We start from the raw sequence: 57,671 nt of genomic DNA on the forward strand, positions 1-57,671 counted from the left end.
TCGGCATCCGGAACCCGCGCAGACCTCACAGGGCTGCTGCCCGTCGCGTGGCGGCGTGACGACCTCGTATAGCTCTGAGTGGTCGCTCGTGTCGTGTCGAGTGGTCATTACTCGCCGTTCGAGGGGCATCTTCGGGCGAACGTTGACCTCTCGCGGGGCTCGCGTCCTCAAGAGGCGCCGCGAGTGGTCAGAAAGTTGCCCAAGTTCGCGCCGGTGGGGCCAGTATTGACCTCTCGCGGATCGGGATGGGCGGGCTCGCGTCGCGGAGCGGGTGCGGATGCCCGGGGTCGCCAAAGGGGGAGAATAACCCGAGCCCGAATGGGCGACAATGGAGGCATGACTGAACAGCAGGACACGCCCGAGGGCCCGCACGAGGCTGACGGCGCCGCTGGGGAGCCCGTGGAGCCGCGGGTCGTCCGGGAGCAGGAGCGCGTGAGCATCCGCCGTGCCCCCAAGCTGCCCGTGTTCCTGGTGCTCGGCGCGGGCCTCGGCGCGATCGTCGCGTTCGTGCTCACCGCGGTCGGCGACCTCGACCGTCGGGTCGGATTCGGCGCGACCTTCGGCTACCTGGCCCTCTACGGCATCCCCGCCGGCATCGTGCTCGGCGCGATCGTCGCCCTCGTGCTGGATCGTCGCTCGCGCAGGCGCGCAGCGGAGGTCACCGTCGAGCACGAGAGCATGCAGGAGCCGGACGAACAGCAGGAGCCGGACACGCAACAGGAGCCGGACAAGCCCGGCGAGAGCCCCGCTAGCTGAGCTGGTTCTGCTCGACCCAGCGCAGGTACTCCTCGCTGACGTTGCCGGTGACGTAGTCGCCCGTGAAGCAGCTCATCTCGAGTGACTGCACCGAGGATCCCTCCAGGATGGCCGACTGCATGTCGGCGACCTCCTGGTAGATGAGGTGGTCGGCGCCGAGCTCCGTGGTGATCTCGGGGATCTTGCGGCCGTGCGCCACGAGCTCCTGCCGCGAGGGCATGTTGATGCCGTACACGTGCGGGTAGCGCACGGGCGGCGCAGCCGAGGTGAAGGTGACCTTGTTGGCGCCCGCCTGACGGGCCATCTCGACGATCTCCTTCGAGGTGGTGCCGCGCACGATCGAGTCGTCGACGATGAGGATGTTCTTGCCTTTGAATTCGCTGCCCATCGCGTTCAGCTTCTGCTTGACGCTGCGCTTGCGCTCCGCCTGGCCGGGCATGATGAAGGTGCGGCCGACGTAGCGGTTCTTGTAGAAGCCTTCGCGGTATTCGACGCCGAGCTTCTGGGCGACCTGCATGGCGGCGGGGCGGGACGAGTCGGGGATGGGCATGACCACGTCGATGTCGCCGAGCGGCGTGTGCTTGGCGATGGTGTCGGCGAGGCGGTTGCCGAGGCGCAGGCGTGCCTCATAGACGGAGATGCCGTTCATGATGGAGTCGGGCCGGGCCAGGTACACGTACTCGAACGAGCAGGGGATGAGCACCGGGTTGGCGGCGCACTGGCGAGACACCATCTCACCGTTCTTGGCGATGAACACGGCCTCGCCCGGAGCGATGTCGCGCACCATCTCGTATCCGCCGCTCTCCAGGACGAGAGATTCGGATGCGACCACCCACTCGTCGCCGACCAGCCCGCTCGTGCGACGCCCGAGTACGAGCGGCCGGATGCCGAACGGGTCACGGAACGCGAGAAGGCCGTGCCCGGCGATGAGCGCGATCGCCGCATAGGAGCCCTCGACCCGCTCATGCACGCGGCTGACGGCGGCGAAGATCTGCTCGGGGTCGAGGTCGGTGCCGCTGACCTGCTCCTGCAGCTCGTTGGCGAGCACATTGACGAGCAGTTCCGTGTCGGAGTGAGTGTTGAGGTGCCGCCGGTCGATGCGGAACAGCTCGTCGGTGAGCTCGCGGGTGTTGGTGAGGTTGCCGTTGTGTACGAGCATGATGCCGTACGGCGCATTCACGTAGAACGGCTGCGACTCCTCCTCGTTCTCGGCGGTGCCCTTGGTGGCGTAGCGCACATGCCCGAGGCCCATCGTGCCGGGCAGCGCGCGCATGTCGCGCGTGCGGAACGCCTCCCGCACCTGGCCTTTGGCCTTGTGGAAGTGGAAGGTCGAGCCCTCGGCGGTGGCGATGCCCGTCGAGTCCTGGCCGCGATGCTGCAGCAGGAGGAGGGCGTTGTAGACGAGTTGGTTGGCAGGCTCCGATGAGACGATGCCGACGATGCCGCACATTCGGTGCAGACTCCAGACCGTAGAGTGATTGTTGACCATAGTCTTTCACGCCGGGCAACCCCCGGCGAACTCCCCAGAAGAGGATCACGCCGATGGCTGACAGCTACGCCCGCGCCGGTGTCGACACGGCGGCAGGAGACCTCGCCGTCGAACTCATGAAGAAGGCCGTCACCCGCACGCACGGCCCGCAGGTTTTGGGCGGATTCGGTGGCTTCGCCGGTCTCTTCGACGTGTCGTTCCTGACCGCGTTCAAGCGCCCGCTGCTGGCGACGTCGACGGATGGCGTGGGCACGAAGGTCGCCATCGCGCAGGCCATCGACAAGCACGACACCATCGGCCAGGATCTCGTCGGCATGGTCGTCGACGACATCATCGTGGTCGGTGCCGCACCCCTGTTCATGACCGACTACATCGCCTGCGGCAAGGTGTTCCCGAACCGCATCGCCGACATCGTCGCCGGCATCGCGAACGCCTGCGCCGAGACGGGCACAGCGCTGGTCGGGGGCGAGACGGCGGAACACCCCGGCCTGCTCGGCGTCGACGACTACGACGTTGCCGGTGCCGCGGTCGGCGCGGTCGAGGCGGATGCCCTGCTCGGCCCGGATCGCGTGACGAACGGCGACGTCGTCATCGCGATGCGATCATCCGGTGTGCACAGCAACGGCTTCTCGCTCGTGCGTCACATCCTGGCGGGCGCGGGCGTCGGCTTCACCGATCATTCGGATGCTCTGGGCGGCACGGTCGGCGAGGTGCTGCTCGAGCCGACCCGCCTCTACGCGGGGCCGCTCGTGCGACTGCTCGACGCGCATCCGGGGGCCGTCCATGCGCTCAGCCATGTCACCGGCGGGGGCATCGCCGCGAACTTGGCGCGCGTTCTGCCGCGCGGCTCCTGGGCCGAGGTGGAGCGTTCGACGTGGGCGCCGCACGACGTGTTCCGCGTGCTCGCCGACATGGGCGGCATCGACCTGGCCGACACAGAAGGAACGTGGAACCTGGGCGTCGGAATGTTCGCCATCGTCGACGCTGCGGCGGCGGATGCTGTGCTGTCATTCCTGAACGCTGAGGGCGTCGAGTCGTGGGTCGCCGGAACGGTGTCGACCGGTGCCGTACCCACGGCGGAGTTCGTGCAGGGCGCCAAGGGCGTCGACGGAGGGGCCGTGCGCCTCACGGGAGCGTTCGCGTAAGGATCGGGTCTCGAGACTGTCGCCGTAGATGGCGACACCTCGACCCGCTGTTATCTCGCTGGTCGAGGTGGTGCGCTCTGGCGCGCCAGTCTCGAGACCTGCCCCCGAGCGACCGGCGGTTGACATCTGTCCGCACAGGCGTACTCTATGTAGGTACTTTATGTAGGTACATAAAAGAATTCCTGTTCGGGCACAGAAGCCCCCAATCCTGAGGAGATTCGTCATGGCAGCCGGATCGCGTATTAAGAGTCACATCCCCCTGTTCGATGGAATGAACAAGATCCCGGGCGGGATCATGCTGATCCCCCTGATCCTCGGGTCGCTCGTCGGAACGTTCGCGCCCGACTTCCTCGAGATGGGCAACTTCACCACGGCGCTGTTCAAGAACAGCGCGCTTCCGCTGATCGGTGTTCTGATCTTCGCGACGGGCATGCAGATCACGCTCAAGACGTCCGGCCCCGTGCTGGCGACGACCGGCACGATCCTGCTGACCAAGTCGATCATCCCCGCCGGGCTTGTCGTTCTGCTGGGCAGCTTCACGGGCCTTGACGGCGTGCTCGGGGTGTCGATCCTCGCGCTCATCGTCACCATGGACAACAGCAACGGTGGCCTGTGGCTCGCGTTCACCGGCCGCTACGGCAACTCGACGGACCGTGGCGCCTACATGGCGTCGGCCATCAATGACGGCCCGTTCTTCTCGATGCTGTTCCTGGGCGCCGCCGGCCTCGCCGACATCCCCGTCACGCTGCTGATCGCCGCGATCATCCCGCTTGTCGCGGGCATCATCATCGGCAACATCGACGCCCGCTGGACCGAGATCATGCGCCCGGTCCCGAACATCGTCATCCCGTTCTTCGCCTTCGCGCTGGGCACGGGAATCAACCTCGGCAACGTCGTCAGCGGTGGCCTCTCCGGCATCCTCGTCGGCGCGTTCGCGACCCTGTTCACGGGAACCCTCGCCTACTTCGGCTACCGCTGGATCCTGCGCCGCGGCAAGCAGTCGGGCATCGGAATCGCCTCGGCCACCACGGCGGGCAACGCGATCGCCACGCCGGCGATCATCGCCGCGGCCGACCCGAGCTTCGCACCGTACATGGAGGTCGCGACCGCGCAGGTCGCATCCGCCGTTCTCGTCTCCGCCGTTCTGGCCCCGCTTCTCGCAGCCTGGGTGCTCAAGCGCCAGGGCGGCGTCAGGGAGGTCGAGGCACCAGACGCCGCAGACGATGCACCGGATGCCGTGATCGCTGAATCGAAGACGGTCTGAGCAATGGCGGAGCAGATGGCGGCATCGGCTGCGACTCCTGCGGGAATCGTCGCCGATGACCTGACGGGGGCAACCGACTCGGCGGTGCAGTTCGCTCGGGACGGCTGGCAGGCGCGGCTCGCGCTGGCCATGCCCGCGCCCGGCACCGCGCTTGCAGGTTCGGTCGTCTCCTTCGTCACGGATGCCCGGGCGCAGGCCCCCGATGCAGCACGCGCCTCGACGGCTCGTGCGGTGGCGGGCCTGCGCGAGGCGGGCGCCCGGCACCTGTTCATCAAGATCGATTCGACGATGCGCGGATCGGTCAGCGAGCAGGTGGCCGGCGCCCTCGACGCCTGGTCTGTCGAGCATCCGGATGCCGTTGCGGTCGTCTGCTCCGCCTATCCCGCCATGGGTCGCACGGTCGAGGGTGGCCACATCCTCGTGAACGGGGCGGGCGTGCACACGACCGCCGTGGGAACCGACCCGGTCACCCCTGTGGCCACGAGCGATCTTGCCGAGCTTCTGCCGGGAAGCGTGTCGCTGGCGCTGCGCCACGACTCCGCGCCCAAGAACGCGGCCCAGCTCGACGCGGCATTCACGGGTGGTACCCGTGTCGTCGTGGTCGATGCCGCCACGGACGCGGATCTGACCACGCTCGCCGAGGCGGTCGCCCTTCTCGGCCCGCGCGCTGTTCCGGTCGGCGCGGCGGGGCTCGCCGTCGCCATGTCGCGGGTGTGGTCGATCTCCGATGCTCCGGATGCCGGCACCGGCAGGCAGGTGGGCCGCATTGTCGTCGTGGTCAGTTCGCTCCATGACGTGTCGCGCAGCCAGGCCGATCACCTCGTCGACAGCGTTCCCGCTGAGCGCATCCGTGTGCTCGCGCCAACGCTTGACGATGCCCTCAGCCCCGACACGATCGCCGACTGGGCTGCGCGGCAGCTCGCGGATTCGGCTCTGCCCGAGATCGTCGTGATCTCGTCGCCGAGTGAACGCCCGACGCAGCTGCCGAGCGGCGACTCGACGGCCGCCGAGCTCATCGCCGACAGTCTTGCCACCATCACCGGTCTCGTCTTCGCGCACGACGCCGTGGGGGCCCTCATGCTGCTCGGCGGCGAGGGAGCCCGCGCCGTGCTCGATCGCCTCGGTGCCGACTCGTTGCTCGTCCACGACGCCATCCGGGAGGGCATCCCCCTCGGAACGCTCGAAGGCGGCGTCGCCGACGGCGTCACAGTCGTCACGAAGGCCGGAGGCTTCGGCACCCCCACATCCGTCGCCGACATCGTGCTCGAACTCCTCAACCCCTGACCCCCAGGTGCTGCCACCACGGCACCGCGCAAACAGTAAGGATCCACCTGATGACCATCCCCAGACTCGCCCTCACCCTCGGAGACGTCGCCGGAATCGGCCCGGAGATCACCGCGAAGTCGCTGCTCGGCCACGACGAGCTGCGCACGAAGTGCATCCCCATCGTGATCGGTGACGAGGCGGCCATGCGCCGCGGCGTCGCAGCAGTCGGAGGTGACCCGGAGGTCGTGCGCGTCATCTCCTCGGTGTCGGAGGCGACGAACACGCCGGGCACCATCGAACTCATCCAGGTCGGGCCGTCGCTCGCCGACGTCGAGGTGGGCGTGCTCAGCGCCGAAGCCGGCGACGGTTCGTACCGTTTCGTCGTCGAGGCATGCCGACTCGCGCGTGAGGGTGAGGTCGACGGGATCGTGACCGCGCCACTCAACAAGGCGGCGATGCACGCCGGCGGCCACAACTTCCCCGGCCACACGGAGCTTCTCGCTCACGAGTTCGGCGTCAAGAACTACTCGCTCGTGCTGTCGGCGGGGGAGCTCTTCTTCTTCCACCTCACCACCCACGTGTCCATGCGTCAGGCGATCGAGGACATTACCTTCGACCGCACCCTCAGCGTGCTCCGCCTGGCCGGCGCCTTCGCTCGCTCCATGGGCAAGCCGGACGAGCTGATCGGTCTCGCCGGACTCAACCCGCACGCGGGCGAGAACCGCATCTTCGGTGACGAGGACGCCGACATCCTGCAGCCCGCCGTCGAGGCGGCGCGCGCCGAAGGGCTCAACGCCGTCGGCCCGCTGCCCGGCGACGCGCTCATCCCCGCCGCAGTGCGTGGCAAGTTCAACCTCGCGGTCGTCTGCTACCACGACCAGGGTCACGCCCCCTTCAAGGCCGTCTACGGCGACGACGGCGTCAACATCACCGTCGGCCTGCCCGTCGTGCGCGTCTCGGTCGACCACGGCACGGCCTTCGACATCGCAGGCAAGGGCATCGCGCGCGAAGCGAGCCTCGTGCTGTCGCTCGAACGTGCCGCAGCGCTCGCACCCGGCTGGGATCACGTGTGGCGCACGGCGCAGGGCATGTCCGAGAGTGTTGCCTGAACCGGTACGCTGACGCAGGCGGTCAGCATGGGCTGACGAGGAGGGCACCGGATGTGGATTGACGACGTTCCTGAGGGCGCGGTCGATGCGACAACCGGCTCCCCCCTCCACGCCCAACTGAGCGCCCTCCTGCGCGCCGGCATCGGCGACGGCTCACTGCCGCCCGGCTCGCAACTGCCCACCGAGGCGGAGATCCAGGAGAAGTTCGGAATCTCCCGATCCGTCGTGCGCCAGACGATGGCGGGGCTCGCATCCGACGGCCTCATCCTGCGCGGACGGGGCCGCGGCAGTGTCGTCGCACCGCACCTGGAGCACCACAGGCAGGTGCAGCGCATGCCCGGGCTGTCGGCCCAGATATCGACGGTGTCGGGCCCCGTGCGCACCGAGGTCCTGACGATCGCCCCCGGAGCGGATGCTCGGGCCGCTGCCGCACTCGGAACCACCCGCCTGCTCTCCCTGCGCCGCCGCCGCTCAGCCGACGGCGAGGCGATCGCCATCATCCACACCTGGCTGCCGCTGTCGCTCGCGGAGAGCCTCACCGCAGAAGAGCTGACGGATGCCTCGCTGCACGCCCTGCTCGCCGAGCGCTTCGGGGTTCCCGTGTCAGCCGGCCGCCGTCAGATCCGCGCCGTCGCAGCATCCGGCCAGCTCGCCGAAGAGCTGTCGGTGCCGATCGGCTCACCGCTGCTGCTGCTCGAAGGAACCAGCCTCGACGACGGGGGCGCGCCCGTCGAATACTTCTCCACCTGGCATCGAGCCGACCGCGTCGTGTTCGACGTCGACGTCACCGCCGCAGAACCGCAGCCGAACGCCGCCCTCGCCGGCCGCGTGGAGGAACTGGCGCGGGAACTGCAGGCACTCTCGTCGCAGCTCACGCGCGGCGCGCGGTAGCTCACTCTGTGGAGGGTCTCGAGACTGTCGCTTCGCGACACCTCGACCCGCAGTAACATCCGCCGGTTGAGGGGCACGGAGTGCCGTCTCGAAACCTCGACCCGCGAGTGTTGCCGCGGGTTGAGGTGGTGCGCTCTGGCGCGCCAGTCTCGAAACTCGCCGCGGGTGGGAGGAAACCTCTACGCCGTGCGGGTCTCTCCGCTGTCGGAGGAGAACTCGGGCCACTTTCCGAGATCCTCTTCGAGGCGCTCAGCGTCTACCGCCGCGCTTTCGGCGCTGGTCAGCTCGCGTGCGAGCGCGTCGTAGTTCGTGTCGGGGCTGAAGTACTTCAGCTCCCGTGCCACCTTGGTGTGTTTTGCTTTCTGACGGCCGCGCCCCATGGGCTTGACCCCCTTACGATTCCCGCCCGGTTTTCTCGACTCTTTGTGTGCGAATCACTGCCCGGGATTGACCAACATGGATCTTCCAAAACTAACTACTCACTTTAGCATGTCGTGGGGTACAAGCCGGGTGCGGGCATCCTCTTGATGCCTTGTTCAGCATGGACGGGTAACGTAATCGCGTGACCTCTGACCGCAGCCATGTATCCGTAGTCGTGATCGGCGCTGGGCAGGCTGGCCTTTCGGTGTCGTATTACCTGCAGCGGCTGGGCCTCGAGGCGGGCAGCGGGTTTGTCGTGCTTGACCGCGGCCCCGGCTCGGGTGGCGCCTGGCAGTCGCGGTGGGAGGCCCTGCGCATCGGCGTCGCGCACCGCATCAACGACCTGCCGGGTATGGATGAGCTGGGTCTCAGTTTCGAGACGGCCGACCGTTCCGCCCCGGCGAGGGATGTCGTCGCCGACTATTACGAACAGTATGAGCGTCACTACAACATCCCGGTCGTGCGCCCCATCTCGGTGCGGCGCGTGTTCAACGACGGCGTCGCGCTCGTCGTCGAATACGCGGATGGCGCCGACAACCTCCACCAGGTGGAGACGGATGCTGTGGTGAATGCGACGGGAACGTGGGGTTCGCCGTTCGTGCCCTGGTATGCGGGCATGAACAGGTTCGAGGGCGAGCAGCTCAACACGACCGAGTACGTGTCTGCGCAGGACTATGAGGGCAGAAGGGTCCTCGTTGTCGGCGGGGGGACATCCGCGATCGGTTTTCTGATGGAGCTGGAGAATGTGGCATCCGAGCTGGCGTGGGCCAGTCGGCGCCCGATCGAGTTCCTCGATGAGGGCGAGCTGAATCTGGAGGACGGCCGTCGCGCGGTGGCTGCACAGGATGAGGCGGCGCGCGAGGGCAGGGCGCTGCCGAGCATTGTGAGCGGCACCGGGGTTCCGCGCACGCGCCGCATCCAGTCGGCGATTGAGCGTGGGCTGCTCGTGCCGAAGCCCATCTTTGAGGCGATCGAGCCGGATGGTGTGCGCTGGGAGGACGGCAGCTTTCAGGCCTTCGACGTGATCCTGTGGGCGACGGGCTTCCGCCCCGAGCTGAGGCACCTCGCCCCGCTGAAGCTGCGCGAGAAGGAGGGCGGCGTGTCGGTCGGCAACGGCTCCTCGTGGAAGGATCCGCGCATCTTCTTCGCCGGCTACGGCCCGCAGGCATCCACCATCGGGGCCAACCGCGCGGGGCGCACGATCGCCCGCCAGGTGATGGCGCAGCTCAGCACCTTCTAGTACTCACGTCGTGTGTCGCGAGAGGCCAGTTCTCGCCCCTTCAGTGAGCGGGATGGGCCATTTTCGACCTCTCGTTGATCGCCCGATCGCCCGATCGCCCCATCGCCCGCTCGCCCCATCGCCCCATCGCCCGCGAGTGGCCGATATTCGCCCCATGGAGGGGCAGCGGAGGGCCAGTTCTGACCTATCGCGGAGTTCTGCAACCACCGGTGGCAGCAGGTCAGCGGCGACGCAACGTCAGCGCCGTCGACGACGGGCCGGTGGCAGCGACCGCCGGACGACTGGCCGCACGGGCTCACCGCGCCGTTCCTGCCCGGGGAGCGGCCGAGGCGTACGGTTCTTCAGTGCCGCCGATGAGCCGAGCAGCCACGGCACGAGCGCGACCGTCACCCCGTGCACGAGCATGAGCTTGTGGCGGATGCGCCGGGCCTTGTGGTTGTGCAGCAGCCGCTCCCACCAGTGCCCGACGATGAACTGTGGCAGGTACACCGTCATGACCTCGGAGCCGTGGGCTTCGTGTCGCGACTTCAGATATGCGATGAGCGGGTCACTGATGTCGCGGTACGGCGACTGGACCACGCGCAGCGGCACGCGGATGTTCATCTCCGCCCACTGCCGTTCCAGCAGCGCCGTGGCGTCATCGTCGATCGAACAGTGAACCGCCTCCAGACTCTCGTGCCGCGCAGCGATCGCGTAGTCGAGGGCCTTCAGCGTGGGTTTCTGCAGACGCCCCACCAGCACGATGGCGTGGTCGCCCTCTGAGCCGAATGTTGTCACCGGGTCGACCTCGAGATCACTTTCGACGGCGCGGTAGTAGCGATTCACCCGCACCATGAGGAGATACAGCACCGGCATGATCACGAAGACCAGCCAGGCGCCGTGCGTGAACTTGGTCACCGTGACGATCACAAGCACCGTCGCAGTGAAGACGGCACCCGTCGCGTTGATCGCCAAGCCCCACAGAACCGAACGCGGTGCCGATACGCCGCCGCGGAGCATCCGGATCCAGTGCTTCACCATGCCGGTCTGGCCGAGCGTGAACGAGACGAAGACCCCGATGATGTACAGCTGGATGAGCTGCGTCAAGTTTGCCTGGTAGGCGATGAGCAGCATGATGGCGGCGAGCCCGAGCACGATGACCCCGTTGGAGTAGACGAGGCGATCGCCGCGCGTCTGCAGCGACTTGGGTGCGTAACCGTCTCGGGCGAGAACAGAACCGAGCAGCGGAAAACCATTGAACGCCGTGTTCGCCGCCAACAGCAGCACTGCCGCCGTCGTCGCCTGCACGACAAAGAACATGATCGTGCCGTCGCCGCCGAAGACCGCCGCCGCAAGCTGAGCCATGACACTGCGCTGCGGTGCGGTCGCACATTCCGCCCACCCGACCAGATCACACGGATGCTCGGCGTAGTGCACCCGGCTGATCAGCGCGAGCGCGGTCACCCCCACGAACAGCACAATGGCGATGCCGCCCATCAGTACAAGGGTCCACTGGGCGTTGCGGATCTTCGGCACCCTGAACGCGGGCACCCCGTTGCTGATGGCCTCCACGCCGGTGAGGGCCGAACATCCGCTCGCGAATGCGCGCAGCAGCAGCAGGATGACGCCCACCTGGCTGAGCTCCGCAGCCTTCACCGTGAAGTCGGCCGACTCGGCCACGGGGATGTCGCCGAGCGCCACACGGATGCCGCCGACCACGACCATGAGCAGCACACTGCCGATGAACAGATAGGTGGGCAGGGCGAAGGCCTTGCTCGACTCGGCGACGCCACGCAGGTTCACGGCGACGAGCAGCACGACGAACACGACGGCGAGCTCGACCCGCCACTCGTGCAGCACGGGGATCGCCGAGATGATGTTGTCGACGCCGCTCGCGACCGACACCGTCACGGTCATCACATAGTCGACGAGCAGGGCGGATGCCACGATCAGGCCCGCCTTCTCGCCCAGGTTGCGGTGGGCGACCTCGTAGTCGCCACCGCCCGAGGGGTACGCCTTGACGAGCTGCCGGTACGAGGCGACGACGACCACCAGCAGCAGCACGACCGCCGCGGCCACCCACGGCGCGAAACTCAGCATCGCGAGGCCGCCGAGGGCGAGGATCAGGAGCAGTTCCTGCGGCGCGTACGCGACCGACGAGAGCGGATCGCTCGCAAAGATCGGCAGCGCAAGGCGCTTCGGAAGGAGCTGCTCGTCGAGCTTGTCGCTGGGGAGGGGATCCCCGATCAGCCACCGCTTGGGCGACCTGACATCATCAGTCACGAGCGGCGACACTACGCCGATTGCGGCCGATGTCAAGTTCCGTTGTTATCCGGGGTTCGGAGGGACGTCAGGAAGCTCGGGCCTAGCCCTTGTCTCCGCCATCGCTGGTGTTCATGATCCGCTTCTGGAAGAAGAAGAACAGAACCGCGACAGGGATTGACATGAGGACTGCTGCGGCGAGCTGGAGGGGAAACTGGTTGCCCTGCCCGCCGAGTTGGCCCGACACCAGCGAAGCCACACCGGTGGTGAGTGTGTTGAGATCGGGCGACTGCCGGGAGACGACGAAGTGGGAGAACTCGTTCCACGAGCCCTGGAAGCTGAAGATGAAGATGGTGATGAGCGCCGGTCGTGCCATGGGGAGGACGACAGACCAGAAGGTGCGGAATACGCCGGCGCCGTCAAGACGGGCAGCCTCTTCAACGCTCACGGGTATTGATTCGAAGAACTGTTTCATGATGAAGATTCCGCCGGCGTCGACGAGAAGTGGGAGAATCATGCCGGCGTAGGTGTCGTAGATGCCCAGTTCTTTGAGTACGAGGAAGCGTGGGATCAACAGCACCACGCTGGGCACCGCCATGACTCCGATAACGCCAGCGAAGATGACCCCCCGACCGCGGAACTTCAAGCGGGAGAGCGCATATCCCGCGAGCGAATCGAAGAACACTCGCCCCAGCGTGACGAAGAGCGTGACAAGTGCGGAGTTCCCCGCCCATCGCAGCATCGGAACTTCAGTGAACAGGCGGTCGTACGCCGCAACCGACCAGACCTGAGGCAGAAGTGAGAGTGGGTTTGCGGTGGCATCGCCATTGGACTTGAGCGACCCGGCGATGCTGATCATGAACGGATAGATATAGACGAGGGCCAGGGCGATGAGCAGCAGGTACGCCACGGTGGTAGCTGAGAGAACGCGGGCCTTGTTCATGCTGATCCTTCCCTTCCTCGAGGTGCGGCATCATTGCCGGCGGTCACGCCCCTTCTGGTGCGCAGCGTCGTCCGGTCGCGGTCCTTCAGGATGAAGCGCTGGAGCAGCGTGAGCGTGACGATGATGCCGAAGAGGATGAAGGAGATGGCTGCACCCTGGCCCCAGTCGAGGCCTTTGAATGAGGTCTCGTACGCGAGATAGGCGGGTGTGAGTGTGGTCTTGCCAGGGGCGCCACCACCGGTGAGATAGATGGCATCGAACAGCTGCCATGTACCGATCAGGCCGAGCGTCAGCACAGTGAAAATCGTTGGCTTCACAAGGGGAAGCGTGATCGAGAAGAATGTCCGGATTGGCCCTGCACCGTCGATGAGGGCGGCCTCCCGAACGTCGGATCCGATGGCCTGGAGCGCGGCGAGGAATAAGAGCATGAAGGTGCCGGATGTGGTCCACACGGCCATGATGATCAGCGCACACATGGCGATGCTTGGCCCGCTGATCCACTGCCATCCGGTGACGCCGAGGAACCACTCGTCGGCGAGGAACGGAGGCGGCGAGGTAATTCCGAAGGCAGCCAGCATGTTGTGAAAGATCCCGCTGGGGTCGGAGAACCAGTTGGGCCCCTTCGCTCCGAACCAGCCGAGCACCGTGTTCACGGCACCGGATGCGCTGAAGAGGAAGAGGAAAACGATCACGATTGCGACCGAACTGGTGATCGACGGGAAGTAGAAGGCGGTGCGGAAGAATCCCCGGCCGCGCAGGATCCTCCTGTTGACCTGGACGGCCAAGAACAACGAGAGTGCGGTCTGCAGGGGAACAACGAAGAGCACGTAGTAGAAGTTGTTGCGGAGCGAGATGCCGAAGTCGTCGCGTGCCAGCCCGGGCTCGGCGAGGATGGTGGCGTAGTTGTCGAGGCCGACGAATTCCGTCTTCCCGCTGAGGGGTGACCCGAGGCCGTTCCAGTCGCTCAAGCTCACCCACACCGCCAGGACTATGGGGATGACGAGGAAGATGGCGATGATTGCAATAGATGGTGCGGTGAAGAGCCAACCGGCGGATGTGTGCCCGCTGAAGAGGGCGTTCTTCCGCTTGGCGGAGTGGTCGCGATCAGTACCTAGTGTGCGTGACATGTGTGATCGCGACCTCTCCGTCAGCGTTGTTCGTGTCTGTTACCGGGTGGACGCGTCGAGCGCCGGCTGCAGGTTCTTCTGGAACTTCTCGAGGATGGACTGGGCGTTGCCGGTGAACAGCGTCGACAGTTCGGCGTTGAAGTCGGTGACCACAGCAGCGGAGCCGTCGAAGTTGATCGGGTTGGTTGCGATGTCACCCGCAGCGAAGGCGGCGTTCTGCGGATATTCTCCATTGAACCAGTCACCGAGCGTGGTCACCGGAGGAATCTGGCCGACCTCGCCTGCTGCGATCTTGAGCTGCTCCTCACTGGTGAGGAAGGCGACCAGATCTTTGGTCTGCTCGAGCGTTGCGGAGTCGGCTGGGATGCCCCAGCAGTTGGTGAAAGCGAAGGTGGAGACTCCGGCAGGGCCGGCGGGAAGGTTGACGGCCCGGTAGCTGAGCTCCGGGTAGTCGAGTTTGACGCCGCTCACCCAAGCGCCCTCGATGACCATGGCGGCCTTGCCTGCACCGAACGCCTCGCCTGCCCAGCCGGCGTCAAGTTCGGAGGGCGTGCGGTAGACGCCTGCGTCGTACAGGTGCTGGATGTATTCGAGGCCCTCGAGGTTCTCGGGGCTCGTTGCGGTGGCGGTGTCACCGTCGAAGAGTTTGCCGCCGGCCTGGTTCATGAACGTTCCGACCCGCGCGTACTCGAGTCCGAACGAGAAACCGACCGTGTCAGCCGTTGTCAACTTCGTGGCAACGTCTTCGAGTTCATCCCAGGTCGTGGGTGTGTCGGCCTCGGTGAGGCCAGCCTCTGCCCACTTGTCTTCATTGATGACCAGGGCTAGCGTGCCGAAGTCCTTGGGTGCGCAGTAGAACGTGCCGTCGTGGCTGAATGTGTCGACAAGCGAGGGGTAGAAGTCGGCTGCATTCGGGAGGTCTTCGGCGTAGGGCTCGAGGTATCCGTTGCTGGCGTACGTCTGGAACTGGTCCCAGCTCATGTAGAAGATGTCGGCGGGGTCCCCGCCGGCGAACCCTTGGCCGAGTTGCTGGGTCAGGTCGCTGGCTGCGATGACCTCGACATCGATCCCGCTCTTGTCGGTCCAGCGCTTGGTGGCGGCGATTATGCCGTTCGTCTCCATGTCGCCGCTGCTGCCGATCAGCATGGTGAGTTTCTTGGGGGCTTCGGGCTCGCTGGTGGCGCAGCCAGCCATCGACCCGACCAGCGCGAGTGCGATAAGTGATGCAGCGAATGCTGTCTTTCTCATGGGTTTTGATCCTTTTCACATCGTTGTGCAAATGAATGCCGCCTCGGCAGCGGGGTGCAGGGTTGAAAGTTTGATCGATCAAATTTCTGGTGTTAGGTTACCTCACACGAAGCGAAAGTCAATCGCAAGCCGAGCAGAACCCTTTCAACGGAGATACAGATGCATGACATGCCTGCCCTGCAACCGCTGCTGTCAGGAGAGACAGTGGTTCTCTCGGCACCCACCCAGGTGTGGTCGGCTGCAAACGGCCAACTCGGGCCGACCCCCATACACGGAGTCTATTTCGCGGACACACGAGTGATCCGTGAATCATCGTGGAAGCTCGGAGGGCATGCAGGCGAACACATCTCGACACAAATGCCGAATGCGGGGTCCGCCGCCTTCGTCTCGTTGCAGCGACACCTCGATGATCGCGCCGCGGATCCAAGGGTGCGGGCGATCCACAAGGTCGAGACGAGCATCCACGGTGTGCGCAATGAACTTGTTGTGGAATCGAGTCTCGCCGAGCAGATCGTCACATCGATGGAACTCAGACTGCAGCCCGATCTTTCGGTCATGGATCGCGTAAAAACCGGTAGAGCGCCTGAATCGATGCCATCCCGAGCTGAGATCACAGCAGACGGAGCGCACTGGAGTGGGGGATCGATCTCAGTCTCGCTGACCGCCGAAGGGGCGGACATTGAAGTTCTCGACAACGGAGTGCTGAAGCTCTCGTGGCCCCTCTTCATCCCTGCCCGAGGCCGCAGCGCGCTTTCGTGGGCCATCTCTATCACCGACAGCGAAGCTGTTGTCGACGGTGTAGAGGCCGCACCCGTGTGGGAGAAGCCCCGTCTCGCTGGCGCCGACGATCGACTCGCCCGCTGGGTGGATCGAGCCATGGATGATCTTGATGCGTTGCGGATAAGTCCCGCCGGATCATCCGAGACGATCCTTGCTGCAGGGGCTCCCTGGTTCTTCACCATTTTCGGGCGGGATTCCCTCTGGGCGGCTCGCTTCCTGCTCCCCACCGGAACCGAGCTCGCAGCCGATACCCTGCGCATCCTTGCCGGAATGCAGGGCGAAAGCGAGGTCGACGACACCGCCGAACAGCCCGGCAAGATCATGCATGAGCTCCGCAAAGGTGGTCTCTCGAGCCCCGGGGAAGGCCTCGCGCTGCCTCCGCTGTACTACGGAACGGTTGATGCGACCGCGCTGTGGGTCTGCCTCCTCCACGATGCGTGGAAATGGGGGATGCCCGAGTCTGAAGTGCGAGCGTTGCTGCCCCACATGCATGCGGCTCTCGCCTGGATGCGGGACTACGGAGATGCGGATGGCGACATGCTCATCGAGTACGTCGACAGCACCGGCCATGGACTGTCGAACCAAGGCTGGAAGGATTCGGGCGACTCCATACAGTGGAAGGACGGAACCCTCGCCGAGGGCCCCATCGCTTTGTGTGAGGTTCAGGCCTACTGCTACGAGGCGGCAACGCACGCAGCAGACATGCTGGACCATTTCGGTGACGACGGCGCCGAAGAGTGGAGGGACTGGGCTGCCCGGCTCAGGCACGAATTCAACAAAAAGTTCTGGATCGAGGACGCCGACGGCCTCTTCCCAGCAACAGCCCTCGATGCATCCAAGCAGCCAGTGGACACGGTGACCAGCAACATCGGCCACCTTCTCGGCACCGGAATCATTGACAGGGAGCAGGCCGCTCTGGTGGCGAAACGTCTCGTCGGCTCCGACATGGACAGCGGTTACGGGCTTCGTACGATGAGCACGGGTGCTTCGGGATACTGGCCGCTCAGCTATCACTGCGGAAGCGTATGGACTCACGACACCGCAATTGCAATCGCCGGCCTGAGCAAGGAGGGCTTCGACGTCGAGGCGTCGAGCCTGATCGAGGGCCTCCTCGCGGCCTCCGCAACCTTCGACTATCGGATGCCGGAGCTGTACTCCGGCGACAGCATCACCACGGTGTCCCGTCCTGTGCCCTACCCCGCATCATGTCGCCCACAGGCATGGTCGGCGGCCGCCGCAATCTCCGTGGCGGCCAGCGTGTTGGGGCTGTCCCCCGATGCGACTGCCGGGGAGATCGGCGTAGCGCCAATGCGTTCCGCACTTCTTCCCCTGACGCTTGACGGCGTCAGGTGGGAAGGTGGGAGGGCGGAGCTTACGATCGGCAAGGACGGATCGATCGTCGCCAGCTCCGGTGCATCCTTTCGCCTCGCCGATGTGAAGCCTGTCGATCAGGACACACCTGAGGGGCGTGAACCAAGCACCGTCTGAGGCTCGAGTCCGCGGGGATGACATGATGCTTGACCAGGAGGGAACCTGATGGGACGGCTGCCAACAGTGTCGGACGTTGCGAAACTCGCTCAAGTGTCGCGACAGACCGTGTCGAATGCGCTCAACTCGCCCGAGATCGTCAAAGCGACGACACTTGCGCGGGTGCTCGAAGCGGTCGACACTCTGGGGTACCGCACCAATGCGGGCGCCCGCCGGCTACGAACCCAGCGCTCCTCCACGATCGGTGTGCGGTTCGAACCGATCTCCGACGGCGTATCGGGAGGCCTGCTCGACCGCTTCCTACACGCGATCACCGAACAGGCGGACTCCCTGGGCATGCGAATCCTGCTGTTCACGGCGGTGTCCCAAGAGGAGGAGATCGCCAAGATCCGACAGCTGCGTGCCGGCTCGGATATCGACGGGGTGGTTCTTGCGTCGACCTTCCATGGTGACCGCAGAACCGAATGGTTGGTTCGAGACAGAACCCCATTCGTAATGTTCGGCCGTCCATGGGGGCAGGGCAAAGCCGAGGTCCCCCCTCACCGTTGGGTCGATGTGGATGGTGCAACCGGCGTGAAGGAGGCGACCTCCCACCTTCTCTCCGTGGGATGTGAACGGATACTGTTCTTGGGCTGGCCGAGCCCCTCCGGCACCGGAGACGACCGCAGGAACGGCTGGCTCGAGGCGCTCGCCACCCATGCAGCCGCATCCAGCTCTTCGGCGATGCGTTTGTGGGAGGCGCAGGCGCAACTGCTCCATGTCGAATGCCGTGACACCCTGCACGACGCGGAAACGGCGACGCGCGAGGCTCTCGCGGCCCACCCTGAGGTGGATGGGATCGTGTGCGCGAGTGACAGCCTCGCCATCGGGGCGCGGATCGCCACCGTGATGACCGGGCGCTCCGACATTCCCGTTGTGGGGTTCGACAACAGCGCCGTGGCTCAGGCCCTCGGACTCTCGAGCGTTGACCAGCGCCTTGACCTGGTTGCCGCAGCCACGCTCGAGCTGCTCATACCGACCATGGATGGTGCACCGCTCGACGAAGCCGACAATCACCGACTCATCAGCCCGCAGCTCATCGTGAGGGACACCCCCATCGTGCTCCCGCTCGGCTCGGGCGAACCCCGATCATCCCTGTAGCCGCACCGTTGAAAGGATCCAGCTATTTATCGCATGACCGTGCTCTATGGCATTCCCGAGGACCGCGAGGCCTTCCGCCACTACTACATGTCCACCCATGTGCCCATCGCGCAGCGTATGAGGGGGTTGCTGCGCTGGACCCTGAACTGGGTGGATGAATCGGACGATGACGCCCACGAGTCCATCTTCCTCATCGTCGATCTGGTCGCGCGAGACAGGCAAAGTATGGACTCGATCCTCGCCTCACCGGAGGGCCAGGCCGCCTCGGCAGATGTGAAGAACTTCGCGACGGGCGGCGTCAGCTACTTTCGCGGGTATCTTGACGACGTGGCCGTCGCATGAGCCGGGGAACCGGGCTGCGCGTTGCTGTTGTCGGGCTCGGATTCGGGGAGCACTTCCTGCCCATCTACACCGCTCATCCCGATGTGAGCGAGATCGCCATCGTCGACCCGTCGCGGGAACGCCTCATCGAGATCGGGGAGGCCTTCGGAATCGAGTCCCGATACGAGCGCTACGAAGACATGCTCGCAGATCCTCGATGGGATGCGGTACACGTGCTCGCACCGGTGAGCTTTCATTTCAGTTACACAATCGCCGCGCTGGAATCGGGCAAGCATGTGGCCTGTGCGGTGCCGATGGCCACCGAACTTGAGCATGTGGCGGCGATCGTCGAAACTCAGAAGCGAACCGGCCTGAACTACATGCTGATGGAGACCACCGTGTTCTCTGCCGAGTTCCGTGCAATCGCCGGGCTTCACGAGCGGGGCGAACTGGGCGAACTCTCGATGTACAACGGTTTTCATGTGCAGAATCTGGATGGGTTTCCGTCGTACTGGCGGGGGTATCCTCCGATGAAATATGCGACGCATGCGCTTTCGCCGCTTCTGGCGCTCACGGGAGATCGAGTCGTCGACGTCGTGGCCTACGGCTCCGGACGTCTCACGGATGATCGGCGCGGGCAGCATGTGAACGACTTTCCCAGCGAGGTCGGTCTCTTCAGGTTGGCAGAGTCACCCGTTGTTGCCGATGTGACTGTGTCGTTCTTCCAGACGGCGCGACCGTTTCGGGAGGGTTACACCTTCCACGGCGATCGGATGGCCGTGGAATGGCCCCAGGACGAAAGCCTCCCGCCGGATGTCTTCACCTTGGTCGAGCGGGGCGACAGCCGACCGGATGCGCCCAGAGGCGGCGTGACGACGAAGGCTCCGCTTGAGCTCGACCATGGTCATGAACTACTGCCGCCAGATCTCATCCGCTTCACCTCCGGCTTTCAAACTGTCGCTCACAACAGTGGTGAGGTCAGGTCATACACGGCTGACCACGGTGGCTCCCATCCGCATCTGGTGCATGAGTTCATCTCGAGTATCATGCAGCGACGCACCCCGGTGGTCGGTGCTGTGCGCGCGGCGATCTGGAGCGCGCCCGGAATCTGTGCCCACGACTCGGCGATGGCCGGAGGGGAACGCGTGATCGTTCCGCAGTTCTGAGCGGCTCGCTGGCGGAATTGATGCGGTCACCGCTCCGATGCGACAGTGACGATGGATGCTGTGGGCCGGCATCCGCCACAGCCTAGAATTTGAGCGTGTCGAAACCCAAGCGCAGACGGTGGCCCTGGATAGTCGCGATCGTCCTCGCCGTGCTGCTCGTGCCCATCGCGGTGCTCATTGTTCCGATCCTGACCCACCAGGACGGCGGGACCTCGCAGGTGGTCGACTCTGGGGAGCAGTGGCCACTCACCGCCAGCGCGGAAGGCGGTGACGGGCGCGCACGCACCATCGACGTGCACTCCGTCGAACCCGGCGGCACCGTCGACACCTCCGCGCTCCGCGAAGGCGACAGGCTCGTCGTCAGCGGCAGCGGCTACAACCCCTCGCAGGGCATCTACGTCGCCATCTGCAAGATCGCCGCCGACCCCACCGTGAAGCCGGGGCCGTGCCTCGGCGGCGTTCCGTCGACGGAGGGTGAGCAGCAGGAGCAGGGCGCCGTGCAGTTCGCCCCCAGCAACTGGATCAACGACGACTGGGCCTGGAAGCTGTTCGGGGCCCGAGGCTACGACGACGCCGCCACCGGAACCTTCACCGCCTACCTCGAGGTCGCATCCCCCGTCGGCGAGGAGCTCGACTGCCGCGTCGACGAGTGCGCCATCTACACCCGTAACGACCACACGGCGCTCACCGACCGCGTGCAGGACGTCTACATCCCGGTCGGATTCGCCGAGTAACTCGCCTGCCCCTCTCGCCCCGCTCGCGCAGCCCGCCCCGCTCGCCCCGCGAGTGGTCAAATAATGCCCCACGGTCGACCGGTTCGGGCGAAAATTGACCTCTCGCGACCTCTCGCGACCTCTCGCGACCTCGCGTGCGTCGCGCGCGGGTCGCCAGCGCGTCGCGAGTGGTCAGTTCTCGACGCTCCCGTGCCCGGGACGGGTGGATTGTGACCACTCGCGAGAGCGGAAGGATGCGGGTATGGGGGAGCCCTGCGGTGCGGGGATGCTCATACCGCGTCGCACCAGGAGCTTTCGCACGCCGGACACGAACTCGTGCGGGCGTATGTCGAGGTCGTCGGCCGTCACACGCTTGACCCTGTACCCGGCATCCTCGAACGCTTCTCTCCGGAAGATGTCCCGACGAAAGCGATCCCGGTTCGTTCGATGCTCATCGCCTTCGTACTCGAGCACGAGCCGCGCCTCCGGGAACATGAGGTCCGGCTTGCCCACCCTTCGCCCGTCGGCATCGAAAACGGGCTCATTGATGACAGGTTCTGGCAGGCCTGACCGGAGCAGCAGCATCCGAAGTCTGCTCTCGCGGGGAGAGTCGACGCCCGTGCGGATGTGGGTGACCGTAGCCGCCATCGTTCGAGCGCCCCGGCGGCCCGCGCTTCTCTGCACGGCATCGCTCAATTGAGAGAGAGTGGCGAGCGGAGGGCGCCGACCGTCGTTGGTGACGAGGCCCGACACAAGGAAGTCGCCGGCTGCGATAAGTTCATCGACATCGAGCACGGATGCAAGGTGGCACCAGGTTGAGACAGGGTCGGCGACGGGGAGCTCCCCGAGCATCCGGGGCACGGTCGTGGCGGACAGTCGGTGCCCGATCACTCCTCGCGCACGCGGGCGGATGCCGCCGTCGCGCACCGAGACGTGGATACGCGAATCCTGTTCGAGGCGCCAGGGCAGCGGGATGCGGTACAGCAGAGCGGCGGTGATGTGGCTGAAGAACTGACCCGGCGGCATCCGTGCAGCGTAAGCGCGGCAGCGATTCTCGAGGATGCGAAGGTCGAGGCCCACCGCCCTCACGCCTGCAAATGGCCGGTCGACGTCGCGACCGCGCAGCCGTCTCGCCGAGAGACCGGATGCGATCGGATCGCCGACGCGGAATGCGTGACCGGTGAGACAGCTGGGCAGGGGAACTCGTCGGGGCATGAGAACGAGAGTGCCATCGGATGCGGTGGGGTCTGCGGCATCAGTCGACATGTGGGGGAAGCGCGCAGATCGCGTCTCGGGCGAGGAGTGGCCGCAGCCCTCGCTGCAGCCCAGAGCGGATGCCCGCGAGTGGTCACTAAAGAACCCAAAACCAGGACGTATGGGACGAGAAACGACCACTCGCGACCCGGGCGGAGGCTGAAACCACCTCAGTCGAAGAGACCCGCGAGCACCTCGTCGAGCTGCAGCCGCAGGCGCTCCGCGGTGCCGTCGGGGATGTCGTCGCGCACGGCCCTGCGGCGCAACTCAGCGCGCACCCCCTGGCGGAACCCGTTGAGCACGAGCTCCGCCTCCTGCAGCTGCCGCCGTGCCGCGACGCCCTCCTCGCGGCCCTTCTCTCGGCTCGCCCGGGCATCCGTCGTCGACCCCTGGGTTTCGCGCGCTGCCGCAGCCAGATCGGCCCTCAGTGTGCGCATCGCGTCGTTGACGCTGAGCCGCACCTCGTCGGCGAGGCTGCGCACCGACTCGGTCACGCCGCTCTCGATGTCGTCGAGTTCGGCGCGACGGGCCTCGAGTTCTGCGCGTCCCGCATCCGTCACCGAGTAGACGGTCTTGCGGCCGTCCGCCTCACGCGTGACGAGGCCCTCCTCGCCGAGCTTCGACAGGCGCGGATAGATGGTGCCGGCGCTCGGGATGTAGGTGCCGCCGAAGCGATCGCTGAGTGCCTGGATGATCTCGTAGCCGTGCATGGGCCGCTCGGCGAGCAGGCTGAGCAGGTACAGGCGCAGATGGCCGTGGCCGAACACGGGCGTCATGCGTTCGCCCGGGCGTGGAGCACGGAGACGCTGCCGCTGACCGTGTTGGCCCGGAACTCGAGCCAGTCGCCGGCGAGTTCGCCGTACTTTCCGGTGTAGGTGCCGTGGATGCCCGAGATCTCGGAGTCATCGAGCTGCACGCGACCGGATGCTGTGGTGATGCGGTACGACGCAGGAACGCCCGCGGCCAGCCTCACCGTGACATTGCCGGAGACGGTGTTGACCTTGACCTCATCCGGTTCGCCGGAGATGTCGAGGATGACGTCACCCGACACGCTGTCGCAGCTGAAGCGCACGATGTCGCCCGTCGCGGCCAGGTCTCCGCCGACCGTGTGGGCGGAGATGCGGCCCGCGTGATCGCGCACCGAGAGCTCGCCGCTGACGGCGTTCAGGTCGAGGTCGCCGGTGACGCCGTCGATGACGACATCGCCGGAGACGGTGCTGATCTTCGCATCCGTCGTCAGGTCGCTGATGAGGGCGCTCGCCGTGACCACACCGAACTTGAGGGCGACGGAGCGGGGCACCATGATGCTCACCTCTGCGGTGGCTTCGCCGGAGAAGAAACTGAACACCTCCAGGAAGTTGTCCCAGCCGAGCTGCGGGTGGTCGACCTCGAGCACGCCCTCGTCGATGGAGACCTTGAGCGGCTTGCCACGCACGCTGTGCACCTCGACGCGGGCACCGGGCTCGTCGTGGGCGACGATGTTGACCTGCCCGCCGATGAGGCCCACCTTGAGTGACCGCACCTGGTCGAAGTCGATTGTCTTGGGGCCGTCGAGCAGCCACTTCTCTCGTGCCATTGGATCCTCCATATCAAGCTATATCGCGTTTGCGTAAACTCAAGATATATCGCGAGTGCCGCGGACGCAAGAAGAAGTTCTCGAAGGCGCTTGACCTTGACGCAACGTCAACCTCTACCGTTGATCAAGACGAAACGTTCGAGACGAAAGGAGGCAGGAATGGACTGGTCCATCCAAGAGATCGCACGACTCAGCGGCACCACAAGCCGCACGCTGCGCCACTACGACGACATCGGCCTGCTGCCGCCCAGCCGCATCGGCGCCAACGGGTACCGCCACTACGACCAACAGTCGCTCGCCAGGCTGCAACGCATCCTGCTGCTGCGTGAGCTTGGCCTCGGGCTGCCCGCCATCGCCGGAGTGCTCGACGGGCAGCAGGGAGACACGGATGCGCTCACCACGCACCTGCGCTGGCTGCGGCAGGAGAAAGAACGGCTCGACCGGCAGATTGCCGCAGTCGAGACCACCATCATCAAAACGGAAGGAGGCGAGCAGCTCATGGCAGAGGAGATGTTCGACGGATTCGACCACACCCAGTACAAGGAGGAGGTCGAACAGAGGTGGGGCGCAGACGCGTACGCCGCCGGCGACCGCTGGTGGAGGAAGCTGACGGATGCCGACAAAGCAGAATTCGGGCGGCAGCAGAAGCAGATCCAGGCGGACTACGCTGCGGCGTCTGCGGCAGGGGAGCCGGTCGGCGGCGCGCTCGTGCAGGAGATCACGAAGCGGCAGCACGACTGGATCCGCGCCGGTTGGCAGGGGCGCGACGTCCCCGCAGAGGCCATGCGCGGGCTCGGGCAGATGTACGTCGACGACCCGCGCTTCGGCGCCAACTACGGCGGGGTCGAGGGCGCCACGTATGTGCGCGACGCGATGGCGGTCTACGCGGACCGCATGTAGCGCACTCGCCGGTCTCGAGACTGGCGCGGTAGACCGCACCACCTCGACCCGCGGGTAACTCGCCGGTCTCGAGACCGGCCGCCGCGCTACGGAAGCACGAAGTAGAGCGGCGCCCTGTTGCGCAGCCGTCCGTAGCCGTCACGGTGCACCGTCTCGATTGTCGCGAGCGCGGCCCACAGGGCGAGCGTGGCGAGTGACAGCAGCATGATCATGTGGTGACCTCCTCGACAGGGGTGGCGTTCGCGAACGGCGCGGGTGCGGCATCCGCCCCGCGCTTCTCGGGCACGCGCAGCAGCGGCATGGTGACGCCGACCATGGGGCCGATGAGCAGGGCGAAGGCGAGCGTTCCGAAGCCGACGACGCCGCCGAGCAGCCAGCCGATGATCAGCACGCTGCCTTCGATGCCGGTGCGCACCGCCCAGATGGGCCATCCGAAGCGCGAGTGGATGCCCGTCATGAGCCCGTCGCGCGGGCCCGGCCCGAAGCGGGCGCCGATGTAGAGCCCGGTCGCGACGGCCAGCAGCGAGAGCCCGCCGGCGAACAGCAGTATCTGGCCCCACAGTTGTTCTGGCGTGCCGATGAACCACAGGCCGAAGGATGCGGCGGGGCCGATGAGCAGGGCGTTCAGCACCGTTCCGATGCCCGGCTTCTGCCGGATGGGGATCCACAGCAGCAGCACGATGCCTGAGATGAGCACGGTGATGAGGCCGAAGTCGAGGCCGGTCTGCAGTGCGGTTCCCTGCGACAGGATGTCCCACGGGGATGCTCCCAGATTGGCGCGCACCATCATGGCGATGGCGATTCCGTAGAAGAAGAGGCCAATGAGTAGTTGGGAGATCCGGCGGGTCATAGTTCATATCCAATGTCTAAAGCGGCCTTCTATCAAGAGGCCAATCCGCGTATTGTGGCCTCATGTCCACTCTTTCGGCCCGCGCACTGGCCCTGCTTCTCAGCGACTGGCGAGAGCAGGCGACGGCCGCATATCAGGCGCTCGCCGATCGCATCCGACTTCTCGTGCTCGACGGCCGACTGCCGGTCGGCGCCCGGCTTCCCGCCGAAAGGGAGCTCGCTGCTCGACTCGGCATCAGCCGCACAACCGTCACCGCCGCCTACGCCGAACTTCGCGACGCCGGCTACCTGAGCAGCGTGCGCGGTTCGGGCAGTGTGACGCGGCTGCCCGGCCCGGGCCCGATATCGATCGACCCGAACGTCGACGGCTATCTCGACTTCACCAAGGCGGCCATGCCGGCCGTGCCCGGGATCGTGGATGCCGCGGCGAGAGCCATCGAGGAGCTGCCCGGCTACCTGGGCGACACAGGCTTCGACCCGCTCGGAATCCCGGTGCTGCGCGAGGCGATCGCGCGCCGCTACACGGCCCGCGGCCTGCCCACCGAGCCGAACCAGATCATGGTGACCATCGGCGCGCAGCACGCCATCGCACTGCTCGCCCGCACTCTCATCGGGCGCGGCGACAGCGCCATCGTCGAAGCCCCCACCTACCCGCACGCGTATGAGGCGCTGCGGGTGGCCGGCGCGCGGCTCGTGCCGGTGAGCGTCACCACCGAGCACGGCTGGGATGAGGCGGCACTGGAGCAGGCGATCCAGCGGTCGAGCCCCGCGCTCGCCTACCTGATGCCCGACTTTCACAACCCGACCGGACGCAGCATGTCGCCCGAGATGCGCGAACGGGTGGCCCAGCTGGCCGCGCGGCACGGCACCCGCATCATCGCGGACGAGACCATGGCCGAGCTGGCGATCGACGAGGCGCCATCCGCACTGCCCTTCGCGGTCACGGGGGATGCGATCACGATCGGCTCCGTCGGCAAGACCGTGTGGGGTGGCATCCGTGTCGGTTGGATTCGGGCGGAACCCGCCCTCATCCAGAAGCTCGCCCGCAACCGACTCTCGGGCGACCTCGGCACCCCCATAATCGAGCAGCTGATCGTGACGCAGCTGCTGGCCGACTACGACAGCATCCTGGAGTTGCGCCGCCTGCAGCTGCGTGATGGGCGCGACCACCTGGTGTCGGCGCTGCGGGAGGCGCTGCCCGAGTGGAGTGTTCCGCGGGCCGCCGGCGGGCTCACCACCTGGGTGAACCTGGGCGCGCCCGTCAGCTCACAGCTGACCCTCGCCGCCCGAAACGAGGGGCTGCTCATAACTGCGGGCCCCAGGTTCGGCATCGATGGCGCGTTCGAACGCTTCATGCGCGTGCCGCACAGCTACCCGCGCGACGAGACCGACCGGGCCGTGGCGATGCTCGCCCGCGCGTGGGGCTCACTCGCCCGAGCGCCGCAGGAGCAGGCCGACTATTTCGCGGTCGTCGTGTAGCGGACCCGCTGGTCGCATCCGCCCTGCCTCGCCCTCGCATCCGCCCTGCCTCCACCCGGTTCCTTCGCCGAGACTGCACGAATCGCACGCTTTTGGGCTCCGAACGTCGACTATGCGTACTTTCGGGGTTTCGGTTTCGAGACGACCTCGTGCCTCGGTCCCTCAACCCGCAGAGTCACTCCGAGCGGGCAGGCGGCACGTGCAGCAGCGGCATGAAGAAGTGCACGAGTGGGCCGATGAGCAGGGCGAAGGCGAGCGTTCCGATTCCGACGTTGCCGCCGAGCATCCAGCCGATGGCGACGACGACGATCTCGATGCTGGTGCGAACCAGCCAGATGGGTTTGCCGGTCACGCGGTGCAGGCCCGTCATGAGGCCGTCGCGTGGTCCGGGCCCGAAGCGGGCGCCGATGTAGAGGCCGGTGGCGAAGCCGTTGAGCACGAGGCCGGCCGCGAACAGCAGGATGCGCTGCCACAGCTCCTCCGGCACGGTCGTCATGCCGAGGAACAGTTGGATGAATGCGCCCACCAGCAGCGCGTTGCCCACCGTGCCGATGCCCGGTTTCTGCCGCAGTGGGATCCACGCGAGCAGCAGCACGACGCTGATGATGATGGTCAGCATCCCGAACGGCAGGCCGGTGACGTTGACAAACCCCTGCGTGAAGACATCCCAGGGCGGGATGCCGACGACGCCGCGCAGCATCATGGTGATGCTCAGGCCGAAGAGGGCGAGCCCGAGGAGCAGCTGCGTGATGCGCCTGGTCATGGTGAGAGCGGGTGACACGGTCGACAGTCAACACCACTTCACCGGGTCGTCTGGCATTCGGCTGTTCGTTACCTGATGGCTGCGATACTGATTCTCGGCATTCGCCACCGCTTTTCGTCGCATCAGCAGCCAGCCCGGGAGAATCGTGCACCTGCTTTCTGTCTTCAGCCTGCGCAACCGGGCCCTCATCGCACTGGTCACGATCGTGGTGGCGGTCTTCGGCTCGCTCGCGCTGACGAGCCTCAAGCAGGAGCTGATCCCTTCTGTCTCGTTCCCGCAGCTGGTCGTCGTGACCGCGTACCCGGGGGCGGCCCCCGAGGTGGTCAACGAGGATGTGAGCACGCCGATCGAGACGGCCATCCAGGGCGTTCCGGGCCTTGAGGGTACGACGGCGACCTCGCGCAGCAATGTGTCGACGATCAGTGCGTCGTTCGTGTACGGCACCGATCTGGCGACGGCCGAGCAGAAGGTCGGCCAGGCGATCAACCGCATCAAGTCGACGCTGCCGGCGGATGTCGACCCGCAGGTGATCACGGGCAGCATCGATGATCTGCCGGTGATCCAGATTGCGGTGACGAGCGACCTCGACCCGCGTGATCTGACGGCCCTGCTCGAGCAGTCGACGTTGACGGACATCCAGGGTCTTGAGGGTGTTCGCGAGGCGAGCCTTCTGGGCACCACGGGTCAGCGTCTGGTGATCACGCCCGATCGCGCGAAGCTGGCGGCGGCGGGCACATCGCAGTCGGCGATCACGGATGCCCTGGATGCGAACGGTCTGCTGCTTCCGGCGGGCGAGCTGACGGAGGACGGTTCGACGCTGTCCGTGCAGGCGGGCTCCCGGCTGGAGTCGGCGGATGCGATCGGCGCGCTGCCGCTCGCGGGCGTGCTGTCGGAGGCCGGCGATGCGGTGACGATCGCCGACGTCGCGAAGGTCGCGCTCGAGGACAACCCTGTGACGGGCATCTCCCGTGTCGACGGCGAGCCGGCGCTCACCATCGCGGTGACGAAGACCCCGGCGGGCAACACGGTCGCCGTCTCCCAGCTGGTGCAGGATGCGATCCCCGGCATCGAGGACTCGCTCGGCGACGGCACGAAGCTGACGGTCGTCTTCGACCAGGCCCCCTTCATCCAGCAGTCCATCGAGTCGCTCGCGACGGAGGGCATCCTGGGTCTCGTCTTCGCGGTGATCGTGATCCTGGTGTTCCTGCTGTCGATCCGTTCGACACTGGTGACGGCGATCTCGATCCCCGCATCCGTGCTCATCACCTTCATCGGCATGCAGGCGGCCGGCTACAGCCTCAACATCATCACTCTGGGCGCGCTGACGATCGCGATCGGCCGGGTCGTGGACGACTCGATCGTCGTCATCGAGAACATCAAACGGCACATCGGCCTCGGTGAGGACAAGCTGGCGGCCATCCAGACGGCGGTCAAGGAGGTCGCCGCGGCGATCACCGCGTCGACGGTGACGACGGTCGCCGTGTTCCTGCCGCTGGCACTCGTCGGCGACATCACGGGCGAGCTGTTCCGGCCGTTCGCGCTGACGGTGACGATCGCGCTCGCCGCGTCGCTGTTCGTGTCGCTGACGATCGTGCCCGTGCTGGCGTTCTGGTTCCTGGGCCGCAAGCCGGAGAAGGCGCACGCTGAAGAGGCGATTGCCGAAGCGGATGCCGATGCGAACTCCGTCGACGGAGCATCCGAGACGGCCGTCCCCTCGCGCCGTGCCCTGCGCAGCGGCACCGCCGACGCAGACCTGCACGAGCTCGACACGCCCACCCGCCTGCAGAAGCCGTACCTGCCGATCCTGAACTTCACGCTCAAGCGGCCCGCCGTGACCATCCTCGCGGCGCTGCTCGTGCTGGGTGGCACCGTCGCGATGGTGCCGAGCATGAAGACGAACTTCATCGGCGACAGCGGCCAGAACACGCTCACGGTGAGCCAGAAGCTGCCGTTGGGCGCGAGCCTCGAGGCGCAGGATGCTGCGGCCACGACCGTCGAGGACGCCCTGCGCGGCATCGACGGCATCACGACCGTGCAGACCTCCATCGGCTCCGGCGGCAGCTCGCTGATGGCCGCATTCGGCGGTGGCGGCGGAATCAGCTTCTCGCTCGTCACCGACCCGGATGCCGACCAGGAGGCACTGCAGGCGACCGTGCGCGACAAGATCGCCGGCCTCGATGACGTCGGCGAGGTCTCGCTCGCCGCGGCAGGCTCAGGCTTCGCCTCCACCGACATCTCCGTCGACATCACCGCGACCAACCAGTCGGACCTCGCCGATGCGGCGGATGCCGTGCTCGCCGCCGTCGCCGACCTCGACGTCACCGCCGAGGCATCCAGCAACCTGGCCGTCTCGCAGCCGTACATCGGCATCGTCGTCGACCGCAACAAGGCGGCCAAGCTGGGCCTGAGCGAGCTGGCCGTCGGCGGCATGGTGTCGCAGAGCATGCTGCCGCGCGCCGTCGGAACCGTCGTCATCGACGAGAAGACGATGTCGATCTACGTCGACAGCGGAACCGCGCCTGCGACCGAAGATGAGTTACGGGACTTCGCCATCCCGACCGCCACCGGCCTCGTGCCGCTGTCGGAACTCGCCACCGTGGAGAAGGTCGACGGCCCGGCCAGCATCACCACCATCAAGGGTGTGCGGGCGGCGACCGTCAGCGTCACCCCGAACGGTGACGACGTGGGCACCGCATCGACCGAGATCCAGACCGCAGTCGACAGCGTGGACCTGCCCGCCGGCGCGAAGGCCGAACTGGGCGGCGTCACCGCGCAGCAGGGCGACGCGTTCACGCAGCTGGGGCTCGCACTGCTGGTGGCCATCCTCATCGTCTACGTGGTGATGGTCGCCACATTCAAGAGCCTGCGCCAACCGCTGCTGCTGCTCGTGTCTGTTCCGTTCGCGGCGACGGGCGCGATCGCGCTGCAGGTGCTCTCCGGGGTGCCGCTCGGCGTGCCGTCGCTCATCGGCGTGCTCATGCTCATCGGCATCGTGGTGACGAACGCGATCGTGCTCATCGACCTCGTCAACCAGTACCGAGAGCGCGGGATGCGCGTGGTCGACGCGATCGTGCACGGCGCGTCACGACGACTGCGGCCGATCCTGATGACGGCCCTCGCCACGATCTTCGCGCTGCTGCCGATGGCGGTCGGCCTGACCGGCCACGGCGGCTTCATCTCGCAGCCGCTCGCGATCGTCGTCATCGGCGGCCTCGTGTCGTCGACGCTGCTGACGCTCGTCGTGCTGCCGTCGCTGTACTACCTGGTGGAGGGCGCGAAGGAGCGCCGGGAGGACCGCCGCGCGGCGCAGTAACAACCCGCTGGTCGAGGTGCAGTAACAACCCGCTGGTCGAGGTGCAACGTGCGCAGCGGCACCACCCGCTGGTCGAGGTGTCGCCCTCTGGGGCGACAGTCTCGAGACCGGCGCTGCGAGTAACTCGGTGTGCCGGTTTCGAGACGATCGCGTAGACCGCGATCCCTCAACCGGCGGGGTTACTCGACCAGCGGGGGCGTCACGCCGGAGTGCTGTGCTGTGCCGCCATCCGCACGGGCGCGTTGAGCGCGCCGTAGCCGTCGTAGCCTCCGCGGCGTTCGACCATTTCGAGGAACACGCCGCCGACGGTGGGCGAGTAGAAGTGGATGAACTCTCCGTCTCCGTCGCGGTCGTAGAAGAGTCCGAGTTCGCGCAGCTCTGAGAGCAGGCCGCTGTCGAGGTCGAAGCGTGCCGCGAGGTCGTCGTAGTAGTTGCTCGGGATCTGCAGGAACGTCAGCCCGGAGTCGCGCGCTCGGCGCGCCACCGCGATGAGGTCGTCGCAGCGCACCGCGATGTGCCGGGTCGGCAGCGGGGCGGTGGGGGGTGCGAGGTTTATCGGCAGGCGCACCACCCCGTCGGGCGTGCGCATCACCTGGCTGCGCACGAGCCCGCTGAGGCTCGGTACCTGTGCGGATGATTCGCTCGAGAGTGAGAGCACGCTGCTGGTGAAGAGCACCGCCTCGTCGAACTCCTGCCAGCGGTAGCCGAGGTTCACATGGTCGATGGTCCCGCGGAGCGCCCCGGTGTCGCTGGTGCCTCCGTCGAATTCGGTGACCCAGGATGTTTCGGCGGGTCGGTCGTTCCAGTACACCTCGGTGCCGTCGGGTGCTGCGACGGCGCGCAGTTCCTGTTCGCCGGCGTAGGTGCGGCGGAAGACATTGGGGGCGCCGAGGGCGAGCGCGCGGTCGACGGCGGATCTCGCGTCGCCGACGTCCAGGCCGAAACCGGCCAGGCGGGGCTGTTCGTGTCTGGCCTGTTCGTTGAGGATGATCCGTGCGTCTCCGGCGGTCCAGAGGCGTACGGGTTTGCTGCGGTGCCGGCCGCGGAAGGTGAAGCCGAGTTGTGCGAGCATCTGGTCGAGGTCGGAGAGGTCGGCCCCGGCGATCTCGACGAAGTCGATGCCTGTCGCTGGCTGGGCGTCGTCGAGGCGGTTCTCCGGCCAGCCGTTCTCGGCGGCGGTGCGGTCGGCGAGCCATGTCAGGGAGCGGCGGGCGTGCGCGGCGGTGCGCACGGCATCCGTCTGGCGGTAGGTGTCGTTGAACACCTCGAGCGAGAGCGGGCCGGTGTAGCCGGCGCGGAGGACGTGGGCGAGGAAGTCGGTGAGCGCAAACGCGCCTTCGCCGGGGAACAGCCGGTGGTGTCGGCTCCACGACAGCACGTCCATGTTCAGCGCGGGCGCGTCGGCGAGCTGCAGGAAGAAGATCTTGTCGCCGTCGATCTGTTCGATCCCTGCCGGGTCGTGGCCGCGCGAGAGGATGTGGAAGCTGTCGAGGCAGGTGCCCAGGTTGGGGCGGTCGGCGAGCTGGATGATGCGCCAGGCGTGCCGGTAGTCGTCGACGAAGCGACCCCAGGCGAGGGCTTCGTAGGCGATTCGGATGCCCCGGGTGGCTGCGAGGTCGGCGAGAGCGCCGAGTTGGCGGGCTGCGACCTCGTCGTCGTCGATCGTGGCGGTGGCCACGTTGCTGCAGACGAGGATGAGGGTTGCGCCGAGGCGCTGCATGACGTCGAATTTGGCTTCCGCGCGGCGCATGTTGTCGGCGAAGGTCGCATCGTCGACGCCTTCGAAGTCTCGGAAGGGTTGGAACAGGTCGATGGTGAGGCCGAGTCGTTCGCACAGTGCGCGGATCTCCTCTGGCGACTCGTAGGCTGCCACGAGGTCGGCATCCATGATCTCGACTCCGTCGAAGCCGGCGGCGGCGCAGGCGTGGAGTTTCTCGGTGAGGCTTCCTGACAGGCAGACGGTGGCAATGGATGTGCGCATCGCCCCAATGTACCGATTTGTACATTGATGCGACAGGGGTCTTGCAGACCTAATGTAATAACCAGTACGTTAGTTACCGCGCGGGTGACTGCGCCCAAGAGAACAAGGAAGTCTCGTGAGCAGTACACAACCACGTCAACGACGACAAGGCCCCCTGTGGCGCATCGTCTCCATTCTCACCGCGGTGGAGATCGTGATCGGGGCCATCGCCCTGCTCGCGATCTTCGTTCTCGTCTTCATGCAGGCGGCGCAGCGCTACACGTCGTTCGAGAGCTTCGCCTGGACGGGTGAGCTCGCGAAGTTCGCCATGATCTGGCTCAGCTTCTCGGTGATGGGTGTGCTCGTGACATCCCGCGGCCACATCGCCCTCGAGATCGTCGACAGCTTCAAGAACAAGATGATCGTGCGCGTCGTGCAGACCATCGCGCTCGTGATCGTCGTAGCGGTGGGCGCCGGCCTCGTCGCCGAGGCGTGGGCGCTCGTCACGACCCAGGGCATCATCAAGTCGCCCGTTCTGCGCCTCCCCATGTCGTTCGTCTACATCCCCGTTCTCATCGGTGTCGCGAGCCTCACCATCCGGGCCGCCATCGCCGCCATCGACGTCGTCATCAACGGCCCGCACCTCGCGGACTACGAAGAAAGTGAAGTGACGGCCGCATGAGTCTCATCGTTCTCGGCCTCCTCATCGCCGTACTCCTCGTCATCCGTGTGCCCGTCGCGTTCGCCTTCCTCGGCCCCTCCATGCTCTACATGGTGCTCGAGGGCCAGTCGACCGGCATGGCGCTGCGCAGCGTCACCAACGCGATGGGCAGCTTCCCGCTGCTCGCCGTGCCACTCTTCATCTTCCTGGGCGCCCTCGCCAACCATGCGGGAATCGCCGACCGGCTCTTCCGCTTCGCCCTCGCCGTGCTGGCGCGGGTGCGGGGCAACCTCGGCTACGTCGCCGTCGGCACCAGTGTCGGCTTCTCCTGGATGAGCGGATCGGCCGTCGCCGACGCCGCCGCGCTGGGCAAGGTGCAGATCCCGGCCATGATCCGTGCGGGCTACAGCCGACGCTTCGCGACCGGCGTCAATGCCGCCTCGTCGCTCGTCGCGCCCGTCATGCCCCCGAGCATCCCCGCCGTCATCTTCGCCGGGCTCGCCGCCATCTCGACCGGCGCGCTGTTCGCGGCATCCGTCATCCCGGCGCTGCTGATGGCAGCCGGCCTCTGCATCGTCGTGTGGGTGCTCGTGCGACGCAACCCCAGCATCCAGAAGGGCGTGTGGGACAGGGCCGAGGTCATTGCGTCGAGCAAGGGCGTCATCCTGCCGATGGTCACGCCGTTCATCATCCTCGGCGGAATCCTCGGCGGCTTCTTCACCCCCACGGAGGCCGCAGCCGTCGGCGTCGCCTACATCCTTCTCGTCGGGCTCCTGCAGCGCTCGCTGAGCCTCAAGGGTTTCATCACGGCGGTCAAGGAGTCGGTCATGACGACCGCCTCCATCATGGTCATCGTCGCCAGCGCATCGCTCCTCGGCTACATCCTGGCGAGGGAGCGGCTGCCCCAGCTGCTCACCGAGTTCTTCTTCACGCTCACCGACAACCCGACCGTGTTCATGGCGCTCGCCGCCGTGCTCATGCTCATCCTGGGTACCGTCATCGACGCGACGGCCATCCTCGTGCTCGTCGTGCCGATCCTCATGCCCATCGCGGTGCAGTACGGCGTCGACCCGATCGTGCTCGGCGTCATGCTGATCATCTCGCTCATGATCGGACTGCTGACCCCGCCGGTGGGCACCGTGCTGTTCGTGACCGCCGCGGTGTCGAGGACCCGGGTGGGAGAGGTCTTCAAGGGCTGCCTGCCGTTCATCATCCCGTCGCTCGTGATCGTCGTGCTCGTCATCCTGTTCCCCGACGCGGTCATGTGGCTGCCGGGGGTGCTCGGGCTGTGACCGTGACCGTTCCGACATCCGCTGCCATGGTTCGGCGCCCCGCCGTGCTCATCGGTCTCATCGGTGAGGGCGTCACGCCGTCGCTGACGCCCCCGATGCACGAGCTCGAGGGCGCGCGGCACTCGATGAACTACGTGTATCGCACGATCGATCTCGGGCGGGGCGACAACACTCCCGAGTACGTCTCCCAACTGCTGTGGTCGGCGCGAAGGATGGGCTTCACCGGGCTGAACATCACCCACCCGATCAAGCAGGCGGTGATCAAGCACCTCGACGAGCTGGCACCCAGCGCCCGCACGGTGGGGGCCGTCAACACGGTCGTCTTCGACGGCGAGCGGATGACCGGCCACAACACCGACGTCACCGGTTTCGGTGCCGCATTCGATGATGCGTTCGGCATTGTCGCCCACGGCCGCGTCGTTCTCGTGGGTGCCGGTGGTGCCGGTGCCGCCGTGGCGAGTGCCCTCGCCGCGCGCCAGGTGCGGGAACTCGTGATCGTCGACGTCGAGCGGGAGCGTGCCGAAGGGCTCGCCGCGAGCGTGCGGCCCGCCGCGCACGGCCAGGTGAGCACGGCAGCGCTCGACGAGCTGCCCGGGTGGCTGCAGGATGCCGACGGTGTCGTCAATGCGACGCCGTGGGGCATGGCCGCGCATCCGGGCACCGCCTTCGACCTCGAACTGCTCACCCCGAACATGTTCGTCGCCGACATCGTCTACCGGCCGGCAGAGACGGCACTCCTCGAAGGCGCGAAGGCCCGCGGATGTCGCACCATGTCCGGCCTCGGAATGGCCATGCACCAGGCGGCCGACGCCTTCGAGATCTTCACCGGAGAATCAGCCGATCGGCGGGCGATGCTCGCCGATCTCGAAACTCTCGTCGCTGATGAAGCGGCGGGGCACCCTGCCCATGTGGCACCAATGAGAGGAACAAACTGATGATCACACGTCGTTCACACCGAATGAAGTGGGTCGCCCTGCTCGCCGCCCCGGCAATGCTGCTGGTGGGCTGCGCAGGAGACTCGGGTGAGGGAGATGTTGCCAACGGTGGCACCATCGAGCTGACCCTTGCCCACAGCTACAACCCCGACCAGCCGCAGGACCGCTGTGGCGCTCAGGTCATCGCCGATGACGTCAACAGCGCTGACGTCGGCCTCAAGATCGAGCTCTTCGGCTCCAGCCAGCTCGGCGGCGACGCCGACCGTGTCGCGTCGGTCGCCTCCGGTGACATCGACATCGACATCCAGGGTGCCTCGGCACTCGGCGCGGTGTACGAGCCGATCAGCGTGCTCGACGCGGCCTACGCCTTCGACGACGCCGACCACCTTGCCGCCTTCATGGCGAGCGACGCCTCGAAGACGCTGACGGATGCGTTCGCCGAGGAGACCGGAATCCACGCCCTCGGCGTGTGGTCGGCCGGAGCGCGCCACTTCACGGCCAACACGCCCATCCGCACGCCGGATGACCTCGACGGGCTTCGCATCCGCTTCCCCGGTTCGCCGCAGTTCCTCATGAACGCCAAGGCGCTCGGCGCCCAGGCGACCGAGGTCGCGTACGAGGAGCTCTACCTCGCCCTGCAGCAGGGCACGGTCGAGGGCCAGGAGAACCCGATCACGAACATCAAGTCGCAGAACCTCTCCGAGGTGCAGGACTACCTGAGCCTCAGCGCGCACCAGCTCAACACCAACGTCGTCATCATGAGCTCCAAGTGGGACGAGCTCAACGACGAGCAGCAGACGGTACTTCAGGATGCTGTCGAGCACGCCGTGACCGAGGTCACCACCTGCGTGGCTGACGACGAGGAGACGACCCTCGAGGAGTGGCGCACCGCCGGCGACTGGGAGATCGTCGACGACGTTGACGTCGACGCGTTCCAGAAGAAGGCCGTCGCCTACCTCAGCGACACCTTCACGGGTGACTCGCTCGAGGTGTTCGAGGCCATCCGTTCGACGTCGTCCAAGTAGTCGACCCGAAGGTCAGCTGGAGAAGTCAGACAAGATGACGGCGTCCACGATTCCGACGTTCACCGGTGAGGTGACGGCGGAGAAGCTCGGTACGACGCTCATCCACGAACACGTGTTCGTGATGAGCCCGGAGCTCGACGTGAACCTGCCCCACCCCGAATGGGATGAGGAGCAGGCGATCGATCGGGCAGTCGCCGGCTTCGAGCGTCTCAGCGTGCTCGGCGTGGACACCGTCGTCGACCTGACCGTGCTCGGCCTCGGCCGCGACGTCGAGCGGGTGCGGCGGGTCGCAGAACGAAGCCCGGTGCGGCTCATCGCCGCGACCGGGTACTACACGAGCGATGTGCTTCCGCACTTCTTTCGCACCCACGGTCCGGGTCGCCTCGTCGGCGGCCCGGATCCGCTCGTGGACCTCTTCGTCGGCGACATCGAGCGCGGAATCGCCGGGACGGACATCCGGGCCGGCATGCTGAAGGTGGTCTCCGACGCGGAGGGCATCACGGATGATGCCGAACGGGTGTTCCGCGCGGCGGCGATCGCGCACCAGCAGACGGGCGTGCCCATCACGACACACTCGCACGCCCCCTCACGCGGCGGCATCCAACAGCAGGTGCTGCTCGCGCGACTCGGCGTGCCACTCGACCGGGTCGTCATCGGCCACAGCGGCGACTCGGACGACCTCGACTATCTGCGCGAGCTGGCCGCGCGCGGCTCGTTCCTCGGCTTCGACCGCTTCGGCATGGAACACATGGGCTCAGACGAGGCGCGCATCCGCGGCCTCCTCACCCTCCTCGAAGAGGGCTACGCGAGCCAACTCGTGCTCTCGCACGACGCCGCATTCTTCAGCCGCGTGACGCCGCCAACGTGGCGAGCCGCGAACACCCCGAACTGGCACATGGAGCACCTCTCGCGCACCATCCTGCCCCGCCTGCGCGCGGAGGGCGTCGACGACCGCACCATCGACCAGCTCATGATCGACAACCCCCGCCGCGTACTCTGTGGCGCCTGAGACTCGACGCCCCGCCTTTCGCGCTGGGAAGTCGCTGAGAACTATGGTGAGACCGTGACCGAAGCCCCTGTGCGCCGCCGCGACCGAGAACGCACCCGAGCAGAACTCCTCAGGGTGGCGACCGAGGCGTTCGCCGAGTCCGGATTCGCGGGCACCCGAGTCGACGACATCGCCGACCGCACGCAGACCACGAAGCGGATGATCTACTACTACTTCGGAGGCAAGGAGCAGCTCTACCTTGCCGTGCTCGAGAACGCCTACCGGGGCATCCGCGAAGCAGAGCAGCAGGTGCACGTCGGCGACCTGGAGCCCGTCGAGGCCGTCCGCCGCATTGCCGAGCTCACCTACGACCACCACCTCAACCACCGCGAGTTCATCCGGCTCGTCTCGATCGAGAACATCCACCACGGCAGCTACATCCGTCGCCTCGGATCACTGAAAGAGCTCAACCAGCCGGCGGTCGGCGTTCTCGACACCGTTCTCAGTCGCGGGCGCGACGAGGGCCGACTGCGCGACGACGTCGACGCACTCGACGTGCACCTGGTGATCAGCTCGTACTGCTTCTTCCAGGTCGCCAACCAGCACACGTTCGGCTACCTGTTCGACCGCGACCTGCTCGACCCGGACCGCCGGGAGCACCTCCGGGCGATGATCGGCGACGTCGTCGTAGCGTGGCTCACTGCCACCCCCACCGCCTGAGCCCACCCGCCACCTTCACCCGGTGGCTGTCGCCAGCAGCAGCGTCAGGGGTGCGAGCAGCACCAGCACGACGCCGTTGGCGATGAGCGCCGTGCGGATGACCCGCCCGGCATCCACTGCGGCATCCGTGTCTCTGCGGAGCCCGTTGGCGACGCTCAGCGCGAGGGCCACGCGCGACGGCGAGATCATCACGGCCGCACCGGTTGCGATGTTCTGCGCCCCGAGAGCGACGAGCGGGTTCGCCCCGAGCGCGACTGTCGCGTTGGAGACCCCCGCCGCGAACATGGCCGCCGTGGCCGTGTTCGATGCGGTCACGTAGCCGCCGATGAGGCCGATGGCGGGCACGACGAGCAGGAATCCCCCGCCGAGCATGGCGGCGCCCTGCGCGAGCGTCGTGCTCATCCCGTTTGCGGCGAGCAGCCCGCCGAAGACGATGAACAGCACGGTGACGACGCAGACGGGCCAGAACAGCCGCAGGCCGCTTCTGATGCTGGCTGTCGCATCCGCCCGCCCTATGCCGAGCAGTGCGGGTGCGGCTGCCGCAGACACGAGCAGCCACAGGGCCGGGCTGGTGAGAACGGCGGATGCGGCGCCCAGATCGACGACGGAGGTGAGGGCCGTCATGGCCAGCATCGCGCCGATGAGCAGGATGTACGGCAGCAGGGAGCGCACCGTCTCGCGGCGCATGGCGGGGATGGGGCCGCCGCGGAGGCGTGCAAGCAGCAGCACCGTGACGCATGCGGCGAGTGAGGCGAGGATGCCGCCGAGCGGCACGCTCACCCACGCGTTGGTGGCGATCAGCGCGCCCCAGGTGGCGAACACGACGGTGAGCGTCTCGCCGGCCATGCGGAGTGCGCCACGGCGGCCCATCCCGACGATGGACATGATGATGCCCATGACGAGCAGCACCGGCAGGTTGAGCACGGCGCTCCACACGCCGACGTCGCGCAGGCTGTGCCCGCTCATCTCGGCCATGACGAGCAGCCCGGGCCCGAGTGAGCCCCACGGCGCGAGCACGATGCTGAGCAGACCGATGGTCGCGGCCTTCGTCGCGGTGAGCCCGACACGCATGAGCAGCGGGATGCCGATGATGACGCCGACGCCCCAGCCGATGATGCTCTCGGCGAGCGGGGTCACGCCGAGGCCCAGCAGCAGCACGGCCCGGTCGCGTCCGTGCGATGCGGAGCCGAGCCATCCGCCGATGCGTTCCTGCGCGCCGGACACTGCCAGGAATTCGGCCAGCAGGATGCCACCGAAGATGATGAGCACGACAGCGACGGTCAGCAGAAGCAGCGAATGTGCCGTCGACTCGAGCGCCGCAGGCGTGATCGGGAACCAGATGCTGAGCGCGAGCGTGACCGCGATGGTGCCGAGTACGGCCGGCACGGGCTTCACCCGCAGCGCCAGGAGCCCTGCGATGAGCGCGATGGGGAGCGCAGCGAGGAGGAGGTGGATGACGTCCATAAAGCGGTCGAAGGCCCTTTCTGGGCGGATGTCTGCCGGTCGGGCCCCGTTCCCGGCAACACACCAAATCTACCCCAGACCCGCTGGTTGAGGTTTCGAGACGACCTCGTTCCTCGGCCTCCTCAACCCGCGAAGTTACCCGCTGGTTGAGGAGGCCGCCCGCGGCCGTCTCGAAACCGCACCAACGGGCAACTACCGCAGCGCCCCCCGCAGGAACTCCACGATCTGTCCGCGCAGCTCGTCGTCGAGCAGTTCGAGCGAGTGGCCGTCGCCCGGCACCGTCTCTAACGTGACGGGCACGCCTGCCGAGCGCAGCGCATCCGCCATCAGTTGTCCTTGCGCGGCCGGAATGTATTCGTCTTCAGCGTGCACGATGAGCTGCGGCGGGTCGCTGGGGTCGACCTGGTGGTTGGGGGATGCCGCGGCTGCCGCGTCGCAGCGGTCGTAGTCGGCGCAGCCGAGGTAGTCGAGCTGGCGCTGTGCGAAGCCGTCGGGCAGCATGTCGAGGCCGGCCGTGGTGAGGTCGATGGGCCCGCTGAGGTCGACGACTGCGGCGACGCGCGTGCCGACATCCCAGGGCCCTGCTCCGGATGTTGCGAGCAGCGACACGAGGTTGCCGCCGGCGGATCCGCCGAAGGCGCCGATGAGCGCCGGGTCGTAGCCGTAAGCCTCCACCTGTTCTGGTGCACGCAGCCATGAGATGGCGGCGCGGATGTCGTCGATTCCCGCGGGGAACGGATGTCCCGGCGCGAGGCTGTACCCGACGGAGAAGGCGATGAAGCCTTCGGAGGCGAGCCATTCGCACACGTTCCGCCAGGCGGGGTCTGCCTTGTCGCCGGATCGCCAGCTGCCGCCGTGCACGGAGATGACGGCCCTGCGCGGCCCATTGTTGAGGGCGCTGGCGGCGGCGTCGGCGGGCTGGCAGGCGTCGAGCAGCAGCGGTTGACCGTCGCGCTCACCGTAGGCCAGGTTCTCGTTCACGACGATGTCGGCGTAGATGGGCAGCACATCATCGACAGCGGCCGGCCGGATGCTGTCGACTGCGGCGGGCGCGCATCCGGCGACAGCGATGCCGACCGTGAGGGCCAGGGCGAGCATGCCGACGAGGGCGCGGGTGCCGGCGTGCTGCTTCATGGTGCGGATACTCTAACCCGCTTTCGTTTCCCTCGATCGTGCGGATCTCGCGAGCGGTCGATATCCGCCCCACCCCGGGCATCCGGGGGTGAGTATTGGCCTTTCGCGCATCCGTTCGGGGCGTGAGTGGCCGGATGCTCATGCTCGCTTTCGGGGGCGGCATCAGGTAACGTAGGCAGGTCGGCTCTAGACAGCGCGAAGTATCGCGTATGGGTTTGTAAGTCTTTGGGGCCGTTTCCTCGCATCAGCTACTCCCTGATGTCAGAGGAGAAATCACGTATGTGAACGGTCCTGGCCAAAGATTGCCCGGGTTTCCTCTCAGTAGCGCAGCACAAGATGTGCTGTGCCCTGCCATGCACTTGTTACAACCCGGAAAGCACGACCATGCCTGACTATTCCAAGAACAAATCCTCTGCGGGCAAGAAGTTCGACGCCCCCAAGGGTGCCGGCAGCCGCAGCGCCAGCCACCGCGGACACCGCCCCGACAGCGCGCCTGCGAAGAAGCGCTGGAATGCGGATGACCGTGCCACGCGCACAGGCGACAGCCGCCCGTCGACGGACCGTCGCCCCGACTGGTCTCCCCGCGAGGAGGCCCCGGCTCGCACCCCGTACGGCGATCGCGCGAACCGCTCCAGCCGCCCGGGTGCCGAGCGGCCCACCTACGGTGACCGTCCGAAGCGTTCCTTCGACGACCGCCCGCAGCGTTCCTTCGATGAGCGCCCGCAGCGCGATGGTGGTTTCGAGCGTCGTGAGCGCCCCGCATATGGTGACCGCGCGAACCGCACGGAGCGCCCTGCGTACGGCGACCGTCCGCAGCGTTCCTTCGACGACCGTCCGAAGCGCGATGACCGCCCGCAGCGTGACGGTGGCTTCGAGCGTCGTGAGCGCCCGGCGTACAACAGCGACCGCAGTGGGCGTCCGTCGTACAACGACCGTGGCGAGCGTCCGGCGTACAACAAGGACCGCACCGAGCGTCCCGCATACAACAAGGAGCGCCCTGCGTACGGTGACCGCCCGCAGCGCTCTTTCGATGACCGTCCCAAGCGCGATGGCGGTTTCGAGCGTCGTGAGCGTCCGTCGTACAACGATCGCAGCGAGCGTCCGTCGTACAACGACCGTGGTGACCGCCCGGCCTATAACAAGGATCGCGGCGCCGATCGTCCCGCCTACAACCGTGGTGAGAGCCGCACGGAGCGTCCGTCGTACAACGACCGCGCCGCCCGCACGGAGCGCCCTGCGTACGGTGACCGCCCGTCCTACAACGACCGTCCGTCCTACAACGACCGCCCGTCCTACAACGACCGTCCGAAGCGCAGCTACGACGAGCGTCCCCCGCGTCGCGAATCCGACCTCTACCCTTCGCGTGACGCGAAGCAGCACTCGGGCCCGCACGAGGATGTCGTGCTGGAGCGTCTCGAGGCGCAGGTGCTCACCGCGGGTGAGGTAGACGGCAAGACGTTCGGCGATCTCGGTCTGGGCGACAACATCACGCGCCAGTTGGCCGCGATGGGTGCCGCGGCACCGTTCCCGATTCAGGCGGCGACGATCCCTGATGTTCTTTCCGGCAGGGATGTTCTGGGCCGCGGCAAGACGGGCTCGGGCAAGACGATCGCGTTCGGCGCCCCGCTCGTTGAGCGCCTCATGGAGAACGGTGGCGGCAAGGGTCGCACTGAGGGCCGCAAACCTCGTGCGCTCATCCTCGCTCCGACCCGCGAGCTGGCCATGCAGATCGACCGTACCGTGCAGCCCATCGCCCGCAGCGTCGGCATGCACACCACGACGATCGTCGGCGGGGTTCCTCAGCAGAAGCAGGTCATGACGCTGCGCCGCGGTGTCGACATCGTCATCGCGACTCCCGGTCGTGTCGAGGATCTTGTCGACCAGGGCCGCCTCGACCTGAGCCAGGTTGCGATCACTGTGCTCGATGAGGCCGACCACATGTGCGACCTGGGCTTCCTTGAGCCTGTGCAGCGCATCCTGGAGCAGACGAAGAAGGGCGGCCAGAAGCTGCTCTTCTCTGCGACCCTCGACAAGGGTGTCGCCACGCTGGTGAAGCAGTTCCTGGTGAACCCGTCGGTGCATGAGGTCGCTGGTGAGGACCAGGCGTCGAGCACCATCGACCACAAGGTGCTGCTCATCGAGCAGCGCGACAAGCGTGCCATCATCGAGCAGCTTGCTGCGGGTGCGGGCAAGACGCTGATCTTCGCCCGCACGCGTGCGTTCGCTGAGGAGCTCGCCGACATGCTCGACGATGCCGGCGTTCCGGCCACGTCGCTGCACGGTGACCTCAACCAGTCGCGCCGCACGCGCAACCTGCAGATGCTCACGAGCGGTCGGGTGAACGTGTTGGTGGCGACGGATGTTGCGGCCCGCGGCATCCACGTCGATGACATCTCGCTCGTGATCCAGGCCGACCCGCCGGACGAGTACAAGACGTACCTGCACCGTTCGGGCCGCACGGGCCGCGCCGGCAAGCAGGGCACCGTGGTGACGCTCATCAACCGCAGCCGCCGCCGCCGCATGGACGAGCTGCTCGGCCGCGCCGAGATCGACGCGACCATGCACCAGGTGACCCCGGGCGACGAGTTCCTCGACACCCTCGCCGCGCTGTAGCAGCTGCGAACAACGCAAAGGCGCCCACCCCGCACGGGGTGGGCGCCTTTCGCGTCCCGCCCCAGCCTCCTGCCGCGCGCCCTCCCGCGCGCTCGCTCCCTCCCGCGCGCTCGCTCCCTCCCGCGCGCTCGCTCCCTCCCGCGCGCTCCCGCCCCGCCCCTCTTCCTTCCCCCTCCTCCCTTTCGCGTCTCTCCTCCTCCCCCTCGTTTCTCTCTCCGCCCCCTCCCCCGAAAACGAGGAGGTTTTCCCGCAACAACGCGTATTCGAGGACGTAAAGTCGCGCTCGACCCACTTCGTCCTCGATTGCTGCACCCATCGCATCCGATGAGCAAGGCACGACTGCGCTCAGCGCGACCAAAGCCGCGCTCGTAGCGCCGTCTGGATCGTCGCGAGCGTCTCATCCCAGTGCTGAAGCACCTCGGCGCTCCCGAATCTGAGCACCACGTAACCTGCTCGGACCAGCCGGTTCGTGCGGATGCGGTCGGCGACCGGGTCGTGCCATTCATCGCCGTCGAGCTCGACCACGACCCACCCGTCGATGACGAGATCGACGGTGTCGGGGCCGATCCGCACCTGCTGGTCGACGAGCATCCGCAGATCTTCGAGCCGCAGACGGGCGATGCTCTCGAGCCCAGACCCTGCCGCGAATGTGCACCGCCGCGCAACGCTGTGAAGCCGCACCGGCATCCGGGCCACGACGGCGGCGAGCTGCGCACGCGTCAGTGCCCCAGTGTGGACGGCGCTCTCGAGGCACGCAACCACCTGCTCGGCACTTTCCGTTCTCACAAAACGGAGAATCGCATCCTCGACGGGAACCCGCCACCCGGGCGCTGTGACGGGGTTCGGCCCCGCGTTCGCCCAGTGCCGAACGGTGCCGTGGTGGCCGAAGCGTGGCGGGGCGAAGCGATCGAGAGGGGTGAGCGGATGCTGCGGCACAGGATTAGCGTTGGGTCTGAACTGGATGTGGTTGCGAAGGTCGTCGCCGTTCCACACGCGATGCGAGCGAAGTGCCGGCGGGCCGGTGAGGCGACCTCCCGCGAGCACGGCGTCGATGGCGAGCTGGTTGGCCACGGCGAGGCCGACCCAACCGCGCCTCACCGGCAACACGTTTCCTTCCTGTAGCGCAGCGTCGATGATGTGTCTGCCGTGTCCGAGCAGCGCGAGCTGCCGTCTCCCGGCGAGACCGCCGAGGCGGGTCAGACTCGCGATGAGCGTCATGGGGTCAGCGTTGCAGCGCATCCCGCCGTGTTTGCCTGCGCTTCATCGATCTGTGCACGGCGTGGATGCTGTGTCGTATGTGGAGGAGGAGCGTCGGGCGGAGAGTTTGCTGTCGCGCGCCTCGACGCTGGCGGAGGTGCGACGCGCTCCTTGATCTCTGAGATGCGCGGATGCCGGATGCCGGATGCCGGATGCCGAAATCGAGGAGAGAGCCGCTTTGGTGTGGAAGATCATCCTCGATTGCGTGCTGCTGCGCGAAAACCTCCTCGTTTTCGGCGCGGGGCGGGGCGAGGCAGGGGTCAGGTGGCGCGGGGCGAGGCAGGGGTCAAGTGGCGCGGGGCGGGCGCGGCGAGGTGGGGCGGGCGCGGCGAGGCGGGTGCGGCGGGTGAGGCAGGGGTCAGGCGGTGAGGTGGGGCGGGTGCGGCGCGGCGGGCGGGGCGCGGCCGCGTAGCGTGCGGCTGTCGCTCAGGCCAGCGCGAGCATCCCGGCTGCCGCGATCGCGAGTGCGAGCCCGACGATCTGCAGCGCGGTCAGCTTCTCCCGCAGCACGATCGCCGCCAGGATGATGGTGCCGGCCGGGTACATCGCCGTCAGAACCGACATGACGGAGAGTTCGCCCAGTCGCAGCCCCAGCAGCATGACCGAGTTGGCCACCGCATCCAGGGCACCGCACAGAAGCGCAAGTCTCAGGCCCGACAGCCACGGGTGATTCGAGTGGGTGGTGGCGACCACGTCGGACGGTTCTGTGATCGGGCTGCTCGAAGAGGTGCGGCTCTTCCTGGTCGCAAGAATGGCAAGAACGGCGATCGCAGCCCACATGAGCGCGCCGTTCGCGGCACGGTTGGCGATGAGCGGCACGAGCCCCGAGTCATCCGGTGTCAGGTCGATCAGGATCATGAACACGCCGATCAGCGCGCCCGAGCCCACCGCCATGGTGAGCGCCCTCAGTGACGGGCGCACGGCATCCTTCTCGGGCACGAAGCCGACGAGCACAACCGCGACGAGCGCAACCCCGAGGGCGATGTAGCCGATCAGGCCGAACTGTTCGCCGCGGGCGAGACCCACCGTCATGGGCACGACCGCCGACACGAGGGCGGTCAGCGGCGACAGGATGCTCATGGGCCCGATCGCGAGGCACGCATACAGCAGAACGATGGCGCCGGCGCCGGCGATGCCGCTCAGCGCACCGAACAGCACCGCCTCGTACGACCAGGCCCCGCCGATCACGGGCAGCGCGAGCAGCAGAACGACAAGTCCGGTGGCGGCGGCGATCGCCGTCACCCGGATGCTGCTGATGCGCTTCGAGGCCAGCCCGCCCAGGAAGTCGGCCGAGCCGAAGATGAGGGCGCCGGTGAGGCCCACGATGACAGTCAGCATGAGTAAACGCTACCGGCCCCGTGTCTCGAGACCCGCCACGTGGGCCGGGACCCACGGAAGGCATCCGAGCGACGAATTAATTCAACAAATACCACTAATTTGCTGTACAGTGAATTAGGTGACAGATGTGAACAAGAGAGCGATCTCGACGGTGCTCGATGCGCTACCCGATGCGCTCCATGCCGTCGCTCACCCCGGCCGCGACTCCATCGAACTCGAACTGAGCGGTGGGCGTGTGATCCTGCGTCCGGTTTGGGCGGGTCAGGGGTTCCCCAGGGACCTCCATGCCGCGCTCCATCGCCTTCAGGCTGAGCCCTCCGAAGGGGTGGTGATGGTGGCGCGTCAGTTCTCGCGAGGTGCCCGTCGGGAACTCGCTGAGCTCGGACACAATTGGGCGGATGAGACGGGAAGTGCGTGGATCAGTCTCCCGTCCGTGGTGGTGACGACGAGTGGTCGAGGCGAGCCGAAACCAAAGCCACAGCGTGAAGGCTGGACTCGGGCGTCCGCGCTGATAGCCGAGACCCTGCTCAGTGCGGCCCTGAAGAGCGGCTCGAAGCCGAACGGCCTGATCGCCACCGGAGACATGGTGGCCGAACACGCGGGAGTCTCAGCTGGCCGCACCGCGCAGGTGTTGCAGTCCTTTGATGCGCGCGGCTACACGCGCAAGGAGGGAGGCGATCGTGGCCCGACGGCGCGACGATTGCTTGCCGACTCATCTCGACTCCTCAGCGACTGGGCTGGCTGGCACCGGCAGCAGCGGAGCGAGGGCATCCTGATGCACGCCCTCTGGCCTGGCGCCCACGACTTCGCCTCCACGGAGCTCGGTGCAATCGTGGCGACACCCGATTGGGCGGTGACGGACTGGCTCGCCGCCGACATGCGAGCCCCGATGGTGTCAGATGTGCAGACGGTCTCCGTCTATGTTGATGCGAACACCTTCGACGCCGATCTCGAGCGTCGCGCGACGATGGCCGGATTGCGGCGCGTCGAATCCGGGGAGCGCGTGCGGCTCCTGAGGGCGGATGGCGTGGTGCTGAAGGATGCCGAAATGCTCAATGGCATTCGGGTCGTCTCCCCGATCCGGCTGTATGGTGACCTGCTGAGACTTGGGGGCCGGGGGGAGGATGCGGCAGAGCATCTGAGGAGGATCGCCATTGGCTGGTGAGGCTGCGCGCTCGGAACCGGCTCGACTCCTGGCGGAGAAGGCGTTGTCGAAACTCATGTCCAAGGTGGATGACGTTTCAACGATGACGGTGATCGGCGGAATGGTGCCAGCCACCCTTACGACCCGCTCTGTCGTGCCACATCAGGGGACCATTGATGTCGACATCCTGCTTGAGCTCGGCCCATTCTTCGATCGCGACGAACTCGATTTCGGCTGGCTCGAGGATGCGCTAGTCGATTCCGGATTCATCTCGCTTTCCGGCAGCGGGGGCTGGCAGTGGGAGGTCAGGATCGACGAGCTGTCGGTCATCCTCGAGTTCATCTGCGATGTCCCCGATGGTCCGGGGTTGCCGCTTCGGCTACCTGGAACGAGGAACGTGAGTGCCCTGAACTTTGCAGGCCCCGGGCCTGCGGCGCACGACGCCATCGAGTTGGAGATCCGCTCCGCGCTTGGGGCGCCGATCACAGCTCGCTTCGCCGGCTTGGGAGGTTACCTGTTGGCTAAGGCCACGGCAGTGGTGAGCCGGGCGCTCGAGAAGGACTTCTATGATCTCGCCTTCGTCGTTCTTCGCAACGACAACGGTGGGCCGATGGCTGCAGGTCGTGCCGCTGCTGCTGCTGTTCCGGCGAATCCCCTGCATGACTTTGCCGACATCGTCAGGCAGGCCACGGCGAAGTACATGAGCGCCGAGTCGGAGGGGCCGCTGGGGTTCGTCGCATCTTCGCTCGCGGCAGGTGACCCGACTCCCAGTGAGATCCTCGCGCAGGATGCGGTGACGGCGATGATGCAATTCGGTGCGGCGTTCGAAGCCGACCATGCGGCGACGCGGAGAACGCAAGGTTAAATCCTTGGAACTCCCTTGGCAACGTCGGCGGTACGGGTTATCGTCACTGTGACCCCCGAACAGGGGGCGTGGCCTGCGCGCGCCGACTCCGGGCGTGCCTCGGATAGGAGACGCACTGATGCCAGAATCGGCCCCCCAACGTAATCACTCGCGGAGGGGCCGACTCGCAGCGATCGCCTCGCTGAGTGCGCTCGCGCTCGCCTTCTCCGGGCTCGGCGCGACCGCCGCGACCGCGGCAGAGGTCACCCATTCGATCGCCGATGTGCAGGGCACGGGCGCCACGACCCCGCTCAATGGCGCGGTTGTCACGGTCGAGGGTGTCGTCACTGCCGACTACCGCGGGGCATCCGGCTATCGCGGAATCGTCATCCAGACGCAGGGTTCGGGAGGGGCGACGGATGCCACGCCCGGCGCTTCCGACGGAATCTTCGTCTTTCTGAGCAACGCGAATCCCGCCGTCGCAATCGGCGACCTGGTGCGGGTCACCGGCACCGCCGGCGAGTACTTCGGGCAGACGCAGATCACGGCGTCGAGCGCGGCAGCCACCGAGCTTGTCTCGGCCGGCGTCGGCGTGCCCGAGGCGACCGCGCTCCCCGACAGCGTCGTCGGTGACGCGCGCGAGTCCCTCGAGAACCAGCTGGTCACCCCCACGGGCAGCTACCTGCTGAGCTCGAGCCACCAGCTCTACAACTTCGGAACCCTCTGGTTGAATGCGGGAGCGCAGGCCGTCAAGAGCACCGAGACGACGGATGCCGGCCCCGCGGCCGACGCGATCGCGGCAGCCAACAGGGCCAACCGCATCCTGCTCGATGACGGCTACAGCATCCAGATCAGCAACAATTCGCATCCGGGTGAGCAGCCGTACTTCACGACGGATGCTGTGGTGCGCAACGGCGACACGGTCACCTTCCCGCAGCCGTACGTCCTTCAGTACGGGTTCGACGACTGGCGCCTGCAGCCGACCGTGCCGCTCACCGATGCGAGCCCGGCCGAGTCGAAGCCCACGTTCACGAGCACGAACCCGCGGCCGGAGGTCGCCCCCGAGGTGGGCGGTGACTTCCAGGTGGCGGCGTTCAACGTCTTCAACTACTTCACGACTCTCACCAGCCAGAACTCGCAGGCCCGCGGTGCGGCCACTGCCGAGAAGTTCGCCATCCAGAAGTCCAAGATCGTGGCCGCCATCAATGGCCTCGGCGCGGATGTTGTGGCCCTTCAGGAGATCGAGAACTCGGTCAAGCTGGGCGAGCCGCTCGATGAGGCGCTCGCCGATCTGGTCGACGGCCTCAACGCTGCTGCTGGTGCCGGCACCTGGGCGTACGCCGCCACCCCGGCGGAGCTGAACAATGCCGACGTGACCGACTTCATCACGAGCGCCATCATCTACAAGCCGGCCGTCGTCACGCCTGTGGGCGACAGCTTCGCCGACGTCGACGCCGTGTGGGACATGGCCCGCATCCCGGTCGCGCAGACCTTCGAGTCGGAGGGCACCGGCAAGGTGTTCACGGTCGTCGCCAACCACTTCAAGTCGAAGAGCGGCGATGGGGCGGAGCCGGCCGACGGCCAGGGCAAGTTCAACGCCGAGCGCACCGCAATGGCGGAGCGTCTGGTCGGTTTCGTCGACGGCATCACCGCCGACCCGGCGAAGAGCGACGATGTGTTCCTCATCGGCGACTTCAACGCCTACGCGCAGGAGGACCCCATCCAGGTGTTCACCGGTGCCGGCTATGTCGACCTGCTGCCCGAGCGCACGGACGGCCAGTACACGTATACCTTCGACGGTGAGCTCGGCTCGCTCGACCATGTACTCGCCACCCCCTCGCTCGCCGAGTATGTGACGGGCGTCGGCGTGTGGGGCATCAACTCGCCCGAGTGGTCCGACCGCGGCTTCGCGTTCGGTGCCGCTGAGGCGGGCACGGTGTTCCGCTCGAGTGACCACGACCCGATCCTCGTCGGCGTGAGCAGCGAGGTGGCCCCGGTCGAGATCGACATCCTCACCACCAACGACTTCCATGGTCGGCTGGAGGCCGGCAGCGGCGTTCCCGGTGCCGCCCAGCTCGGCGGGATGGTCGACTACTGGCGGGCGCAGAACCCCAACACGGCGTTCGTCGGAGCCGGTGACCTGATCGGCGCATCCACCTTCACCTCGTTCATCCAGAACGACCAGCCCACCATCGACGTGCTCAACGAGATCGGGCTCGACACGAGCTCCTTCGGTAACCATGAGTTCGACAAGGGACGCGCGGATGTCGACGATCGCATCCTCGACGCCGCCAACTGGCCCTACCTGGCCGCCAACCTGTACGACACCACGACGGGTGCTCCCGCCTACGACGAGTACTTCCTTCAGGAGTTCGACGGTGTGACGGTCGGCTACATCGGTGCCGTCACGGAGGCGCTGCCCGAGCTGGTCAGCCCCGCCGGAATCGAGACGCTCGACGTCAGGCCGGTCGTTCCTGAGGTCAACCGTGTCGCCGGGGAGCTCAGCGACGGCGATGAGTCCAACGGTGAGGCCGACGTTCTGGTGCTGCTCGTCCATGAGGGCGCGGCGACCCCCGACATCTCCTCTTCGACGGATGACTCGGCCTTCGGCAAGATCGTCAAGGACACGGACGCGAGTGTGGATGCGATCGTCTCAGCGCACACGCACCTCGCCTACGACCATGAGGTCGCGATCGACGGCATGGAGCATCCGCGTATCGTCATCTCGGCGGGCCAGTACGGGGCCAACTACGGCCACATCGAGCTCTCCGTCGATGCACAGACCGGCGACATCGAGACCATCGCAGCCGAGGTGAAGCCCATCACCGGCTTCACCCCGAATGCGGCAGTCGAAGCGATCGTCGCGGATGCTGTGGCTGTCGCCTCAGAGCTGGGTGCCGTCTCGGTCGGCCAGATCGAGGGATCCCTCTACCGCGCGGTGCAGAACCCGGCCGGCACGACGCCGTTCCCGGAGAACCGCGGAGGTGAGTCGACACTCGGCAACTTCGTCGCCGACGTGCAGCTGTGGGCGGCATCCGAGCTGGGTGCCCAGATCGCCATCATGAACCCGGGTGGCCTGCGCGCCGATCTCGTGTTCGAGTCCAGTGGCGCGAATGACCCCGACGGCAATGTGACCTACGCGGAGGCCGCCGCAGTGCAGCCGTTCGCGAACACGCTCACCACGCTGACGCTCACCGGAGCCCAGCTGAAGCAGGTGCTCGAAGAGCAGTGGCAGCCGGCGGGGGCACAGCGCCCCTTCCTCAAGCTGGGCATCTCGGAGGGCCTCGAGTACACGTACGACCCGGCCGCGGCATCCGGTGCACATGTGACGTCGATCACCCTGAACGGTGAAGCCATCGACCCGGCCGGTGAATACAAGGTCGTCGCCAACTCGTTCCTCGCGGCGGGCGGCGACAACTTCACCACCCTCGGCCAGGGCGCGAACCCTGCCGACAGCGGCCGAATCGACCTGCAGGCCATGGTCGACTACTTCACCGCCAACCCGGTCGCGGCGCCCTCCTACGAGCAGCGCGCCGTCGGCGTCCGCCTCTCCTCGGAGGGACCGTACGCGGCGGGCGACCAGCTGACGCTCGACCTGTCGTCGCTGCTGTTCAGCCGCGGCGGCCCGGCCGAGGCGAACGTCGAGGTGAGCCTCGGCGACACGGTGCTCGGCACGGCCGCGATCGACCCCGCAATCGTCGACACCACCGACGAGCAGGGTCGCGCATCCGTCACCGTCACCATCCCGGCAGGGGTCTCCGGACCGCAGCTGCTCACGGTGACCGTTCCGGAGACGGGCACCTCGGTTGATGTTCCGATCGAGGTCCAGGCGGCCGAACAGGCCATTGAGTCACTGAAGCGACCGCTCATCACGGGGCCCGTGCGCGTCGGCAAGACGGTCAGCGTGAACGAGGGCCGCTGGAGCGAGAGCGGCGTCGCCTACTCGTACCAGTGGAACCGCAACGGCCAGCCGATCGCGGGAGCCACCGGCGAACGCTACAAGCTGGTGCAGTCGGATGCGGGAGCCAAGCTGACCGTGACGGTCACCGCATCGAAGGACGGCTACACCGACGGCTCCGCCACCTCGGACGCCCGCACGGTGCAGAAGAAGGCGAGCGGCTTCGGCGCGATCGTCGCCGCCATTCAGGACGCGATCGACGAACTGATCGCGTACCTCGGCTGGCTCCTCCGCTAGAACGGAGCGCGGCCTCCTCGACCCTCGCGGGTTGAGGAGGCCGCCACTGGCGGGTTGCACGTGGGCGCGGTTTCGAGACGGTCGCCGTAGACGGCGACCCCTCAACCGGCGGGCTACCTGCTGGTCGAGGTGTCGCGCTCTGGCGCGACAGTCTCGAGACCGGCCCCCGCGAGTGACCCCCGTAACCGTCTTGGTCTGCCGCGACCGCGTGGTTAGGCTTTGAGGGTCCGTCCCCCTCTGAGGAAGCAGCTGACCCATGGCCCGTATCTTTGACAACGTCTCCGCGCTGATCGGCAACACCCCGCTCGTGCGTCTCAACCGGGTGACGGATGGCGCTGGCGCCACCGTTCTGGCGAAGCTCGAGTTCTACAACCCCGCCAACAGCGTGAAGGACCGCATCGGCGCGGCCATCATCGACGCGGCTGAGGCATCCGGTGCTCTGAAGCCGGGCGGCACGATCATCGAGGGCACCAGTGGCAACACGGGTATCGCTCTGGCCATGGTGGGTGCGGCCCGCGGCTACAAGGTCGTCATCGTCATGCCTGACACGATGAGCCGGGAGCGCCGCGGTGTCATCCGCGCGTTCGGTGCTGAGATCGTTCTCACGCCGGGCAGCGAGGGTATGCGCGGCGCCGTCGAGAAGACGAAGGAGCTTGTCGAGTCGACTCCGGGCGCCGTGTGGGCTGACCAGTTCGGCAACCCGGCGAATGCGCTGATCCACCGCACGACGACGGGTGAGGAGATCTGGGCCGACACGGATGGCGCTGTCGACATCCTCGTCTCCGGTATCGGCACGGGCGGCACGATCACGGGCGCCGGCGGGCTGCTGAAGGAGCGCAAGCCGGGCCTGCAGGTGATCGCGGTCGAGCCGATCGATTCGCCGATCCTCAGCGGCGGCAAGCCGGGCCCGCACAAGATCCAGGGTCTGGGTGCGAACTTTGTTCCGGATGTCCTCGACACGAGCGTCTACGACGAGGTCATGGATGTGACCCTGGATGCGTCGCTCGAGTTCGCGCGCCGCCTCGCCGCCGAGGAGGGCCTGCTGGTGGGCATCTCGTCTGGCGCCGCAGTGAGTGCCGCAGTCGAGGTGGCGAAGCGCCCCGAGAACGCGGGCAAGACGATCGTCGTCGTCGTGCCGGACTTCGGTGAGCGCTACCTGTCGACGGTGCTGTTCGAGCACCTGACGGACTGATCCGGCCTCTCGCCGGGATAGCCTTTCGGCTGTGAGTGTTTTCGGCCGCATACGTGAGGATGTGGCGACCGCGCGCCTGCGCGACCCCGCCGCCCGCAGCAATGCGGAGGTGTTCTGGCTGTATTCGGGCCTGCACGCGGTGTGGGCGTACCGGGTCGCGCACAGGCTGTGGCTGTGGCGCTGGTTCTTCGTGGCGCGCTGGGTGTCGCAGGTGGCGCGCGCGTGGACGGGCGTCGAGATCCACCCGGGTGCGACGATCGGCCGACGCTTCTTCATCGACCACGGCATGGGCGTTGTCGTCGGCGAGACGGCCGAGCTGGGCGACGACGTGATGCTGTACCACGGGGTGACTCTGGGGGGCCGCTCCTCGCAGCGCACGAAGAGGCACCCGACTTTGGGCAACCATGTGACGGTGGGCGCCGGGGCGGCCGTGCTCGGCCCGGTGACGCTGGGCGACGGATGCGTCGTCGGCGCGCATGCGGTCGTGTTGCAGGATGCGCCGCCCCGGTCGCTGCTGGTGGGCAGCCCGGCGAAGGCGCGGCCGATCGCGCCCGTGCACGAGTTCGACCAGCAGTTCTTCGTCGACCCGGGCAGCTACAGCATCTGAGCGCCCCGGCTGGTCTCGAGACTGCGCGATCGCTCCGCGCTCGCGCACCTCGACCAGCGGATTTCTCAGCCGGTTGAGGGGCCGCCGTCTACGGCGACCGTCTCGCCCCCGCGCATCCGTTCAGCCGGGTTCGATACGCTCTGACCGTGAACTTCGCCTTCCACCGTCTGGCCCGCTCGTGGCCGAAGTACCGCTGGTTCAAGCCGCTCCTGACGGGCCTGATCGCGATCGTGTTCTACGTTCTGCTGTCGGTGCTGGTGTCGCTCGGCTTCTTCGCGGTGTCGCTGATCGACCCGCAGGGTTTCGGCGCGGGGTTCGAGCGTCTCGTCTTCGAGACGGTGATCGACAACTCTGATCCGCTGGTGCTCGCCTATTCGCTGGTTGTCGTCGCGCTGATGCTGCCGGCGCTGCTGCTGGCGACGCTCATCATGGGGCCGCGCCCGCTGGGTCTGTTGTCGTCGGTGGTGGGCAGGCTGCGGTGGCATTGGATGGGCCGGCTTCTGCTGCCCGCGCTGGGCGCCTTCGCGGCATCCTATGTTCTGTATCTGCTGGTGCTTCCGCTGATCGCGGGCGACCCGCTGGTGGCGCCGCAGGTGGGGGCGTCGACGTGGGTGATGTTGGCGGTGACGCTGCTGTTGGTGCCGTTGCAGGCGACGGCGGAGGAGTACGTGTTCCGGGGTTACCTGATGCAGACGATCGGCGGCTGGCTGAAGCATCCGGCGTGGGCGATCCTGTTGCCGGTGCCGCTGTTCATGGCGGGCCACCTGTATGACGTGTGGGGGCTGCTCGATGTGGGTGTGTTCGCGCTGTTCGCGGGCTGGATCACGTGGCGCACGGGTGGCCTGGAGGCGGCGATCATGGCGCATGTGATCAACAATGCGTCGATCTTCGCGCTGGGAGCGTTCGGCATGGTCGACGTGAACGCGGCGGAGGGCAGCCCGTGGGGCGTGCTGGTGACCGCGTTGACGCTGGGTCTGTACGCCTGGCTGGTGTTGCGGATGTCGGGCGGCATCCACAGGGAGCGCCGCCTGGTCCTCCCCGCGGCACCCACCGTCCCACCTCCAATGCAGGGATATGCACAGGATGAGTGACCTCCGCTTGTGGATTACCACAGTCAGTCTCGGCGCCGCGCGACGGGTTTTGTAGCCCCGTCACTGCAGGCTTCCTCTTGCCGGGTCGGGTGCCTAGCGTGGGGGTATCCGCCGTCGCCGGGGTCACGAGCCTCGGGCGTATGGTTTTCCACCCATCGGAGTTGAGGAACACGTCATGGTCGACACAGCACCCCGCACCGGCAAGTCAGCAACGAAGACTTCCATCAAGGCTGAGCCTGCGCCCAGTCTGGCCGCGCAGGTCGATGCCCATCTCGATGCGACATCGGGCGAGGCATCCGTCGATGTGTCGTCGCTCACCGAGCAGCTGATGGGTACGTGGGCGGATGTTCGCCGCAAGGCCCGCGAGTTCGCCAAGAACCCGGAACTGCACGATGTGCCGGGGCTGAGCCTTGACGAGCAGCGCGAGCGCACGCTCGGTCAGTTGCGGCTGCTGGTGGAGCAGGGCGAGGTGCTCCGCGCGTTCCCGAAGTCGGTGGGCGGGCTTGAGGACAACGGCGGCAACATCACCGCGTTCGAGGAGTTGGTGTCGGCGAGCCCGTCGCTGCAGATCAAGTCGGGTGTGCAGTGGGGCCTGTTCGGCAGCGCCGTCATGCATCTGGGCACCGACTACCACCACAGGACTTTTCTGCCCGACATCCTGAGCCTGAAGGTTCCGGGCGCGTTCGCGATGACGGAGATCGGGCACGGTTCGGATGTTGCGAGCATCGGCACGACGGCGACCTACGATGAGGCGACGCAGGAGTTTGTGATCAACACCCCGTTCGCGGGTGCGTGGAAGGAGTTCCTGGGCAACGCCGGCAAGCACGGCATCGCCGCGACGGTGTTCGCGCAGCTCATCACCAAGGGCGTCAACCACGGTGTGCACTGCTTCTACGTGCCCATCCGGGATGAGGACGGCGAGTGGCTGCCGGGCGTGACGGGCCGCGATGACGGCTGGAAGGGCGGGCTGAACGGCATCGACAATGGCCGTCTCGCCTTCGACGATGTGCGGGTTCCGCGCACCAATCTGCTCAACAAGTACGGTGATGTCGCCGAGGACGGCAGCTATTCCTCGCCGATCGACAGCCCCGGTCGTCGCTTCTTCACCATGCTGGGCACGCTGGTGCAGGGGCGCGTCTCCCTTGACGGTTCGGCGACCGCAGCATCCGCCATGGGTCTTGCGATCGCGATCGGCTACGGCAATCAGCGCCGCCAGTTCAGCGCGGCCGACCCGCAGAGCGAGGAGTTTCTGCTCGACTATGGCCGCCACCAGCGCAGGCTCATCCCGAAGCTGGCGACGACGTACGCGCAGATCTTCGCGCATGACGAGTTCCTGGTGCAGTTCGACGCCGTGTTCAGCGGCGCCGACCCGGATGGTGCGGAGGACCTGGAGACGATCGCCGCGTCGCTGAAGCCGCTGTCTACGTGGCACGCGCTCGAGACGCTGCAGGAGGCGCGCGAGGCGTGCGGCGGTGCCGGCTTCATGGCCGAGAACCGGCTCACGGGCCTGCGCGCCGACCTCGACGTGTACGTCACCTTCGAGGGTGACAACAATGTGCTGCTGCAGCTGGTGTCGAAGCGCCTGCTGGGTGACTACGCGAGGCGTTTCAAGGGGGCGGATGCTGCGGCTCTCGCCCGCTTCGCCGCGGGTCAGGCGGCCGGCCGGTTGATGGACGCTGGCCTGCGCACCCTCGCCCAGAACGTGCGCGACCTCGGTTCGACGGCGCGCAGCGTGACCGAACTGCGCGAGACGGATGTGCAGCGGCAGCTGCTCACCGACCGCGTCGAGACGATGGTGGGCGAGCTCGCACAGCGGCTGCGCCCGGCGTCGAAGATGTCGGCGAAGGATGCTGCGGACCTGTTCAACTCGCTGCAGAACGAACTCATCGAGGCGGCCCGCGCCCACGCCGAGCTGCTGCAGTGGGAGGCGTTCACGCGCGCGCTAGAGAAGGTGGAGCATGCCGGCACGAAGCAGGTGCTGTCGTGGCTGCACGATGTGTTCGGGTTGGGCCTCATCGAGAAGCACCTCGGCTGGTACCTCATCCACGGTCGCCTGTCGCCGCAGCGTGCGCAGGCGGTGACGGCGTACATCGATCGTCTGTTGGCGCGGCTCCGCCCGCACCTGCAGGATCTGGTGGATGCCTTCGGTTACGAGCAGGAGCACCTGCGCGCGACCCTCACCTCCGGCATCGAGCGGGAGCGTCAGGAGGAGGCGCGGGCGCACTACGAGGCGCTGCGCGCATCCGGTGACGCCCCCGTCGACGAGAAGTCGCTCAAGGCGGCCAAAAAGAAGAGGTAACATCCTTCGCCCGCGCCGCGATGGGATCTCC

The 57,671-nt window shown here is 66.8% G+C and carries 46 protein-coding genes and 1 pseudogene; 30 read left to right on the top strand and 17 right to left on the bottom strand.

Going from position 1 to position 57,671, the window contains the following annotated elements; translation table 11 throughout:
* The first annotated feature begins 336 nt into the window (after positions 1–336).
* Positions 337–756 carry a hypothetical protein gene (locus FB562_RS12940; RefSeq protein ID WP_141881429.1) on the top strand — a complete coding sequence of 140 codons (420 nt, stop codon included), beginning with the start codon at positions 337–339 and terminating at the stop codon, positions 754–756.
* Here FB562_RS12940 and purF read toward each other — a convergent pair.
* Positions 749–2,206: an amidophosphoribosyltransferase gene (gene purF, locus FB562_RS12945; RefSeq protein ID WP_141881430.1), complete on the bottom strand. Its 1,458-nt coding sequence runs from the start codon at positions 2,204–2,206 to the stop codon at positions 749–751. The two genes, FB562_RS12940 and purF, sit on opposite strands and share 8 nt — an antisense overlap.
* Before the next feature lie 92 nt (positions 2,207–2,298).
* Here purF and purM point away from each other — a divergent pair, with 92 nt between their 5' ends.
* From purM to FB562_RS12970, 5 genes are all read left to right on the top strand, one after another.
* Positions 2,299–3,390 (top strand): phosphoribosylformylglycinamidine cyclo-ligase, encoded by a 1,092-nt coding sequence (gene purM / locus FB562_RS12950; protein ID WP_141881725.1) that lies wholly within the window; start codon positions 2,299–2,301, stop codon positions 3,388–3,390.
* 223 nt (positions 3,391–3,613) lie between these two features.
* On the top strand, positions 3,614–4,654 hold the full coding sequence (locus tag FB562_RS12955; RefSeq protein WP_141881726.1) for a 2-keto-3-deoxygluconate permease: 1,041 nt from the start codon (positions 3,614–3,616) through the stop codon (positions 4,652–4,654).
* A gap of 3 nt (positions 4,655–4,657) precedes the next feature.
* Positions 4,658–5,938 carry a four-carbon acid sugar kinase family protein gene (locus FB562_RS12960; protein WP_141881727.1) on the top strand — a complete coding sequence of 427 codons (1,281 nt, stop codon included), beginning with the start codon at positions 4,658–4,660 and terminating at the stop codon, positions 5,936–5,938.
* A 50-nt stretch (positions 5,939–5,988) separates the two neighbouring features.
* Positions 5,989–7,029 carry a 4-hydroxythreonine-4-phosphate dehydrogenase PdxA gene (gene pdxA / locus FB562_RS12965; protein ID WP_185740587.1) on the top strand — a complete coding sequence of 347 codons (1,041 nt, stop codon included), beginning with the start codon at positions 5,989–5,991 and terminating at the stop codon, positions 7,027–7,029.
* 51 nt (positions 7,030–7,080) lie between these two features.
* A complete protein-coding gene (locus FB562_RS12970; RefSeq protein WP_141881729.1) occupies positions 7,081–7,920 on the top strand; it encodes a GntR family transcriptional regulator in 840 nt (279 codons plus the stop codon).
* 179 nt (positions 7,921–8,099) lie between these two features.
* Here FB562_RS12970 and FB562_RS12975 read toward each other — a convergent pair whose 3' ends face one another.
* Positions 8,100–8,300 (bottom strand): DUF3073 domain-containing protein, encoded by a 201-nt coding sequence (locus tag FB562_RS12975; protein ID WP_141881730.1) that lies wholly within the window; start codon positions 8,298–8,300, stop codon positions 8,100–8,102.
* A gap of 182 nt (positions 8,301–8,482) precedes the next feature.
* Here FB562_RS12975 and FB562_RS12980 point away from each other — a divergent pair, with 182 nt between their 5' ends.
* Positions 8,483–9,580, top strand: coding sequence for an NAD(P)-binding domain-containing protein (locus tag FB562_RS12980; protein ID WP_141881731.1), 1,098 nt, complete (start codon positions 8,483–8,485; stop codon positions 9,578–9,580).
* A gap of 237 nt (positions 9,581–9,817) precedes the next feature.
* On the opposite strand, the gene FB562_RS12985 is transcribed toward FB562_RS12980, so the two are convergent.
* From FB562_RS12985 to FB562_RS13000, 4 genes are all read right to left on the bottom strand, one after another.
* Positions 9,818–11,842: an APC family permease gene (locus tag FB562_RS12985; protein WP_246081501.1), complete on the bottom strand. Its 2,025-nt coding sequence runs from the start codon at positions 11,840–11,842 to the stop codon at positions 9,818–9,820.
* A gap of 82 nt (positions 11,843–11,924) precedes the next feature.
* Positions 11,925–12,764: a carbohydrate ABC transporter permease gene (locus tag FB562_RS12990; protein ID WP_141881732.1), complete on the bottom strand. Its 840-nt coding sequence runs from the start codon at positions 12,762–12,764 to the stop codon at positions 11,925–11,927.
* Positions 12,761–13,891, bottom strand: a complete 1,131-nt coding sequence (locus FB562_RS12995; protein WP_141881733.1) for a carbohydrate ABC transporter permease — start codon at positions 13,889–13,891, stop codon at positions 12,761–12,763. The genes FB562_RS12990 and FB562_RS12995 overlap by 4 nt, the downstream gene beginning before the upstream one ends.
* A 39-nt stretch (positions 13,892–13,930) precedes the next feature.
* The gene (locus FB562_RS13000; RefSeq protein ID WP_141881734.1) at positions 13,931–15,139 is read right to left on the bottom strand and encodes a sugar ABC transporter substrate-binding protein; all 1,209 of its coding nucleotides are present in this window, start codon (positions 15,137–15,139) and stop codon (positions 13,931–13,933) included.
* 168 nt (positions 15,140–15,307) lie between these two features.
* Between FB562_RS13000 and FB562_RS13845 the strand changes: the two are divergent.
* The 6 genes and pseudogenes from FB562_RS13845 to FB562_RS13025 form a co-directional block, all read left to right on the top strand.
* Positions 15,308–15,874 (top strand): annotated as a pseudogene (locus tag FB562_RS13845) (glycogen debranching N-terminal domain-containing protein); the annotation flags it as partial.
* Between the two features lie 141 nt (positions 15,875–16,015).
* Positions 16,016–17,407, top strand: a complete 1,392-nt coding sequence (locus FB562_RS13005; protein WP_246081506.1) for an amylo-alpha-1,6-glucosidase — start codon at positions 16,016–16,018, stop codon at positions 17,405–17,407.
* 48 nt (positions 17,408–17,455) lie between these two features.
* On the top strand, positions 17,456–18,547 hold the full coding sequence (locus FB562_RS13010) for a LacI family DNA-binding transcriptional regulator (protein WP_141881735.1): 1,092 nt from the start codon (positions 17,456–17,458) through the stop codon (positions 18,545–18,547).
* Between the two features lie 33 nt (positions 18,548–18,580).
* A complete protein-coding gene (locus FB562_RS13015) occupies positions 18,581–18,889 on the top strand; it encodes an EthD family reductase (protein ID WP_141881736.1) in 309 nt (102 codons plus the stop codon).
* Positions 18,886–20,034, top strand: coding sequence for a Gfo/Idh/MocA family protein (locus tag FB562_RS13020; RefSeq protein ID WP_141881737.1), 1,149 nt, complete (start codon positions 18,886–18,888; stop codon positions 20,032–20,034). Before FB562_RS13015 ends, FB562_RS13020 begins: the two co-directional genes overlap by 4 nt.
* Before the next feature lie 95 nt (positions 20,035–20,129).
* Positions 20,130–20,768, top strand: a complete 639-nt coding sequence (locus FB562_RS13025) for a hypothetical protein (protein WP_246081503.1) — start codon at positions 20,130–20,132, stop codon at positions 20,766–20,768.
* 171 nt (positions 20,769–20,939) lie between these two features.
* On the opposite strand, the gene FB562_RS13030 is transcribed toward FB562_RS13025, so the two are convergent.
* The 3 genes from FB562_RS13030 to FB562_RS13040 all read right to left on the bottom strand — a co-directional run bounded on the left by FB562_RS13030 (position 20,940) and on the right by FB562_RS13040 (position 23,577).
* Positions 20,940–22,013 (bottom strand): hypothetical protein, encoded by a 1,074-nt coding sequence (locus FB562_RS13030; RefSeq protein ID WP_141881739.1) that lies wholly within the window; start codon positions 22,011–22,013, stop codon positions 20,940–20,942.
* Between the two features lie 158 nt (positions 22,014–22,171).
* Entirely contained in the window at positions 22,172–22,777 is a 606-nt protein-coding gene (locus FB562_RS13035; RefSeq protein ID WP_141881740.1) for a PadR family transcriptional regulator, read from the bottom strand.
* Positions 22,774–23,577: a DUF4097 family beta strand repeat-containing protein gene (locus FB562_RS13040; RefSeq protein WP_141881741.1), complete on the bottom strand. Its 804-nt coding sequence runs from the start codon at positions 23,575–23,577 to the stop codon at positions 22,774–22,776. Before FB562_RS13040 ends, FB562_RS13035 begins: the two co-directional genes overlap by 4 nt.
* Before the next feature lie 159 nt (positions 23,578–23,736).
* Here FB562_RS13040 and FB562_RS13045 point away from each other — a divergent pair, with 159 nt between their 5' ends.
* The gene (locus FB562_RS13045) at positions 23,737–24,477 is read left to right on the top strand and encodes a MerR family transcriptional regulator (protein ID WP_141881742.1); all 741 of its coding nucleotides are present in this window, start codon (positions 23,737–23,739) and stop codon (positions 24,475–24,477) included.
* An 86-nt stretch (positions 24,478–24,563) separates the two neighbouring features.
* On the opposite strand, the gene FB562_RS13905 is transcribed toward FB562_RS13045, so the two are convergent.
* Both FB562_RS13905 and yczE (FB562_RS13050) read right to left on the bottom strand, forming a co-directional pair.
* On the bottom strand, positions 24,564–24,689 hold the full coding sequence (locus FB562_RS13905) for a hypothetical protein (RefSeq protein WP_281284334.1): 126 nt from the start codon (positions 24,687–24,689) through the stop codon (positions 24,564–24,566).
* Positions 24,686–25,327 carry a membrane protein YczE gene (yczE, locus tag FB562_RS13050; RefSeq protein WP_221625430.1) on the bottom strand — a complete coding sequence of 214 codons (642 nt, stop codon included), beginning with the start codon at positions 25,325–25,327 and terminating at the stop codon, positions 24,686–24,688. Before yczE (FB562_RS13050) ends, FB562_RS13905 begins: the two co-directional genes overlap by 4 nt.
* A 62-nt stretch (positions 25,328–25,389) precedes the next feature.
* Here yczE (FB562_RS13050) and yczR point away from each other — a divergent pair, with 62 nt between their 5' ends.
* Entirely contained in the window at positions 25,390–26,805 is a 1,416-nt protein-coding gene (gene yczR, locus FB562_RS13055; RefSeq protein WP_141881743.1) for a MocR-like transcription factor YczR, read from the top strand.
* 175 nt (positions 26,806–26,980) lie between these two features.
* Here the strand turns inward: yczR and yczE (FB562_RS13060) are convergent, their stop codons facing one another.
* Positions 26,981–27,586, bottom strand: a complete 606-nt coding sequence (gene yczE, locus FB562_RS13060; RefSeq protein ID WP_221625431.1) for a membrane protein YczE — start codon at positions 27,584–27,586, stop codon at positions 26,981–26,983.
* 127 nt (positions 27,587–27,713) lie between these two features.
* Here yczE (FB562_RS13060) and FB562_RS13065 point away from each other — a divergent pair, with 127 nt between their 5' ends.
* Positions 27,714–30,881: an efflux RND transporter permease subunit gene (locus FB562_RS13065; protein ID WP_141881745.1), complete on the top strand. Its 3,168-nt coding sequence runs from the start codon at positions 27,714–27,716 to the stop codon at positions 30,879–30,881.
* A gap of 199 nt (positions 30,882–31,080) precedes the next feature.
* On the opposite strand, the gene FB562_RS13070 is transcribed toward FB562_RS13065, so the two are convergent.
* Positions 31,081–32,862, bottom strand: a complete 1,782-nt coding sequence (locus FB562_RS13070) for a bifunctional sugar phosphate isomerase/epimerase/4-hydroxyphenylpyruvate dioxygenase family protein (RefSeq protein ID WP_141881746.1) — start codon at positions 32,860–32,862, stop codon at positions 31,081–31,083.
* Between the two features lie 115 nt (positions 32,863–32,977).
* Here FB562_RS13070 and FB562_RS13075 point away from each other — a divergent pair, with 115 nt between their 5' ends.
* The 6 genes from FB562_RS13075 to FB562_RS13100 are packed head-to-tail and all read left to right on the top strand — an operon-like array spanning position 32,978 to position 38,462.
* Complete coding sequence (locus FB562_RS13075; protein ID WP_141881747.1) at positions 32,978–33,523, top strand: TRAP transporter small permease; 546 nt, start codon at positions 32,978–32,980, stop codon at positions 33,521–33,523.
* Entirely contained in the window at positions 33,520–34,794 is a 1,275-nt protein-coding gene (locus FB562_RS13080; RefSeq protein WP_141881748.1) for a TRAP transporter large permease, read from the top strand. The genes FB562_RS13075 and FB562_RS13080 overlap by 4 nt, the downstream gene beginning before the upstream one ends.
* A 2-nt stretch (positions 34,795–34,796) precedes the next feature.
* On the top strand, positions 34,797–35,729 hold the full coding sequence (locus FB562_RS13085; protein WP_246081504.1) for a shikimate dehydrogenase: 933 nt from the start codon (positions 34,797–34,799) through the stop codon (positions 35,727–35,729).
* Positions 35,729–36,754: a DctP family TRAP transporter solute-binding subunit gene (locus FB562_RS13090; RefSeq protein WP_141881749.1), complete on the top strand. Its 1,026-nt coding sequence runs from the start codon at positions 35,729–35,731 to the stop codon at positions 36,752–36,754. Before FB562_RS13085 ends, FB562_RS13090 begins: the two co-directional genes overlap by 1 nt.
* 34 nt (positions 36,755–36,788) lie before the next feature.
* Positions 36,789–37,763: a phosphotriesterase family protein gene (locus FB562_RS13095; RefSeq protein WP_141881750.1), complete on the top strand. Its 975-nt coding sequence runs from the start codon at positions 36,789–36,791 to the stop codon at positions 37,761–37,763.
* Positions 37,764–37,817: 54 nt separating this feature from the next.
* The gene (locus FB562_RS13100; protein ID WP_141881751.1) at positions 37,818–38,462 is read left to right on the top strand and encodes a TetR/AcrR family transcriptional regulator; all 645 of its coding nucleotides are present in this window, start codon (positions 37,818–37,820) and stop codon (positions 38,460–38,462) included.
* 15 nt (positions 38,463–38,477) lie between these two features.
* On the opposite strand, the gene FB562_RS13105 is transcribed toward FB562_RS13100, so the two are convergent.
* A complete protein-coding gene (locus FB562_RS13105; protein ID WP_141881752.1) occupies positions 38,478–39,926 on the bottom strand; it encodes an L-lactate permease in 1,449 nt (482 codons plus the stop codon).
* A 192-nt stretch (positions 39,927–40,118) separates the two neighbouring features.
* Positions 40,119–41,060, bottom strand: coding sequence for an alpha/beta hydrolase (locus FB562_RS13110; protein ID WP_141881753.1), 942 nt, complete (start codon positions 41,058–41,060; stop codon positions 40,119–40,121).
* A gap of 384 nt (positions 41,061–41,444) precedes the next feature.
* Here FB562_RS13110 and FB562_RS13115 point away from each other — a divergent pair, with 384 nt between their 5' ends.
* Complete coding sequence (locus FB562_RS13115) at positions 41,445–43,673, top strand: DEAD/DEAH box helicase (protein ID WP_141881754.1); 2,229 nt, start codon at positions 41,445–41,447, stop codon at positions 43,671–43,673.
* A gap of 345 nt (positions 43,674–44,018) precedes the next feature.
* Here FB562_RS13115 and FB562_RS13120 read toward each other — a convergent pair whose 3' ends face one another.
* Complete coding sequence (locus FB562_RS13120; protein WP_185740588.1) at positions 44,019–44,891, bottom strand: endonuclease domain-containing protein; 873 nt, start codon at positions 44,889–44,891, stop codon at positions 44,019–44,021.
* A gap of 465 nt (positions 44,892–45,356) precedes the next feature.
* Positions 45,357–46,268 carry an EamA family transporter gene (locus FB562_RS13125; RefSeq protein ID WP_141881756.1) on the bottom strand — a complete coding sequence of 304 codons (912 nt, stop codon included), beginning with the start codon at positions 46,266–46,268 and terminating at the stop codon, positions 45,357–45,359.
* A 118-nt stretch (positions 46,269–46,386) separates the two neighbouring features.
* On the opposite strand from FB562_RS13125, the gene FB562_RS13130 reads away from it, so the two are divergent.
* The 7 genes from FB562_RS13130 (at position 46,387) to FB562_RS13160 (ending at position 57,640) form a co-directional block, all read left to right on the top strand.
* Positions 46,387–47,433 carry a type IV toxin-antitoxin system AbiEi family antitoxin gene (locus FB562_RS13130; protein WP_141881757.1) on the top strand — a complete coding sequence of 349 codons (1,047 nt, stop codon included), beginning with the start codon at positions 46,387–46,389 and terminating at the stop codon, positions 47,431–47,433.
* A gap of 64 nt (positions 47,434–47,497) precedes the next feature.
* Positions 47,498–48,277, top strand: a complete 780-nt coding sequence (locus FB562_RS13135; RefSeq protein ID WP_141881758.1) for a hypothetical protein — start codon at positions 47,498–47,500, stop codon at positions 48,275–48,277.
* A 118-nt stretch (positions 48,278–48,395) separates the two neighbouring features.
* A complete protein-coding gene (locus FB562_RS13140) occupies positions 48,396–52,451 on the top strand; it encodes an ExeM/NucH family extracellular endonuclease (protein ID WP_141881759.1) in 4,056 nt (1,351 codons plus the stop codon).
* 256 nt (positions 52,452–52,707) lie between these two features.
* Positions 52,708–53,643 carry a cysteine synthase A gene (gene cysK / locus FB562_RS13145; protein ID WP_141881760.1) on the top strand — a complete coding sequence of 312 codons (936 nt, stop codon included), beginning with the start codon at positions 52,708–52,710 and terminating at the stop codon, positions 53,641–53,643.
* 31 nt (positions 53,644–53,674) lie between these two features.
* The gene (gene epsC / locus FB562_RS13150) at positions 53,675–54,250 is read left to right on the top strand and encodes a serine O-acetyltransferase EpsC (protein WP_141881761.1); all 576 of its coding nucleotides are present in this window, start codon (positions 53,675–53,677) and stop codon (positions 54,248–54,250) included.
* A gap of 146 nt (positions 54,251–54,396) precedes the next feature.
* Complete coding sequence (locus tag FB562_RS13155; protein ID WP_141881762.1) at positions 54,397–55,341, top strand: CPBP family intramembrane glutamic endopeptidase; 945 nt, start codon at positions 54,397–54,399, stop codon at positions 55,339–55,341.
* Between the two features lie 175 nt (positions 55,342–55,516).
* The gene (locus tag FB562_RS13160; RefSeq protein WP_141881763.1) at positions 55,517–57,640 is read left to right on the top strand and encodes an acyl-CoA dehydrogenase family protein; all 2,124 of its coding nucleotides are present in this window, start codon (positions 55,517–55,519) and stop codon (positions 57,638–57,640) included.
* Positions 57,641–57,671 lie beyond the last annotated feature (31 nt).

The organism is Homoserinimonas aerilata, assembly GCF_006716125.1.
Taxonomy (GTDB): domain Bacteria; phylum Actinomycetota; class Actinomycetes; order Actinomycetales; family Microbacteriaceae; genus Homoserinimonas; species Homoserinimonas aerilata.

Excerpts from the sequence above, each read along its gene's own strand:
- FB562_RS12940 (WP_141881429.1), top strand. The coding sequence starts at position 337 with ATGACTGAACAGCAGGACACGCCCGAGGGCCCGCACGAGGCTGACGGC.
- purF (WP_141881430.1), bottom strand. The coding sequence starts at position 2,206 with ATGTGCGGCATCGTCGGCATCGTCTCATCGGAGCCTGCCAACCAACTC.
- purM (WP_141881725.1), top strand. The coding sequence starts at position 2,299 with ATGGCTGACAGCTACGCCCGCGCCGGTGTCGACACGGCGGCAGGAGAC.
- FB562_RS12955 (WP_141881726.1), top strand. The coding sequence starts at position 3,614 with ATGGCAGCCGGATCGCGTATTAAGAGTCACATCCCCCTGTTCGATGGA.
- FB562_RS12960 (WP_141881727.1), top strand. The coding sequence starts at position 4,658 with ATGGCGGAGCAGATGGCGGCATCGGCTGCGACTCCTGCGGGAATCGTC.
- pdxA (WP_185740587.1), top strand. The coding sequence starts at position 5,989 with ATGACCATCCCCAGACTCGCCCTCACCCTCGGAGACGTCGCCGGAATC.
- FB562_RS12970 (WP_141881729.1), top strand. The coding sequence starts at position 7,081 with ATGTGGATTGACGACGTTCCTGAGGGCGCGGTCGATGCGACAACCGGC.
- FB562_RS12975 (WP_141881730.1), bottom strand. The coding sequence starts at position 8,300 with ATGGGGCGCGGCCGTCAGAAAGCAAAACACACCAAGGTGGCACGGGAG.
- FB562_RS12990 (WP_141881732.1), bottom strand. The coding sequence starts at position 12,764 with ATGAACAAGGCCCGCGTTCTCTCAGCTACCACCGTGGCGTACCTGCTG.
- FB562_RS12995 (WP_141881733.1), bottom strand. The coding sequence starts at position 13,891 with ATGTCACGCACACTAGGTACTGATCGCGACCACTCCGCCAAGCGGAAG.
- FB562_RS13000 (WP_141881734.1), bottom strand. The coding sequence starts at position 15,139 with ATGAGAAAGACAGCATTCGCTGCATCACTTATCGCACTCGCGCTGGTC.
- FB562_RS13005 (WP_246081506.1), top strand. The coding sequence starts at position 16,016 with ATGGATGATCTTGATGCGTTGCGGATAAGTCCCGCCGGATCATCCGAG.
- FB562_RS13010 (WP_141881735.1), top strand. The coding sequence starts at position 17,456 with ATGGGACGGCTGCCAACAGTGTCGGACGTTGCGAAACTCGCTCAAGTG.
- FB562_RS13015 (WP_141881736.1), top strand. The coding sequence starts at position 18,581 with ATGACCGTGCTCTATGGCATTCCCGAGGACCGCGAGGCCTTCCGCCAC.
- FB562_RS13020 (WP_141881737.1), top strand. The coding sequence starts at position 18,886 with ATGAGCCGGGGAACCGGGCTGCGCGTTGCTGTTGTCGGGCTCGGATTC.
- FB562_RS13030 (WP_141881739.1), bottom strand. The coding sequence starts at position 22,013 with ATGTCGACTGATGCCGCAGACCCCACCGCATCCGATGGCACTCTCGTT.
- FB562_RS13035 (WP_141881740.1), bottom strand. The coding sequence starts at position 22,777 with ATGACGCCCGTGTTCGGCCACGGCCATCTGCGCCTGTACCTGCTCAGC.
- FB562_RS13040 (WP_141881741.1), bottom strand. The coding sequence starts at position 23,577 with ATGGCACGAGAGAAGTGGCTGCTCGACGGCCCCAAGACAATCGACTTC.
- FB562_RS13045 (WP_141881742.1), top strand. The coding sequence starts at position 23,737 with ATGGACTGGTCCATCCAAGAGATCGCACGACTCAGCGGCACCACAAGC.
- FB562_RS13905 (WP_281284334.1), bottom strand. The coding sequence starts at position 24,689 with ATGATCATGCTGCTGTCACTCGCCACGCTCGCCCTGTGGGCCGCGCTC.
- yczE (WP_221625430.1), bottom strand. The coding sequence starts at position 25,327 with ATGACCCGCCGGATCTCCCAACTACTCATTGGCCTCTTCTTCTACGGA.
- yczR (WP_141881743.1), top strand. The coding sequence starts at position 25,390 with ATGTCCACTCTTTCGGCCCGCGCACTGGCCCTGCTTCTCAGCGACTGG.
- FB562_RS13070 (WP_141881746.1), bottom strand. The coding sequence starts at position 32,862 with ATGCGCACATCCATTGCCACCGTCTGCCTGTCAGGAAGCCTCACCGAG.
- FB562_RS13080 (WP_141881748.1), top strand. The coding sequence starts at position 33,520 with ATGAGTCTCATCGTTCTCGGCCTCCTCATCGCCGTACTCCTCGTCATC.
- FB562_RS13090 (WP_141881749.1), top strand. The coding sequence starts at position 35,729 with ATGATCACACGTCGTTCACACCGAATGAAGTGGGTCGCCCTGCTCGCC.
- FB562_RS13095 (WP_141881750.1), top strand. The coding sequence starts at position 36,789 with ATGACGGCGTCCACGATTCCGACGTTCACCGGTGAGGTGACGGCGGAG.
- FB562_RS13105 (WP_141881752.1), bottom strand. The coding sequence starts at position 39,926 with ATGGACGTCATCCACCTCCTCCTCGCTGCGCTCCCCATCGCGCTCATC.
- FB562_RS13110 (WP_141881753.1), bottom strand. The coding sequence starts at position 41,060 with ATGAAGCAGCACGCCGGCACCCGCGCCCTCGTCGGCATGCTCGCCCTG.
- FB562_RS13115 (WP_141881754.1), top strand. The coding sequence starts at position 41,445 with ATGCCTGACTATTCCAAGAACAAATCCTCTGCGGGCAAGAAGTTCGAC.
- FB562_RS13120 (WP_185740588.1), bottom strand. The coding sequence starts at position 44,891 with ATGACGCTCATCGCGAGTCTGACCCGCCTCGGCGGTCTCGCCGGGAGA.
- FB562_RS13125 (WP_141881756.1), bottom strand. The coding sequence starts at position 46,268 with ATGCTGACTGTCATCGTGGGCCTCACCGGCGCCCTCATCTTCGGCTCG.
- FB562_RS13140 (WP_141881759.1), top strand. The coding sequence starts at position 48,396 with ATGCCAGAATCGGCCCCCCAACGTAATCACTCGCGGAGGGGCCGACTC.
- cysK (WP_141881760.1), top strand. The coding sequence starts at position 52,708 with ATGGCCCGTATCTTTGACAACGTCTCCGCGCTGATCGGCAACACCCCG.
- FB562_RS13160 (WP_141881763.1), top strand. The coding sequence starts at position 55,517 with ATGGTCGACACAGCACCCCGCACCGGCAAGTCAGCAACGAAGACTTCC.